Consider the following 57,671-nt stretch of genomic DNA (forward strand, 5'->3'; position numbering starts at 1 on the left):
ATAAAATTTCCAAAAACAGAATGCATATGCACTCGCGCCCATGCGTAAAAAATTTCAAAATAAGCCATACAGATTCCGATAAACGGAATAAGAAGCATAAATTCACGAACAACTGGGTTTTCTTTGGAAACAAAATCGGTTATATCGTCATAGAAGAAGATTCCGATAAGTCCTAACGGAATACACATTAAAATTGGAAACAGCGCTGTAAAGGACAGAAACTGCTCTCTTTCTTCCTCTGTTTTGTACTGCGAATAAAATTTTACGAGCGTATTTTGCATTCCAATCGCAAACAAAGGCATAATTACGTTTGCCGCAGAAGTAATGTAATTGGTTAATGCGTAATATGTTGCCCCAAGAAAAACGGGATAAAGATATAAGGTATTAATGGCTCCGATACCAAAACCAATGTATGTAATTATAGTGTTTTTAAAAGACTGATTTAAGACAATACCCATTTTTTGAGTTTAGATTGTATGTGATTTTTAAATGATTATCCTTTAATCAGCTGTGCTAATTGTTTGGTTAGATTTTTTCTTGAATATTGCTGTAAACCAATCCCATGCGACTGCAATTTCCCTTCCAAAAACTGATTAAAAAAGTCCAAAATTACACTTTTTAATTTCGCTTTTTCAGAATAATCAAAAAATACTCCAGTATTGGTCTGTGTAACGATATCGGCAAAGTCAGAACCCTGAGGTCCAATGGCAATTATTGGACGGTTTGAGACCATATATTCGAACAATTTTCCAGGAATAATACTTTTCGTATCTTCAGAATTAATCTCTATTAAAAGCAATACTTGAGATTTTCTTTGGTGCGCCACAGCTTCTTTATGAGAAACGTAACCGACTAAATTTAAATAATCATTTAATTGATGTTCTTGAATAGCATCAAGAACTTCTTGACTTACAGCTCCAATTAATTTTATTTCTAAATGGGTTTTAAATTCTGGAACTTCTTGCAGCAATTCAACCAAAACTTCCCACAAAAATGGCGGATTTCGATCAGACAAGAAAGAACCAATATGAGCTAAAGTAAATTTAGTATCTAAAGTCTGTTTTTCTACAGTTTCAACATCGTAACCGTTTGTAATTACCGTAATTGGTTTGTTGGTAATAGCCTCAAATTCAGATTTTGTGGTTTTGCTGGTCACAATGATTTCGTCTGCTGAATTAAGCACTTTATGCTCTAAATTTTTATGTTTTTTTTCAGCATAAGAAGATAAACGAAGTGCTTTATGATATCCGATCGTTGTCCAAGGATCGCGAAAATCGGCAAACCATTTTACTTTTAATTTCTGTTGTAATTCTAATCCGATTAAATGCAAACTGTGCGGCGGTCCAGAAGTTACAATTGTATCGATATTATTTTCTTGAATGTATTTTTCTAAATAAGAAACTGACGGTTTCACCCAAAATACACGCGCATCTGGAATAAAAAGATTTCCACGTACCCAAAGGAAGGTCTTATCCAAAAAGGTCTGCTTTTTCTTTTGCGGAAAAATTCCAGAACTGATTTTCTTGGTTTTATTTTTCGAAAAAACAGAAGCCAATTGATAAGGCTCCCAAATTTTATTCTTTAAAACAATTACTTTATCTGATATTTCACTTACCAAACCTTCATCAACAATTGGATAAGTTGGGTTTTCTGGAACATAAACTATGGGCTGAACATCAAATTCAGGAAGATATTTTACAAATTTCAACCAGCGTTGTACTCCTGGCCCTCCAGCTGGTGGAAAATAATAGGTAATTATTAAAAGTTTTTTTTGTTCCAAGGAAAATGAGATTAATATTTTTTAAAGCGGAAATTTAAAATATTGAAATTTTAGACTTCTTCTTTCTTATTAGAATTTTTACTTTCAAAATAAACTCCTCCAACCAAAAGCAACAGCATTCCAATTGAACTTATTAAAGTAATTGTCCCTCCAGTTTTAATAATCTGAGGTTCAAATTTAAATTCAATAGTGTGTTTTCCAGCAGGAACTTCCATTGCTCTTAAAACATAATCAACTGGGAAATGATCTGTTAGTTTGCCGTCAATATAAGCGTTCCAACCATTTTTATAATACATTTCAGAGAAAACAGCTAAACCATCTCCTTTATTTTCTGACTTGTATTTGATATAATTTGGCTTATATGTAACAACTTTAATGGTTCCTGTTGTATCAAAAGCTTTCTTCAATCTTGCATTTTGGAACTTGCTTTCATGTTCGTGAACATTAAAAACTGCTACTTTTTTAGTATCCAAAGTGTTCAAAGCTTTCATTACATCGTCTGGTTTGTTTACCAGTTTCACCGTTTCCACAAACCAAGCATTTCCGTTTGCATCTGGATTAACAGCAGGAATTTGGTTTCCGTCTTTATCCACTTGAATAACATACTTAACATTCAACATATTAAGCACTTCAAGATTATTTTTAGCAATTTGATAATCGTACAATTGTTGCATTCTTCTTGGTCTTACCGCACTGTATCCTCCAATTGTTTTATGGAAATAAGAAGATCTTCCTTGCAATTGTCCTTGAAGATCAAATACACGGTAAATCGAAGTATCTTTCAAAATCTGAACATCTGCTTGTGTCTCTTGGAAAGGAGCAGCAATCTGAACTGGGCTTACAAAATCTTTAGCAGAAACGTATTTTTTGTCCACAAAAAACAAATCAAAAATCATCACTAATCCAACTACCACTAAAGTAGTTGTCTGAGAAAATTTATTCTTTACAAACATCCACAGAACCACAAATGTCACGATAATTAAGAATCCAGATCTTAGTAAATCTGCATAATACATCGTCATTCTGTCTTCTTTTAAAGCATCAACGAAACCTGGACCGTAGCTTTCCAAATAAGCATTATCATTTATTCCTGTAAAATGGAAGAAACTTTTTGCTATCAATAAAATAACAAGCACGCCTAAACCAAAAACTCCTGTCTGCACTAATGCTTTCTGCTGTAATTTTGGCTCATCTTTAGCTTTAAAAAATGATTGTAATCCCATAACAGCTAAAACAGGGAAACATAATTCTAGAATAACCTGAATTGAAGATACAGCTCTAAATTTATCATAAAGCGGGACATATTCAATAAAAAAGTCTGTCAATAAAGAGAAGTTTTTTCCCCAAGAAAGCACTAAAGTGAAAAGTGCTCCAGCAAGAAAAACATATTTGATTTTTCTTTCGTCAATAAATAAAGCTAAAACTGCCAAAAAGAAAACCACAGCTCCAATATAAGCTGGTGCAGAAACTATTGGCTGATCTCCCCAATAAGTAGGCATTCCGGAAACAAAATCCTGAGCTTGAGAAGCAGGAACTCCCTGCTCAAGCATAAACGCGTACATACGGCTGTCTGTCCCTACATTTTCATGGCTTGAACCTCCAAAAATTCTAGGAGCAATTAAATTTAAACTCTCTGCAATACCATAACTATATTCTGTAATATAATCAGTAGTCATGGAGGCAGTAGTTTCATTTTTGGATCCGTCTGGATTAAAAGTCAACTCGCTTTTATCTCTAATACTGTATTTAGCATATTCGTTTGTTGCCATTAAATTACCTGCATTGGCACCCAAGGCAAAAATTCCCGCAACTAATAAAACGCCGCAAGAAATAAGAAGTCCTTTAAAATCTTTTTCTTTGATAAAATTATATGCATAATATCCCACCAAAATCAATAAGAAAATCAATAGATAGTAGGTCATTTGGAAGTGGTTGGCACTAATTTCTAATGCCACTGCAAACATAGTGAGCAGACCTCCCCAAATGTATTTCTTCTGAAAGACTAGTATAAATCCAGCAATTACCAATGGCATATAAGCAATAGCATGTGCTTTTGCATTATGACCAACTCCTAAAATGATGATCATATAAGTTGAAAAACCAAAGGCAATTGAACCGATAAAAGCTTTAAGGGGATCTGTTTTTAAAACCAACAATAAGCCATAAAAACCAAGAAAATATAAGAATAAGTAATCTGCAGGACGCGGTAGAAAACGCAATACGTCATCTACTTTACCAATAAAATCGTTCGGATAATTTGCTCCAAGCTGATAGGTTGGCATACCTCCAAAAGCAGAGTTTGTCCAATAAGGTTCAGCATTTTCAGCAGCTCTAAAATCATTTTGCTCTTTGGCCATTCCGGTGTATTGAGCAATATCAGACTGGAAAATCTGTTTTCCCTGAAGAACTGGATAAAAATAAATTAATGAAACAAAAATAAAGCCCAATATAACAAGGGCATGCGGATAGAACTTATTTACTATTTTCAATTTTGGCTGGTTTGGGTTAAAATGAATCCTAAATTTTCAGGACACAAATCTAATCTATTTCTTCGTAATCAACATACTCTCCCACCTTTTTGGTTTCACGCGGGTTTTTAGCATTAGCAGTATTAATAATTATTTCGTCTTTATTATTATTTGTGTTCTGCCAAGTGTTGCCTTGATTGTATTGTTGGTATTGCTGCTGTTGTCTTTGAAAATTTTCGCTAGCATTTTCTACTGCCTTTTTTACCAAGACTGGCAAAAAGATTCTAGCCAAAAATTTCATGATATAATAAAAGGCGATTAGCCCAATAATGAATCTTAAACCTGAAAATGATGCTTCTTGCATAACTCTATAATTTTTTTCCAAAATTAATAAATCCGTTGTTTAAAAATAAAATATGAATCTTAAATAAATAATAAAATATGTACATTTGAAATGCGTTATTATTTTTTAATCCAAAAAAAATTATATGTTCCAAATTAAAAACTTACTTGCCCCGGTACTTTTTTTTATTCCACAACTATTTTTTGCGCAATACACCGACGTTATTAATTCCAACCGCCCCGGAGAAACCATGTCAGCTTATGCTGTCGGAAAATCGGTTATTCAAGCCGAACTTGGAGTTTATGGCATTAAAGAAAAACACGATTTATTAGACTACGATGCCAGCGGTTTTGGCACAGATTTAACTATCCGATTTGGTGCTTTTCTAGAACAATTGGAATTTATTGCTGATCTTCAATATCAGACAGAAAATTTTGACACTCCGTACACTAGCTACAAAAAAAACAATTTTAGACAGACGGTTTTAGGAGCTAAATATCTTATTTACGATCCGTACAAAAATTACAAACGTGAAGTAAATATTTACAGTTATAAAGCCAATCGTAATTTTCAGTGGCGAGAGCTGATTCCTGCAGTTTCGGTTTTTGCTGGAGCCAATTTTGTTGGTGCCGATAATCCGTATTATTTTTCTCCAGATGGAGCCATTTCTCCTAAAGTTTCGATCATTACCCAAAACCTTCTTGGAGGCGGATCTTGGGTTTTTGTTACCAATATTATTGCAGATTATATCGGTACAGACTATCCAAGTTACGGATATGTATTAACTTTGACGCACGGATTTAATGACAAATGGTCTGGTTTTCTTGAAAATCAAGGATATAAAAGCGACTTTTACAGCGATTCAATTCTTCGTACAGGTGCCGCTTATCTCCTTTCTTCGAACTTACAGGTTGATGCTTCTATAAGCACTAACTTTAAGAATACGCCTTCTATTTTATACGGCGGAGTTGGAGTATCATGGCGTTACGATGGATGGTATAAAGAAAAACTGATAGAAGACAAAGCCGCTGCAAGAGCAAAAAAGAATCCAGACAATGAGAAACCTATAGATTATCAGGAAAGAGAAAGAAAACGTAAAGCGAAATACGAATAAAACATAAATAACCCAGATCCTTTTTAAGGACTCTCAATACCATCTAATGATTACAATTAAAGAAGCCAAAAGCAAGAAAGAATTAACCGAATACATCAAATTTCCTTTTTCATTGTATAAAGACAATCCGTATTGGGTGCCGCCTATTATTTCAGACGAATTGGAATCTTTTGACAAAACCAAAAATCCTGCATTCGATAATGCTGAAGCTTATTTTTATTTGGCTTACAAAGACAATAAAATTGTAGGACGTATTACTGCTATTATCAATTGGTCTGAAGTAAATAATCAGCACAAGAGGAAAGTTCGTTTTGGATGGTTTGATGTAATTGATGATATTGAAGTTACAAAAGCACTTCTAGAAAAAGTATATGAATTAGGAAGAAAACACAACTTAGAACATGCTGAAGGCCCGATGGGATTTTCAAATTTAGACAAAGTTGGACTTCTTACTGAAGGATATGATCAAATTGGAACCATGATAACATGGTACAATCATCCATACTATGTAACCCATTTGGAACAATTAGGCTTTCAGGTTGAAAAACAATATATTGAAAGTATATTCCCATTTTCAAATGTGAAACCAGAATTCTTTCAGAAAGCACAAGAACTAATCAAAAAACGTTACGGACTTAAAGCGCTTAATTTTACGAGAACCAAAGACATTATGCCTCATGTAGACAAAATGTTCGATTTGTTTAATGAAACTTATGCTAAACTAGCTTCATTCGTAGCAATTTCAGATGTACAGAAAGAGTATTTCAAAAAGAAATATATCAGTTTTATCAATCCAGAATACATTAAATTTGTGGTTGATAAAGATGATAATTTAGTTGCTTTTAGTATCGTAATGCCAAGCTTCGTTGAAGCTTTACAGAAAATAAAAGGTAAATTATTCCCTTTTGGTTTTCTGCAATTATTAAAAGCGAAAAAACATAGTAAAGATGTTGTTTTTTACCTCATCGGAGTTCATCCTGAATATCAAAATAAAGGTGTAACAGCTATCATTTTTGATGAATATTACAAAACGTTTTCCGCAAAAGGAATCCAAAATTGCATTAGAACTCCAGAATTATTAGAAAATAATGCCATTCATTTGCTTTGGAAAAATTTTGATCCAATTATTCACTGTCAGAGAAAAACGTATTTGAAGAATCTTTAATTTTCTTTTTGAGTCACAGCTACACAATAAAAAAATCCATTCGCCCCCAAACGAATGGATTTTTCACTTATAAAACACATCATTACTCTACTTTGCAATCTACTTTTATTAAAGTGTTTTGTGGATTAAATTTTAGTTTTTTTCTGTCTTTGAAAACAACTTTGTCATTAGCCTGTACTACATCTCCATATCCTTCAATTAAATTTCCATCCCTTTGAAGAAATACGACCTGTCTCATTGTAGAAGCGCCTTCAGACATAAATACATATTCAGCAATTAAAGTGTCGCCAACCATGTTTCCATTTATAATTCCGTCATTTTTATCTTTTCCAGAAATTTCATATTTCAATTTTCCGTTAACTTCTTGATGAGAATTAACATTAAAACTTAATTCAATTCTGCTATTATTTGCTGTTGACTCGTAACATTGATGCCCAGATGGTTCTACAATTTCAGCTTCTTTTGGCGGACTTGGTGTAATTTGAATCGGTTCTGTTGTCGTCGCTTCTTTTTTACAAGAAGTAAAAACTGCAAGCGCCATCATCGTAAGTGTTAGTACTTTTTTCATAATTTTTATTTTTATCTTGTGATTATGATACTAAAGTTACCTTAAATAAAAAAAATCCATTCGTATAACAAATGGATTTTTTTATATAATTTCCACTTAAGGAAATCTATTTTATACTGAATTTACGAAACGTCTACAGTTGTACGCTCTGCAATTTCTTTATAAGTTCCGTTAGTCAGTTTCTCACGGATCGCTTCGAAAGCAGTTAACGTTTCATTGATATCTTCTAATGTATGAGAAGCCGTTGGTATCATTCTCAATAGGATAATTCCTTTTGGAATAACTGGGTAAACTACGATAGAAAGGAAAATACCATAATTTTCTCTTAAATCGTTTACCATTACCATTGCCTCAGGAATACTTCCTTCTAAGTAAACTGGTGTAATACAAGTGTTTGTATCTCCAATATTAAATCCTTTTTCTTTAAGACCGTTTTGCAACGCGTTTACGTTTTCCCAAAGTTTGTCTTTAATTGCAGAAGATTTACGCAATAATTCTAAACGTTTCAAAGAACCAATTGTCTGAATCATTGGCAACGCTTTAGCAAACATTTGAGAACGTAAGTTGTATTTCAAATAATCGATAACCGTTTTGTCAGCTGCTACGAAAGCTCCGATATTAGCCATAGATTTTGCAAAAGTAGAGAAGTAAACATCAATCTGATCTTGCACTCCCTGCTCCTCACCTGCTCCAGCACCTGTTTTACCCAATGTACCGAAACCGTGAGCATCATCTACTAATAATCTGAAATTGTATTTTTTCTTTAATTCAGCTATTTCTTTTAATTTTCCTTGCTGTCCTCGCATTCCGAAAACACCTTCAGTAATAAATAAAATACCTCCGCCTGTTTCTTCTGCCATTTTAGTAGCACGCTGCAAGTTTTTCTCCATACTTTCCAAATCATTGTGTTTGTATGTGAAACGTTTACCCATGTGCAAACGAACACCATCAATGATACAAGCATGTGAATCTACGTCATAAACGATAATATCATTTTTAGTAACCAAAGCGTCAATGATAGAAACCATTCCTTGGTAACCAAAATTCAACAAATAAGCAGATTCCTTCATTACAAATTCTGCCAATTCATTTTCCAATTGTTCGTGGTACGTAGTGTGTCCAGACATCATGCGGGCTCCCATCGGATAAGCTGCACCAAACTGAATTGCTGCATCTGTATCTGCTTGACGAACTTCTGGATGATTAGCTAAACCTAAATAATCATTTAAACTCCAGTTTAAAATATTTTTTCCGTGAAATTGCATTCTAGGACCCAACTCTCCTTCTAACTTTGGGAAAACATAATAACCTTCTGCTTGAGAAGCCCATTTTCCTAAAGGTCCCTTATTGTCCTGAATTCTTTCGAATAAATCTTTTACCATAATATATGTAGTAATTTTTTTTACTTAATCAGCGAGCAAAAATAATCATTATTAATTTAAAATGAAGAACCTCAATTATTTTTATTCAAAAATATTATGCTTACATAAAACTATTAAGGATTTACGTAATAATGGCCTCAAAACTCTCCTAAACTCTGTAATGCTATAAAAACACGATTTTTATCATAATAAGTAAGTCTAGTTCTGGGGGGTTATTTTACTGGCATTCTTGAAGCGGAATTAATTATTGATGTCATTGACCTTTATTCTACTTCAACAAAGTCTTTTTCTAAAGTCACCGCTTTTGGAAATAAAATATTATTTTCCAAATGAATGTGTTTATGCAAATCTGCTTCAAACTCTTTCAGCATCGCAAAAGTCACTCTGTAAGTCGTGCAAGCATCTGCTGGCGGAGTGTAATTATTTGTCAATTCAGCAATTTCTCTAAAGCGCTCGCCTTCATTATCGTGTTCGTGCATCATCATTGCAATTGGATTCGAAACTGTTCCGAAAGAAGGCTGAGATAAAACCCCGTCAGATTCTTTGGTTTTCACCATTCTTTTTACAAATGGAAATAAAATTAATTCTTCTTTTTTCATGTGCTGAGATAATTCTCCTGCACAGCCAATAAATAATTCGTTTATTTTAAATAATTCCGGATGATTCTCGCCGTGAACTTTACATAATTTATCTAAAAAAGGAAGTAAAACGTTTGTCTTCTCTTCTACATAACGATGATGTGTTTTCTCAATAAAATCTGCCAATAAATCTAATGGCCACGAGTTAAAATCAATGCTTCCGCTATTTTCCGATTGCACAACTTGCAGCACATTTTGCAATAAATCATCGGCATTTATATTTTGTTTCTCACAAACTTCTGCTATTGTTCGATTTCCTTTGCAGCAAAAATCTATTCTATATTTTGAGAATACTGCAGCTGTTCTAAAATCCTCAGCTACAAACGATCCTACTGTTTTGTTTTTTAAATTTTCCATAATATTATTTTTTAATTCGTTCTGCTTATTTAATAAAAGACATTTTTATCCTTTATTAGTTTTAAAAAAAACTCCAAAGCTAGTTACAGCATTTGGAGCTTTAAATTATTTACTCAACAATTAATACGCCTTTCATCATAGCTACGTGCCCAGGGAAAGAACAAATAAATGGATATGATCCTTTTTTATCAATTGTAAACTCGATTGTATCTTCTTCTCCGCCACCAATTAATTTAGTGTGTGCAATGATTGAAGCTTTTTCAGATTCCGGAATATAATCAGTTGCTTTGGCATCATTCGCTTTTAAAGCAAAAGCAGCTTGGTCTGTTCCTTCTTGCAAAATCACTAAATTGTGTCCCATTGCTTCTTTCGGAATTTTACCAACGTGTTTCAAAGTCAATTTGATTGGTTTCCCTGCAACAGCTTTCAATTCGTTTGTATTAAACTGCATTTGGTCATTCCCTTCAATAACTAAAACATTTTCTTCTGCTGGAGCAACTGTCGGAGCTTGTTCACCTTCAGTAGAAACTTCAGTTGTTTCTGTCGACTCAGCTGGAGCTGTTTCTTTTTTTCCGCAAGAAGTAACCGCTAAAAATCCCATTAGGATTAATACTGAAATTTTGGTTTTCGTATTCATTTTTATGATAATTTATTAATGTTATTCGTTTATGTTTAATGTTTTCAAAAAGAAATCTCCCGATTTCACATCTGAAGCAAGCTGTTCTAAGGTTGTTTTAGTCAACATTTCTAAAAGCAAACCTCGTATTTTCTTGAATTCGTGATGAACTGGACAAGGATGTTCTTCTGAGCATTCTTTTAACCCTATTCCACAACCGCTATATATTTTATTTCCATCAATAGCGTCTACAATCTGAATTAATTTTACAGATTTTGATGCTTCTGGCGAAACTTCAAATCCGCCACCTACTCCTTTTGCTGAATGAATAATGCCATTTTTGGTCAAAATCTGCATAATTTTGGCTGTAAATGGTTCTGGCGAATCAATTTCTTTCGCAACATCTTTTATTCCAACTCTTATTCCTTTAGAAGATTTGGTTGCAATAAATATTGAAGCTCTTATTCCATATTCACACGCTTTTGAAAACATACATCCTTAATTAATTCTCAACAAAGATATACAGGTTTTATATAAAAGACAAATTTATCCTTAATTAATTGTAAAAGGGCAGAAAATTATTTATAATGAAACTAATTAGTACTAATAACAACACATATTCACCATTCAATTCTTATAAAAACCAATTTTAATTTTAACTTTGAGAGTATTAAAACTTAAATATTTCACAAATGCCTTTAAGCAATTCAAAAGATTTAAAACTGGCAGTTCTTATTGATGCAGACAATGTGCCTTATAGCAATGTAAAAGGTATGATGGAAGAAATTGCAAAACTAGGAACGCCAACCACGAAAAGGATTTATGCCGATTGGACCAAACCAAATGCGAATGGCTGGAAAGGCGTTTTATTGGAACATGCTATCACTCCTATTCAGCAATATAGCTATACAGTTGGGAAAAATTCGTCAGATTCTGCTTTGATTATTGACGCAATGGATTTGCTTTATTCTGGAAAATTAGATGGCTTTTGCATCGTTTCTAGCGACAGCGATTTTACACGACTTGCCGTAAGACTTCGTGAATCGGGCATGAAAGTAATTGGAATTGGAGAAAAGAAAACGCCAAATTCGTTTATTGTAGCCTGCGATCGTTTTATTTATATTGAAGTTTTGGACGGCGCAACTCAAAAGAAAAAACCAAAAGAGGTAGTCGCTGCAGATACTAAGAAAATCGTCGAAAAGCCTGCTGAAAAAGCGCTTCATAAAGTTGACAAACAAACAATCGAATTGATTGAATCTACGATTGAAGATATTGAAGACGATGATGGATGGGCATTCTTAGGAGATGTCGGCAATCTGATCGTAAAGAAAAAACCTGAATTTGATCCTCGTAATTATGGTTATTCTAAACTTACTCCTATGCTTAAATCGCTTACCGATATTTTGGAAATTGACGAAAGAGAGTCGGACAAAAAAGGAATCAAACACGTTTATGTCCGTTTAAGATTCAACTAATTATCGCATTTATTACCTATTAATTTTTTAAAAACATGAGAAAAAAATTCTTTATTTACGGATTCTTATTGTTTATAATTGTTGCCGCAATTTATTATTACACAGGACGAGGCTATTTACTCGTAATTATTCTTCCGATTTTGCTAATTGTGGGAATTTACAACGCATCTCAAGAAAAACATGCTATTTTAAGAAACTTTCCTGTCTTAGGCTATTTCAGGTACTTATTTGAAATGATTGCGCCTGAGATTCAGCAGTATTTTATTGAAAGATCTACTGATGGAAAGCCTTTTTCAAGAAATCAGCGCTCATTAGTGTATCAAAGAGCCAAAAATATTGACTCAAGTACTCCATTCGGTACACAACTAAACCTAAACACAGAAAATTACGAAGGAATAAAACACTCTATTTTTCCTGCGAAAGTAAACGAAGAACTGCCTCGCGTATTAGTCGGCGGAAAAGATTGCAAACAGCCTTATTCTGCTTCTTTGTTTAACGTCTCTGCAATGAGTTTTGGATCATTAAGCGAGCATGCCGTTCGCGCCATCAATATCGGAGCGAAAAAAGGGAATTTCTACCAAAATACCGGAGAAGGCGGTTTAACCGACTACCATTTGGAAGGTGGCGGTGATATTACTTGGCAAATTGGAACAGGATATTTTGGGTGCCGAGATGCAGAAGGAAATTTCAGTCCTGAAAATTTCTCAGCAAAAGCAAACCTGCCAAATGTAAAAATGATTGAAATTAAACTTTCTCAAGGAGCAAAACCAGGTCATGGAGGTGTTCTTCCTGCGAAAAAAAATACAGAGCAGATTGCTAAAATTAGAGGAGTTGTGCCACATACAATGATTCTTTCTCCTCCTGGACATCATGCTTTTTCTGATTCAAAAGGCTTAATACGATTCATTAAGCAATTACGTGATTTATCTAATGGAAAGCCTATCGGATTCAAATTATGTATTGGGAACACAGCTGAGTTCGAAGCTATCTGTCAAGAAATGATTAATGAAGATACTTACCCAGATTTCATTACCGTTGATGGAGCTGAAGGCGGAACGGGTGCTGCTCCGCTTGAATTTGCTGATGGTGTCGGAATGCCTTTTGAACCTGCCTTGATTTTCGTAAACAAAACTTTAGTGCGTTTAGGCATCCGCGATAAAATGCGTATTATTGGAAGCGGAAAAATCATTTCTGGATATTCTATTTTGCATGCCATTGCTCTTGGAGCAGATATGTGCAACAGCGCGAGAGGATTTATGTTTTCTCTTGGCTGCATTCAAGCATTACGCTGCCATAATAACGAATGTCCGACTGGGGTAGCAACACAAAACAAGATGCTTATGAAAGGTTTGGTTGTAACAGATAAATCTGAAAGAGTGTACCACTTTCATAAAAATACTTTGCATGCCGCTAATGAACTTTTGGCTGCCGCTGGAAAAACATCTTTTGCAGATGTAGATATCAATATTTTTATGCGCGGAGACGAGTTCACTAACTTATCAGAACTCTATTTCCCAGATAACTTGAAAAACGTTACTCAATTCTCATAAACAGAAAAGCCTCTTCAAAATTGAAGAGGCTTTTTCTTAAAATCTATTTTGATTACAATTTTGCTGTTTCTTTTGATTTTGCAGTTCCTTCTAAAACTGCCAATTCATCTTGATCTACTAATTCCTGTGCTAAAATAGCATTATTATAAGCCAAGAAGTATACATCGAACTTTACCCCTTCGGCAATCAAAGAAGGAGAAATTTGATCGTTTTTGATCATCTCTTTCAATAAATCTGGAAAAGATTCTTTGTAGGCTAGTTTATTGGCATCGTTTTCTTCTAAATTAGTTTCAATTCTGATTTCGATTTTATTGTCATCCAGAAAAGCTTTTGCTGTTGTACTAGTAATACCACTCCCTTTTATAGAAGATAAATTGTTATAATTGCTTACATGCTCCTGTATTTTCTGCTTTGTATTTTTACAGCTGACTAAAAATAATGCAAAAGCAAGCGCAAATGCGATTTGGGTAATTTTTTTCATAATTCTTTGGTTTAATAGTTATTTTTTAACTCAAACATAATTAATTCATAACATAAAAACAACATTCAATTACAAAAAAAGCACACACAAATATTTGAAAACAAACCAATTATATTCTTAAAAAAGGATTATTTGTAAGAATAAAAAAGTTTCATTTACAATTAATTTTTGGTCTTAAATACAAAAAAGTCTCTTTAAATAAATTTTAAAGAGACTTTTAATATGTAAGAATCAAAATGATCTGTTTTTTGCAAAAATGTGATTTCTTATTTCAAAAAATCTTTAAGAGATTCCCCTGTTAAGGTTTCTTTGTCTAAAACCGTATTATCGTCTGCTAGAAAATAAACGTCAAACTGTACTCCTTCCTCAATCAATTGTCTCGGAATTTCGTCTTTATCGATCATTACTTTTATCAATTTTGGAAAAGAAATAACAGATGCCGATTTATTCGCTTCATTTTGCTCTAAATCAGTTTCAAATCGCAATTCAATCTTATTATCATTAATATAACCTCTTGCTGTGGTAAGTGTAACATTATCAGCTCTAAAACTTGGAGCAATCGTTTTGTTGTACATAACAACATACTCTTGAAGTTTCTGTTTGGTGTTTTTACAGCTTAAAAGCGTCAACACCATCATTATTGCAAAGGCAATCTGGCTTATTTTCTTTAGCATAATCTTTTATTTTAATTTTTGAAGTCTTAATAACGCCTCAAGATAGTAATAATCTGCGTAATTTATAGAACAATCTATCTCGCTTCCCGCAGGTTTATGACCCGTTGAATGCAATAAAAATGCTGAATTTACATCATGGCTTTGATAATTATTAGAAAGCGAAACAATCATCTTTTTAGCTTTTGTTAAGTATTCCGCTTTCAAACTCTTGTCTTTTGTGTACGAACTTAATTCTAAAAGTGCAGATGAAACAATGGCTGCAGCCGAAGCATCTCTTGGTTCATTAGGAATATTTGGCGCATTAAAATCCCAATAAGGCACTAAATCTTCTGTAGTTAATTTATCCAAATAAACTCGTGCTAATTTATGGGCAAAATCTAAAAACTTAGCATCTTTTGTTTCTCTGTACGTCATTGTAAAACCGTAAATCGCCCATGCCTGACCGCGAGCCCACATACTGTCGTCACTGTAACCTTGAGCGGTTCTTCCTTTTATCTTTTTTCCTGTTTCGTAATCGTAAATAATAACGTGATACGAAGTATTATCTGGTCTAAAATGATTTGCCATTGTGGTTTCGGCATGTTTTACAGCAATATCATAAAGTTTCTTGCTTCCACCATTTTTAGAAGCCCAAAACAAAAGCTCCAAATTCATCATATTATCAATAATAGTATTATGTCCTCCCATTTTATTGTGAGGCCAAGATTGGATTGTTCCCACTTTCGGATTAAAAAGCGTCGCCAATGTATCTGCAGTTCTTAAAATAATCTGTTTGTACTCTGGATTTTTAGTCAATCTGTATCCGTTTCCAAAACTATTAAAAATCTGAAATCCTAAATCATGATCACCTGCTTTGCTGGTAGAAAGTGGCGTTAAAAAGCGACTGAATTTATCAGCTTCTTTTTCCCATTTTTTGTCTTTGGTTGCTTCGTACAAAAACCACAGTTCTCCAGGCCAGAAACCGCTCGTCCAATCTTTATAGCCAACAAATTTCCATTCATTGCTTCCATTAGGAACTGTTCTAGGGGAAGTTCCGTCATTTGGAATCACTTTTAAAGTTTTAGAAGCTTGTTCTGCGCAATAATCCAATTGCTTTTTAATATTAAATGAATTGTTTTTTTGAGAATAGCCTTGATTTCCTAATAGAAATAAAGCTGCAATCAGGGTAAAAAATTTTGCCTTCATGTGGTTATTTTGATAGATAATTAATTAACTGATAAATGTATAAAATAAAGTGACGCTATTCAGGTTTTGTATTTTTTGTTACCTAAAAATGGATTATTGATACACTATTTTAAGACATAAGATTTAGTTTGTCATTCCGAGTAACGAGGAATCACACGAGAAATTCCGCAAAGTAATTCGCCAATCTTTGTCGATCTGCGAGTGCGATTCCTCGTTCCTCGGAATGACAAACGAGGCTTAATTTCTTTTAAAAATTTATCCTAAATTTGCTTTAACCAAAACCTAATCTCAACTTGAACAAAACCAGAATCACCTATTTTGTAGTTTTCCTAAGCATCATTTTCCTCGGAATACTGTCAAGAAAAATTCCTTTTATCCCTTTATGGATCGGCGATTTTTTTTATGCTGTAATGATTTACTTTTTAGTTAGAATTTTCTTTCCATCAAAAAAGTTTTGGTTGGTAATACTACTTTCCCTTTTTATTTGTTATGGAATTGAGTTTTTACAACTTTATCAAGGCAATTGGATTGTTAAACTTAGAAAAACACTTTTTGGGAGATATGTTTTAGGTCAAGGATTTTTATGGTCAGATATTTTGGCCTATACATTCGGAATTTCACTTACCTTTATTATTGAAAAATCATTTTTAAAATACTACCACAATGAATCTCGTTTTCGCATCAAACAACAAAAATAAAATCGCAGAAATTCAAAGCATGCTTCCTGAAAGCATTAAAATATTAAGCTTAGAAGATATTAATTGTTTAGAAGATATTCCAGAAACAGCAGACACCATAGAAGGAAATGCAATTTTAAAAGCTGATTATGTAACTCAAAAATATGGTTACGATTGTTTTGCAGATGATACAGGTCTAGAAGTAGATGCTTTAAATGGCGAACCTGGAGTTTATTCTGCGCGTTATGCGGGCGAGCAAAAAAATGCAGATGATAACATGAACAAGCTTTTGGAGGCTTTAAAAAATAAGGAAAATCGCAGCGCCCAGTTCAAGACCGTTATTACTTTAAACTTAAAAGGAAAACAATATTTGTTTACCGGAATTGCAAAAGGAGAAATTACATTCACAAAAACAGGAACAAATGGATTTGGTTACGATCCTATTTTTAAGCCTGAAAATTTCAATGAAACCTTTGCCGAATTGCCTTTAGCTACCAAAAACACTATAGGTCACCGCGGAAAAGCTGTTAAGCAACTCATTGATTTTCTGAACACCACAAAATAATTGTTTAAAATACAACATTTTAGAGGCTAAATTTTACATTTCGCGACGTATTTTTTGGCTTGTTTCCGCATTTCTTGCAAAAATTTATTTTAATAAAACTGTAACTTTTTGATAATCAATTATTAATAAATACATAATTATTAAAAACGCATTAGTATATCTGAATAATTAACAGTAATTTTGCACCCTATTTTAAAACACATATGAATAAATTTGAACAATTAGGATTGAATGAATCGTTACTGAAGGCGATTTTAGATCTAGGATTTGAAAATCCGTCAGAGGTACAGGAAAAGGCGATTCCCCTATTATTGGAAAAAGACACGGATATGGTTGCGTTGGCTCAAACAGGGACAGGGAAAACGGCAGCTTTCGGTTTTCCGCTAATTCAAAAAATTGATGCCGACAACAGAAATACACAAGCATTAGTTTTATCGCCAACACGCGAGTTATGTTTACAGATTACTAACGAACTTAAAAACTACTCAAAATACGAAAAAGGTATTAATGTGGTAGCAGTTTACGGAGGAGCTAGTATAACAGAACAAGCAAGAGAAATAAAGAGAGGTGCACAAATCATTGTGGCAACTCCAGGAAGAATGCAAGACATGATTAACAGAGGTCTAGTAAATATTAAAAACATAGATTACTGTGTTTTGGATGAGGCTGACGAAATGTTAAACATGGGATTCTATGATGATATCGTATCTATTTTATCAGATACTCCAGACGAAAAAAGCACATGGTTGTTCTCTGCAACTATGCCTCAAGAGGTGGCTAGAATTGCAAAACAATTCATGAGTGATCCATTAGAAATTACTGTAGGTACAAAAAACTCAGGTTCATCTACAGTTTCTCACGAATTTTATTTAGTAAATGCTCGTGACCGATATGAAGCTTTAAAACGTTTAGCTGATGCTAATCCAGACATTTTCTCTGTAGTTTTCTGTCGTACAAAGAGAGACACTCAAGCTATCGCAGAGAAGTTAATTGAAGATGGTTATAGCGCTGCTGCGTTACACGGAGATTTATCTCAAGCGCAACGTGATGGTGTAATGAAATCGTTCCGTGGAAGACAAATTCAGATGCTTGTTGCTACTGACGTTGCTGCACGTGGTATTGACGTTGATAACGTAACTCACGTTGTTAACTACCAATTGCCTGACGAGATTGAAACTTACAACCACCGTTCTGGACGTACGGGTAGAGCTGGAAAATTAGGTACTTCTATTGTAATTGTTACAAAAAGCGAGTTACGTAAAATTTCAACTATTGAGAGAATCATTAAACAAAAGTTTGTTGAAAAAACTATTCCATCTGGAATTGAAATCTGTGAAATTCAGTTATTGCACTTAGCTAACAAAATTAAAGATACTGAGGTTGATCACGAAATTGACAACTATTTACCAGCAATCAACAACGTTCTTGAAGATTTATCTAAAGAAGAGCTGATTAAGAAAATGGTTTCAGTAGAATTTAACCGTTTCATCACTTACTACAAAAAGAATAGAGATATTTCTGTTCAATCTTCTGGTGAGAGACGTGAAAGAGGTGATTCTGAACCAAGAGAATTCAGCAATAATGGAGCAGTTCGTTATTTTGTAAACATTGGTTCTAGAGACAACTTCGACTGGATGTCATTAAAAGATTACTTGAAAGAAACGTTAGACTTAGGTCGTGATGATATCTTTAAAGTAGATGTAAAAGAAGGATTCTCTTTCTTTAACACAGATCCACAGCATACAGACAAAGTAATGGACGTTTTAAACAACGTTCAATTAGAAGGTCGTCGTATCAATGTTGAGATTTCTAAAAATGATGGTGGCGGAAGACGTGATCACAACAACCGTGGCGGAAGACGTGATTCTGGAAGAAGAGAAGGAAACTTCGCTCCAAGACGTGAAGGCGGTTTTAGAAGTGACAGAAGTTCTTCTAGAGATGGAGGTTCACGTGATGGAGGTTTCAGAAGCGACAGAAACTCATCTTCAAGAAGAGAAGGCGGTTTTAGAAGCTCTGCTCCAAGAAGTGAGGGTGGTTCAGATAGAGCTCCAAGACGTTCTGAAAACTTTGGAGATAGTTCAAGACCAAGAAGATCAAGAAGAGATTAATATTTCAATTTCTTTAAATACAAAATCCCAAATTCCATATTACTTGGAATTTGGGATTTTTTTTATGTCAAAAAATTTTATTTTTCGTAAATCGCTTCTGTAATCTAAACATAACCTTCACTACTCATTTTTATTTAACCTAAAAAAGCAACACTACTGCCTTTGTTAATTTTCTTATAATTAAATTCCAAGACTGCGAGATATTTAATCCCTATTTACTACTTTTAGAGCTTTAAATCAGGATATGAAATATTTCGCAATTTTCTTTTTTACACTTTTCGCTAGCATTGGTTTTGCGCAAGATACACAGCAACAGCCGACAGTTCCTCAAAGAGTTTCAGGTTATGTTATTAATGATGATAGCAAACAGCCTCTTGCCGGCGTAAACATCATTAACACCAACAAAGTACGTGGTGCAAAATCTGACGAAAAAGGGTATTTTGAAATTGACGTGCAAGTCAATGATACACTACATTTTTCTATTCTGGGATTTCAATCATTAAGAATTAGAGTCACAAATGACTGGATAAAAAATAAAGTAACGAGAATTCAGCTTACCGAAAAAGCAATTGCTTTGGAAGAAGTTGTCATTGCTCCTTTCTCTCTAACAGGATATCTTGAAATTGATTCTAAATTAATTCCAACAAAAGAAAACTATCGTTACAGCATTTCTGGACTTACGCAAGGTTACGAAGCTGGTGAATATGCTCCAAATGCTTTTGGGAAAGTCCTCGGTTCGATTTTTAACCCCGCCGATATGCTCTACAATTTCTTTGGAAAAAATGGTAAAGAACTCAAGAAACTTAAAGAGATGAAAAAGGACGATACCGTACGAACACTCTTGGAGTCCAAATATGACCGCGAAACAGTTGCTGTACTATTAGGAGTAAGCAAGGATGAAATCCCCGAAATTATGCACCGCTGCAACTATTCTGATTCTTTCATCCAGACAGCAAACGACCTTCAGATTATGGATGCGATAAGCGCTTGTTACGAACAGTATAAAGTCTTAAAAAGAAATTAATAATATTTTATCATAAAAAAATCCTCAATTTAAGATTGAGGATTTTTTTTAGTCGCAGTTGACAGTCTCAGTTTAACAGTTCTGCGAACTGAATACTGAGACTGCGACTGAAAACTATTTAACTGGTATATTCTCAAGAATTTCTAATACAAATTTCCAATATTTTTGTGCCGATGAAATACTTGCTCTTTCATCTGGAGAGTGCGCTCCGTGAATTGTCGGTCCAAAAGAAATCATATCCATATCAGGATAATTTGTTCCTAAAATTCCGCATTCTAAACCTGCGTGACAAGCTACAACTTTTGGCAGCTGGCCATTTTGTTTTTCGTAAATGCCTTTTAAAACTTCTAATATCTCAGAATTCACATTTGGAGTCCAACCTGGATACGAACCTGAAAGTTCTACTTCGCATCCCACCAATTCGAACGCAGAACGTAACGAATTAGCCAAATCAAATTTAGAAGATTCAACAGAAGAACGCGTCAGACATCCTACCAAGATTTCTCCATCTTTAATAACAACACGAGCAATATTATTTGAAGTTTCAACCAAATCAGCCATATCAGCACTCATTTTATACACTCCATTTTGAGCTGCATAAATCGCTCTGATAATCCCTTCTTGAACTCCTAAATCCATTACTTTTTCAGGCAATTCACTTTTTACGATTTCAATAGTCAAGTTAGGCTCCGTTGTTTTGTATTCGGCTTTGATATCAGAAATGATTTCCTGCATATCATACACATAAGCCTCATCAAACATCTGAGAAATGATAACCTTTGCAAAACTTTCTCTTGGAATTGCATTTCTCAAACTTCCTCCATTGATTTCAGCAATCTGCAACCCGAAATTTTCAAAACCATCAAACAACAAACGGTTCATGATTTTATTGGCATTTCCTAAACCTTTATGAATGTCCATTCCTGAATGTCCTCCGTTTAGACCTTTTACTGTAAGAGTATATCCAACAGAACCTTCTGGAACTTCTTCTTCATGATAAGTTCTTGTTGCCGTTACATCAATTCCGCCAGCACAGCCAATATCAATTTCATCGTCTTCTTCAGTATCCAGATTTAATAAAATCTGACCTTGCAGAATTCCTCCTTTTAAGTTTAAAGCTCCTGTCATTCCAGTTTCTTCGTCAACAGTAAACAATGCTTCTATTGCTGGGTGTGGAATATCTTTGCTTTCCAGAATAGCCATAATAGTCGCCACTCCTAACCCATTATCAGCTCCAAGTGTTGTGCCACGAGCGCGAACCCAGTCACCATCAACATACATGTCGATTCCTTGTGTATCAAAATCAAAAACTGTATCTGCATTTTTTTGGTGCACCATATCTAAATGCCCCTGCATTACGATTGGTTTACGATTTTCCATCCCTGGAGTTGCCGGTTTTCTGATGATTACGTTCCTGATTTCATCTTCGAAAGTTTCTAAACCTAAGCTGTTTCCAAAGTTTTTCATAAACTCAATGACACGCTCTTCTTTCTTGGATGGACGAGGAACTTCGTTTAAATCTGCGAATTTGTTCCAAAGTTCTTTTGGTTCCAGATTTCTTACTTCTTGACTCATTATATTTTGTTTGAATTATTTCGGATATTTTGAAGGATTTAATGACGTATTAAAAACAGATAGAATATAAATAGTTTTTAAATCTTCGTCAATAAAATAAAAAATTATAAAAGGAAATGTTTTAATAGGCAAACCGTGATAATCTTTATACCTAATTTGAAAGAAAGGATTTTTAGTTAGCCTTTCAATATTTTCATCAACTGTCTGATAAAAATATTCACCTAATCCAACTTGCTTAGATTCATAATAATCAATAGCATCTTGGATGTCCAGAATTGCTCTTGGCTCAATTACAACCTCAAAAATCATTTATCAGATTTAAAAACAAATTGTTTCTTTGCTTCATTCCAAGGAACAAAATTCTCTGCTTTTGATGTTGCTCTTCTTTGATCTAACAAATCTCTAATTTCTTTAGACACAGAAAAATCATCAATTACAGTTTCATAATTGAATTTTTCAATCAACTTCATAAAAAAAGCTAATTCTTCATCTGGAATATTTAAGGTTATCTGTGTCATTTTTTCCTTATTATTGAGTAACAAATTTACAAAAAATAACACAAAATAGTATTTAATTATTATTTTTATAAAAACGCAAATTGTGAAATCAAAATATACACTTCCCATATTTCTTATAATCCAAATCGCCTTTTATAAAATTCTTGTTTACTTTCCAGATTTTGTGGAGGGCTTCTACAGCAAAAATTTATATATCAGGATTTCACATTTTTTAAGAATACTTTTAGGCAAAATTCCATTTTCTGTTGGCGACTTTTTTTATGGCCTCTTAATCATTTCTATGATCAGCTGGTTTTGGAGAATCAGAAAGACATGGAAAACAGACTGGAAAGATCATCTTTTAAAAATAGTAGGCAAAATTTCTATTTATTACTTTTTGTTCCATCTACTTTGGGCTTTCAATTATTATCGTGAGCCCCTTTCTCAAAAAATGAATATTAAAAGAGAATATAGCGATGCAGATTTATTGGCCTTTACCAAAAAACTAATTATAAAAACCAATGAAATTCAATTTAAAATCACAAAAGATAAAAACGAAAAAATTCAGCTTCCTTATTCCCAAGAAGAAGTTTTTAAAATGAATATAAACGGATATGATAATCTTGCTCGAGAACATTCGTATTTTAAGTACGAGACTTTAAGCGTTAAAAAATCATTATTCAGCCTTCCCTTAACTTATATGGGATTTGGAGGTTATCTTAATCCGTTTACAAACGAGGCACAAGTAAACAATTTACTTCCAATGTATTCTTTCCCTCTTACCTCTTCTCACGAAATGGCACATCAGATAGGTTTTGCGAGCGAAAACGAATGTAATTTTATTGGCGTTTTGGCATCTGTGAAAAACAATAATCTGTATTTTCAATATTCAGGATACAGTTTTGCTTTGCGTTATTGCCTTGGAATCTGGAAATTTAAAAACGAGAAAATTTTTGAAATATTAAAGAAGCAAGTAAATACTGGAATTTTAAAAAACTATCAGGAAAGTCAAGATTTCTGGAAAAAATACGACACTTTTATAGACAAAGGTTTTCATTTTTTATACGATAATTTCCTGAAATCAAATAACCAGAAAGATGGCATGGAAAGCTACAGCAGGTTTATTGACCTCATGATTAATTATTACAAAACAAGAGAACTATAAAGTTTGCCACGAATTACACCAATTAGCACAAATTTTAAAAAACTCAACTTTAATCTATTCTGTTTGAGAAGTAATTCGGGAAATTTGTGAAATTCGTGGCAAAAAGTAAATCATCAACTGTAACAAAAATGATTTCATAACTACTAATACATTATGAGCGAAAATCTAGAACAGTCATTTGTTGCGCAGCTGCAGGCAAATCAGAATATAATCCACAAGATTTGTAGATTATATACTGCTGGAGAAGATGCTCATAAAGACCTGTTTCAAGAGATTACCATTCAGCTTTGGAAAGCTTATCCAAAATTTAGAGGCGACAGTAAATTTTCGACTTGGACATATCGTGTTGCCTTAAACACAGCAATTACCTTATACCGCAAAACCAAAAGAACTATTTCGACCGTAGATTATGAAAACCATCAGCATTTTGTAAAAGATGTTGACTACAATTATGAGGAAGAGGAACAGATTAAACTGATGTACAAAGCAGTTTATCAATTGAATGACATTGAAAAGGCATTAGTTTTTATGTATTTAGAAGACAAAGATTATCAAGAAATAGCTGAAACCTTAGGAATCAGCGAAGTGAATGCGCGCGTGAAAATGAACAGAATTAAGGGGAAACTTAAAAAAATACTAAATCCTTAAAAATTATTATGAAAGAACTGGATTTATTAAAAAAAGATTGGCAAAAGAACTCTGATTCTTTTCAACAAATTTCTGAAAACGAAATCTATAAGATGATTCACAGAAAGTCATCTTCCATTGTAAAATGGATTTTGATTATCAGTATTTTGGAAATTTCGTTTTGGACATTTTCAAATTTATTCATTAATACAGACGACGTATTGCATAAAATGAATCACCCTGAAATTGTAACCGCTTTAGAGTTTCTAACGTACTTTAATTATGTTGTCGTACTGATTTTTGTTTACATTTTCTATAAAAATTACAAAACAATTTCGACCACCATAGCCACAAAATCATTAATGAGTGCTATTTTAAGAACCCGCAAAACGGTTCAATATTATGTTTGGTATAATCTAGGAATGATTGTTATAACAGCTATTTTAAGCTTCTTTATTGCATTTGTTTACAATCCAGACATGGAATTTCTAAGAGAAAAATTAGCCATGAACGGAAAAGCCATGTTTGTTACAATCGGGATATTATTCCTGGTGATATTAGGCTTCTTCGGATTGTTCTGGTGTTTCTACAGAATTATTTACGGAACGCTTTTAAGACGATTGTACGCAAATTATAAGGAGTTGAAGAAGATTGACTTTTAAAGTTGCTAAGGTTCTGAGACGCTATGCCGATAGCTATCGGGTCTAAGCTTTTTTTCTGAAATTCCAAAGATGAAATTCCAAATTCCAACTGATAAAACTTGAAAACTTGATACAAAATCGATTTGTCACCCTTAGCGAAGTCGAAGGGCACAAAGTTTTAGGTAAGTTTCGACTTCGCTCAGCCTGACAAAACAAACTTGAAACCTGAAACTTTAAACAAAAAAAAGGCAAAAAGTTAGGCTTCAACTTCGCTCAACCAGACAAACTTTAAACTTTAAACTTTAAACCTGAAACAAAACTCTAGTAATCCCATTGTCTCATTTTATTCAGTTCTTCTTGTGCTTTAATTTCTTCAGCTGGAATAACTTTTAAAAATGATGGATGCTGTTCGATGGCGTATTCTACTTTTTCTACGATTTGTTCGATGGTATCGTTTTCATAATCAATATCAAGAGGTTCTTTGATGATGAAAGATTGCAGAATTCCTTTTTTCTTCATTCGAAGTCCTTTTTTGTCGAATGATCTACGGAAACCATCAATTACAATAGGAATAACGATTGGTTTGTGTTGTTTAATGATATGAGCGGTTCCTTTACGAACTGGTTTAAATGATTTTGTCGTTCCTTGCGGGAAAGTAATAACCCAACCATCTTCAAGCGCAATTCTGATGTTTTCAGTATCATTCGGATTCACTTCTCTTTTTTCGGTCACATCAACACCTTTTGATCGCCAAGTTCTCTCAACTGTAATGGCGCCTACATAAGCCAAAATTCTTGGCAGTAAACCAGCCTGCATCGTTTCTTTTGCAGCCACATAATAAATATTCATTTTGGGCTGCCACAAATAACCAATATTCTTAATCGTGTCTTGACGTCCTGATAAACTGGCATTAAAGACATGAAACATCGCTACAACGTCTGCAAAATAAGTTTGGTGGTTGGAAATAAACAAAACATTAGTATCTGGAAGTGTCTTAATAATTTCAGATCCTTCAATCTGTAATTCATTAAAACCTCTATATCTCTTATGAGTCATGGCACCTAGAACTCGGATCAACCATTTCTTGATGAATAATATATGCCCAAAAGGATTTCGTTTAAACAATCCCATAACTAATTTATCTTATTTTTTTGTTAGGTCGCAAACATACAAAAATTATTCTTTTAGCAACACTTTAAAACATTTTCTCGAATTAAGCGATATTCAAATGAATATCAAATCGTTAAATAAACTTTATCAAATTTATTTTGCCATGGCTTCTTTTAAAACATCTCGCAATTCACTCAAAATCATTGCCGTGGCTCCCCAAACAACATGATTCTGAATATTAAAGGCAGGAACTAAAATATTGGCTCCATAAGAAGTTGATAATCTGGCTTCGATAATAATATCATCATTTAAAAAAACAGATAAAGGCAGTTCGATAATTCCGGCAACTTCTCTTATATCAGGATAAAAAGAAAGCTCTTCTTTGGCAATTCCTAAAAACGGATGCACCAAAAAGTTGCTTGGCGGAATATACATCGGTGAAAAATGTTTAACAATGTCTATTTTATCTCTCGTAATTCCAACCTCTTCATGGGTTTCTCTAAGCGCTGTAGTTTCAAAATTTAAATCTTCTTTCTCGTATTTCCCGCCTGGAAATGCAATCTGAGCCGAATGAACTCCATCATAAGCATTTCTAACAATCAAAACCAGATGCGTTTTTCCCTGTTTGGGATAAAACAGCATCATTACTCCCGCCATTCTGGCGTTTAATGCTTCAATATCAAGATTTTTTAATCCCTCTATACGCTCTTTTGGAGCCATTTTTAAATGTGAAGTTACTGCTGGCAGCTCTACTGGAATTATATTGGGAACATATTTCAAAAAGTCTTGAAAATTCATAATCAAAGCTTATTTTTGTATTTTCAAATAAAACATAAATATACTCCAGAAAACGCAGTACCACAAGTTTTCTGTTATTAAAGCCTAAAAAATGTACAGCAAAGAAGAATCGCAAAGAATAAAAAGAGAATTTTGGGTAGCATTTGCCGAGAAATATCCTCGCAAATGGGTGCTTTATGATACGAAGATTAAAGACTTTTCTTTTAAGTTCTATGTTGACAATAAAAAGGCTCAGGTTTTAATTGATATTGAACACCGAAGCGATGAAAAACGTATCGCTTATTTTGAAAAACTTGAAGCTTTAAAAAATATTCTCGAAGAAGAATTCATCAAAGATTTGGTTTTCGAAAAAAATTATACTCTTGAAAACGGCAAAACCATCAGCAGAATCTGGGTTGAAAAAACTGGCGTTGGTTTCAGCAATAAATATACTTGGGATGCAATTTTTGATTTCTTCAACGAAAACATGCACGCTCTAGAAATGTTCTATTTAGAATATGATGAGTTTATTAAGGATGTGGAGAATTGAGGTTCTAAGATGCTAACTTTATAAGATTCTGAGACACTAATATTATATAGCAAACCCGACAGGTTTTTAAATCTGTCGGGTTTATTATTTTGTTAAATCTAAAAAACTTAGAGCTTAATATCTTAGTATCTCAGAAACTTTTACACCGTAATAATATTATAAACAATAATATGATCGTCGTAATTGATGTAAAGCTGTTTTCTATAATCTTGCTTTTTTCGGGTTATAATAGATAATTTACATTCTTTTCCGTCGTTGTCTTTACATATAAAAGAATATACAATATCGGTATCGTTTTCTTCTCTTTCGATATAATCTAAAATATTGTATAATTGAATTTCTTGCGAATAGACTACAATTCTATGTTTATTAGTGTCTAAAACCACCGAGAGATTTACCAAATCGAGATTAGACCATTCTCCCCATTTTCCTCTTTCATTTTTTTCTAAAACACTAAAACCTGACGTTTTAAAATGATAAGACTGACTTTGAATCTGTTGCAATCCAAAAGTCAAAAACAATAACAATATGTAGGGGCGTATGGAATTCATAAAATATTTCTTGCAGTCAATTAAAACTCAAATGTAGTCTTTTCTTTGGATGCGGTTTCAAATTCGGCTATCATTTGTTGAATAATTTCTTCAACGGGTAAAATTTCATGAATCAGACCTGCTACTTGCCCAATTTCTAATTCTCCCTCTTCCAAATCTCCTTCAAACATTCCTTTTTTGGCTCTTGCTCTTCCTAAAAGCTGAACTAATTCTTCTTTAGATGGGCATTTTTGGTACAAATCCTGAACGTCCTGATAAAATTTATTCTTTATCAATCGAACAGGCGCTAATTCTTTCAGAGTCAATTGAGTGCCCCCTTCCAAAGTATTAACTATTGTTTCCTTGAAATTATTGTGCGAAGACGATTCTATAGATGCTGCAAAACGGCTTCCGACCTGAACACCATCTGCTCCCAAAATTATGGCAGCAAGCATTCCTCTTCCTGTTGCAATTCCTCCAGCAGCAATCAGCGGAATCTTGATTTTTTCTTTTACCATCGGAATCAAAGTGAAAGTAGTGGTTTCTTCGCGTCCGTTGTGTCCACCTGCCTCGAAACCTTCAGCTACTACTGCATCTACGCCAGCATCTTGGGCTTTCAAAGCAAAAACACTGCTGCTAACCACGTGAACAACGGTAACACCTCTTTCTTTCAAAAAAGAAGTCCACGTTTTCGGATTTCCAGCAGAGGTGAAGACAATTTTTACGCCTTCTTCTACCACAATATTCATAATTTCTTCAATATTTGGATATAACATCGGAATATTGACCCCAAAAGGCTTATCGGTCGCTTTTTTACATTTCTGAATGTGTTCTCTCAAAACTTCTGGATACATAGAACCTGCACCAATAAGTCCTAAACCTCCTGCGTTGCTTACAGCAGAAGCCAATTTGTAACCGCTGTTCCAGATCATTCCGCCTTGAATGATTGGGTATTTTATATTGAAAAGCTGAGTGATTTTATTCATTAAAATTATTGCTTGATTATCTTTCCTGTTTTATGCAGCTTATCGGCATCAAAACTATAGATATACAATCCGCTTTGAAGCGATTGCAAGGAAAGAACTGGATTTGAATTATTGATTTTTTCTTCTATTAATTTTTGCCCCAATATCGAATAAATGGTTACTGATGCAGTATTATTTTCATTTAGAAAAGAAAACGAAACTTCATTTTTAGCGGGATTTGGATATACCGCAAACGAAGCTTCCGCTACAAAATCATCAACACTTAATGCTGCTCCAAAATTTGGAATTCCATATCCGTAATTATTATCTGGATTAGCATATCGATCAGCAGATTGGATAATCATTTGTCTGATTTCTTTATTGGTTTTGTTTGGAAATGCCTGCCATAAAGAAGCTGCAATTCCCGCCATAATTGGGCAAGAAAATGACGTTCCGTTTGCCGTAACGATATTTCCATTTGAATCAGAAACTACCGCTGCTGCTCCTTGCGCCATAACATCAGGTTTTATTCTGCCATCATAACTTGGTCCGATTGAACTTGAACTAGCTTTTACCTTAGAAGCATTAACTGAACCTATTGCCAATACTGAAACCGCATCGGCAGGAGCGCCAACATGTTTTTCTACTTGATTCCCTTCATTTCCAGCAGAAGCCAAAACCAATATTCCTTTACTAAAAGCAATTTCGGCACCACGAGAAATAAAAGTCGTAATTCCGTTCATATCGCTATAGGTATGGTTGTAATTTGGATTATCACGATCACCAAAATACCCCAATGAAGTTGTAATTATATCAACTCCCAAAGCATCTGCTTTCTCTGCAGCCTCAACCCAAAGCGATTCTTCTAGTGGAATCTCCTGGGCATCAATCTCTGTGATAAAAAGATAATACGATGCATTTGGTGCTGTTCCAACCAATGAATTTACCTTATAACCGCCCATTGTAGACAATACTAAAGTACCATGATCATCTCCTGCGTAAAAATTGGCATTTCTTGTAGTATAATCGTAACCGCCTAAAATTTTATTATTATTTCTGAGATTTTCAAAAGGCTGAGCCGTGTTTACACCGGGAAATCCTGCATCCAAAACTGCTATAATTTTTCCTTCTCCTGTATAATTCTGCTTATGCAAAACTTGTCCGTTCAGCATTTGAATTTGATTAGCAGAATTTCCGTAAGAATAGTCAATTTCCGTTTTTAACTTATCATGAGACTGATTAATAGAAGTTTCCGAAACTCTTTTTCCTGTCGTATTTAAAGTTTTATTGGCAAACTCAATTCTAGAAACAAAAGCTAAGGCTTTTAAAGCATTAATGTTAGCCTGAGTTCCTTGAACATGAAGTGCATTCAGCCATTTTGACTGTGCTTTTACGGTAATTCCTGTACTTGAAGTAATTTGATTTACATAAGAAATTTCCAGAGGAGCATCTGTAATAGCCAAAGCAATGTTTTGGCTCGTTCTTCGATCCAAAGCTCTTTGAGAAAGTTCGGTTAGCGGATTGTCATAAAAGGCTTGTGCATTAGGCTTACCATTAAAATAAACCCACGCATCTTCTTGTGAAAATACTGTAAACGAAAGAAGTAATAAAAGAAAAGTAAAGTTATATCTCATCAATTCATACCTTTAAGGGATTTGCTCCCAAATAAAGTATAAAGCTAAGAAATTACTCCCGAACCAACTAATTCATTTTCTAAATACCAAGCAACAAATTGTCCTTCTGTAATAGCAGACTGCGGCTCTTCAAACTCCACATACATTCCGTCTTCAAATTGGTACAAAACCGCTTTTTGCAAAGGCTGACGGTAACGGATTCTTGCCATCACTTCCATTTTTTCTCCTGCTTTTAGCGTCATATCTTCTCTAATCCAATGCACTTCAGATTTTCCAACAAAAAGTGCTTTTTTGAATAAACCTGGATGCTCGCTAGACATCCCTGTATAAATGGTGTTGGTTTCTACATCTGTTGCAATTACAAATAAAGGCTCTGTTGTTCCTCCTACATTTAGACCTTTTCTTTGTCCAACTGTAAAGTAATGAGCTCCTTGGTGTTTTCCAACCACTTTTCCCATTGTTGGAACATAGTCTAGCTTTTGAGATTCTAACTTTAATCTTTCCTCCAAAGAAAGGTCAGCTGATTTCTCAATATTGTAAATCGGATCATTTTTATCAACCTGAACAATTTTACCTTCTTTAGGTTGTAGTTTTTGCTGTAAAAATTCTGGAAGACGAACTTTTCCAATAAAGCATAAACCTTGAGAATCTTTCTTTTCTGCAGTAACCAATTCCATTTCAGCCGCAATTTCTCGCACTTCTGGTTTTGTTAAAGCTCCAATAGGAAATAAAGCTTTTGATAATTGCTCTTGCGACAACTGACATAAGAAATACGATTGATCTTTGTTTACATCATTTCCGGCAATTAATTGAAACACCGTTTTTCCGTCCACTTCGATTTCAGTTTTTTGGCAATAATGTCCCGTAGCCACATAATCTGCACCAAGACTTAGAGCAATTTTCATAAACACATCAAATTTTATTTCGCGGTTACAAAGAACATCAGGATTTGGAGTTCTTCCTTTTTCGTATTCGTTGAACATGTAGTCAACAATTTTCTCTTTGTATTCTTCGCTCAAATCAACTGTTTGAAACGGAATTCCAAGCTTTTCAGCAACAAGCAAAGCATCGTTACTGTCTTCCAGCCAAGGACATTCGTTAGAAATAGTAACCGAATCATCGTGCCAGTTCTTCATAAAAAGGCCTATAACTTCGTATCCCTGCTGTTGCAATAAATACGCTGCAACACTAGAATCTACTCCCCCTGAAAGTCCTACAACTACTCGTTTCATTTTGAATGTTTAATTTTTTAAGGTTGCAAAGGTACGCCAAATAATAGAAAATTTCACAAAGGTTTGCATTAGTTTAAGCAATCCCGCAGTAGATAAAACTTATCACTTTTTTAAGTACATTTAATCATTCATTTTTTATCTATGAAAAAATACATTTACAGTTTGTTTTTCCTTTTCGTCTTAACCGCCTTAAGTGCGCAGCGATTTAGCGCGTCTTTGCCAAATTACGAAGCCTACAAGGCGTTTAGAGGAAAACCTTTATCTGATAAATTTTCGAATATCGAATCTGTAAAAGTAATTTATGATCTTCGAAAACAGAAAATGTATTATTTCAACAGCAGTGTTATTTTGCTCCACTATGATTTCGTTGTCAATTATTTGGGCTACAGTCAAGATCTTGAAGTTTTTAATAATGAAAATTATAGCAATACGGATAAAAATAGAGACTTTCTTCTCGGAAATTTAAATCATATTAAAGGAACTGACAAGTGGATTTTTGAACTCGCCGCGTCCGATCATATGCCTTTACCATTGATTGAACGTTTTTTCAATATGGTTAAAACTTCTACTTTTATAAGAGAAAAGCTGAAATTCTATTTGAACAATCCAGAAATGATGGAATGGTTTCAACAGCAAAAATTCAAAATTCCGTGCGTGAAATCAGATTATATTTTTGGAGAAATTAAATATCAAGAAGTTGTTCGAGGGACAAATGTTGGCATTCTAAAAAAATATAAAATAAAAGAACTAGAAACCACAAAACCCAATTCTGATGAAATCATTATTTTGGATGGAACGCCAGATATTCTGCCAAACGTTCGAGGCATTATTGTAAACGAACTGCAAACTCCATTAAGCCATTTGGTTCTTTTAGGAAAAAACAGAAAGATTCCAATTATGGCTTATACTGATATTGAAAAAGATAACAATATCAAAAAGCTGCTTTCTAAAAAAGTAGAACTAAAAATAGAAGTAGATACTTTTTTCATAAAAGAAACCACTAAAAAAATTCCAGTGAAATCTGCTGGAAAAAAGAAAAAACTAACAATTGACAATTCTGTAACTGATTTGGTCAACTTATCAGAAATTCCAAAAAAGGGAGTGAACTATATCGGTTCGAAAGCTCAAAACATGGCGTATTTAATTGCCATTTCAAAAGAAATTCCGTTTAAGGTTCCAGAAAATGCACATGCAATTCCGTTTTATTTTTATACGAAACATATTCAGAAATCTTCTATTTCTCCATTAATTGCAGAACTTTTGGCTTATCCGCAAAAAGACTCAACTATTTGGATTAATAAACAGCTTAAGAAAATTAGAGATGCCATCAAAAAAGAACCTATTGATCCTGAATTAATTTCAAAATTGAATATTGCTTTTAAAGATGCCAAATTCAAAAATTTCAGATTTCGTTCCTCTACAAATGCAGAAGATTTGGATGATTTCAATGGCGCCGGATTATATGATTCTAAGACAGGAATCGTAGGCGATTCAGTAAAAACTTTTGAAAAGGCCATAAAACAAGTTTGGGCAAGTGTTTGGAACGAAGCTTCGTATAACGAAAGAGAGCTTTTTGGAATTGATCAGCAAAATATTGCGATGGGCGTTTTGGTGCATCGTTCGTTTCCTGACGAATTAGCAAATGGTGTCATTATTACTAAAAATATATTTAGAGAAAACTTTCCAGGAATTACGGTTAATGTTCAAAAAGGAGAAAACTCTGTTGTAAAACCTGAAAAAGGAGAAATCTGCGAGCAATTTGTTGCCTATCATTTTAATGACGGAAAAGACGAAACCGATTTTGATATCGATTATACTTCCAATTCAAATTTAAACAATAACGAGCCTTTGTTGACCAGAAAAGAAATGAGCAATCTGTATGATGTAAGCAAAAAAATTGAAAGCAAAATGTATAGATATTGGCGTAAAAACTTGTTTCATCCTGTAGACATCGAATTTAAAATTGTGGGCGAAAAAAGAGATTTGTATATCAAACAAGTTCGTCCTTTTAATGATTAATAGAAAACCAATACATCTATTTCGTTGGCCGCAGTGTTTATTAAGACAATTCTAAAATCAAAATCTTCAATCTTAATTTTTTCTTGAATTGATTTTCTAATTATTTCTGGTTTTAAGGAAAAGTTTTCGTCAAGCGGAATTTTTACATCTACAGAATTGAAATATTTTGAAGCTTGTTTATTAACGATGATTGAGGCAATAACATAAAATCCAATTATAATGATTTGAAAGAACAGCAGTAATTCAATCTTTTCAAACGGATACATAATATCCAAAATGGACAGTGTAATGGTTGCAAAAAGAAAAATGATCGCATTTACTGTAAAAGACTGTGTCCTAAATCGGAGTATCGAAAAAATGGCGAAAAGACCAAAGCCTATTCCGACTCCAATTTCAATTTCAGTAAAAAGATAACATAGCGAAAAAGTACAAAGTCCGACAATAACCATCAAAGGATTTATGGTTGCATTATCTTTTCTATTAGAGAAAAAATACAAAACCAAAATCGAAAAAAACAACAGTAAAAATCGTCCTAAAAGCTCTTTTAAGTCCATCGGTTAAAATATATTGGTTAATCAAATGTAAACATTTTACAATTAACCTTTTATTATTTTAACCGATGAATTCCGAGATTTCAAATTCTTATTTTTTTGGCGTTCCTCCTTTTTCAGAAGCTTTATTCGTGTTTTTAGGATCACTCATATTTACTTCTTTCACTAATTTTCCTTTTTGATAAAACTGCCAAATTCCTGCTTTTTTACCATTTACGAATTTCCCTTTAGAAGCAATAGATTTGTCTGAATCATAGAAAACAGTTTCTCCGTTGTATTCGTTATTTTTAAAGTACGATTCTTCTAAAAGCGTTCCGTCCTGGCCTATTTTTTTATAAGGACCTTCTTTTAAACCATTTTTATACGTCATCTCTTCTGCAATTTGTGCATTTGGATAATAAATAGTTCTTGGACCGTCTAGTTTTCCGTTTTTATAATTTTCAACCGTCATTAACACTTTAGAAGCTTTATGGTAATATTTCCACTCGCCTTCACGCGCTTTTCCTATCTCTTTTCCTTCACTTACTTTATTTTTATTCTGATCATAAAAAATAGTATATGAACTTCCATCATTGGCGCTGAAATCTCTCGTAGCTATAACGTCTCCTTTTTTTGTATCATCAAAAAATTTAAAAATTCCAGTTTCTTTTCCGTGATCAAAAGTGCCTTCGTAACGAGGGCGTTTAGATTCGGCATAAGTTCCTTTCCAAAGGCCGTCTTTTTTCCCAGCTGCATCGACTTTATTAATATCAGTCTGGGCATTTGAAACTAATGCTGTTAGGAATAATAATCCAAGTATGATTTTTTTTGAGATCATAATAAATTCTATTTTTTAAGCTTAACGAAAATCTTAATTATAAAGTATAATGGTATAAAAAAATCCCGATAAATCGAGATTTTTTTATTGAGAATTATTTCTTCTTTTTGTTTGCTTGAGCTGCTTTTGCCGCTTCTTGCTGTTCCATTACTTCTTGAAGACGCTGTTGGAACTTGCTTGGTTTCTTAGGCTCTCTTTGTTTGTTTTCTTGAATCTGAGCGTGAATTTTATCACTGTCTACTATGTAATTCTTGATCACAAACATAATTCCGATTGTAATTAAATTCGAAATGAAGTTGTATAAAGATAATCCAGAACCGTAGTTGTTGAAGAAAATTAACATCATTAATGGCGAAACATAAATCATGATTTTCATCATTTTTGCCATATCTGGCATACCTTCTTGCTGAGGAGCAGCCATTTGCTGATCTCCCGAAGTCATTTTCATGTAGAAGAAAATCGCAATTGCTGCCAAGATTGGGAACAAACTGATGTGATCTCCGTACATCGGAATATTGAAAGGCAATTTTACAATCGAGTCAAAAGATGATAAATCATCTGCCCAAAGGAAACTTTTTTGTCTTAATTCAAATGCTGCAGGGAAAAATTGGAAAGATGCATACATAAAAGGCAACTGAATCAATGCTGGAATACATCCTGCCATTGGGTTTACACCTGCTTTGTTGTACAGTTTCATTGTTTCCTGTTGTTTCTTCATTGGGTCTTTTTTGAATTTCTCTCCCAACTCTGCAATATCAGGTCTTAAAACTTTCATTTTAGCCTGAGACAAGAATGACTTATAGGTAATTGGCGACATAGCCAATTTGATGATAATTGTAAAGATAATAATCGCGATACCTAATGATAAACCGATTGTTGAACTTAAGAATCCGAATAATGGAATGAAAATCCATTTGTTGATCCATCCGAAGATTCCCCATCCTAATGGAATGATCTTTTCGAAGTTTTTATCGTAAGCTTTTAATGTTTTGTAATCTGCAGGACCCATATACAAATTCATTTTGTAATCGATCTCTCCATTTGTAAACGCTAAAGGCAAATTAGCTCTAAACTGTTTTGTAAAAACTGTATCAATTTTATCATCCTTAACTAAATCATCAGATTGTAGTTTTGAAGTTTCAAAAGGTTTATCTGTAGATAAAATAGTTGTAAAGAAATGCTGTTTAAACGCAACATAACTAACTTTAGTAGGAGTTTCTTCTTTTCCTTGTCCGTGTGAACTTACGTTATTGTATTTTGATTCTTCGTATTTATAATCAATTTGCGCATAACGATTTTCATAAGCAACGCTTTTTTCGTTTCTGTATGTTTTTAAATCCCATTGCAAATCAACTGGTTTAGCAGAATTTAAAACTCTATTTAAGCCTTGAGAACGAATATCAAAACCAACTAAGTAATCGTTTGGCTTTAAAATGTATTTATATTCCAAAAATTCATTAGCTCCAGCTTTCAAACGCATAGAAAGAACTTGGTCTGCACCAATTTTCTCTAATGTTGGCTCAAAATATAAATCTTTAGAATTTAATGTTCTATTGTCTGTAGTAAGAAGCTGTAAATTTAAGTTTGAGTTATTGTTTTTGATTAACTCAACTAATTGACCTGAACCTTTTTTTAATCTTTCGAATTCCTTTAAAGTAGCTTCAACAATGTATCCACCTTTATTAGCAATCTTTAATCTTAATTTTTCGTTTTCGATTGTAGTAAAAGCTTCTTTTGCAGAAGGAAGTGTTGCAGAATAAGCAAATCCTCCTAAAGTTTTTTGCAATTGAGCCAATTGAACTGTATCTCCAGGAGTTACAGCTGCAGCTGGTAATGACGCAGTTTTAGCTTTATCTGCTTTTGCTTGTGCTTCTTGTTTAGCAACTAATTCTTTCTTGGCTTTTTCAGCAGCAATTTCTTTTTCAGAAGGCTGATTTTGGTACATAATCCAAATCAAAATTCCAAAGATCAATACAAAACCAATGATCGAATTGAGGTCTAATTTTTTTTCTTCCATTATTAATTTAAAAAAGTTATTCGTTGAAGGTTATTAGTAATGAGTTTCACTCAAAAGTTACATCTTCACAGAATATAATTATTATTTTTTATGTGCATTTACAGCAGCTGCCACAAAGTTCACAAAAATAGGGTGCGGATTTGCAACTGTACTCTTGTATTCTGGGTGGTATTGTACACCAATGAAAAATGGGTGATTTTCAAGCTCCACAATTTCTACTAATCCAGTATCAGGATTAACTCCAGAAGCTTTTAAACCAGCTTTTTGCAATTCATCAGCATATTTATTATTGTACTCATAACGGTGACGGTGACGCTCCGAAATAGTTTTTTGTCCGTAAATTTTGTACGCCAAAGTGTCTGGTTTAATATCACATTTCCAAGCACCTAAACGCATTGTCCCTCCTTTGTCGGTTACATTTTTTTGTTCTTCCATTAAACTCACAACTGGATGAGGCGTTTTATCGTTCATCTCTGTTGAATTTGCTTCAGCATAACCTAAAATATTTCTAGAATATTCGATAACAGACATTTGCATTCCTAAACAAATTCCGAAGAAAGGAATGTTGTTTTCACGCACAAAACGAACTGCTTCGATTTTTCCTTCAATACCTCTTTCTCCAAAACCTGGAGCAACTAAAACTCCGTCTAAAGAACCTAATTTTTCTTCAACATTATCAGCATTGATATGCTCTGAGTGAATTGAAATTACGTTTACTTTTGTTTCGTTTGCAGCTCCTGCATGAATGAACGCTTCTAAAATAGATTTGTAGCAATCCTGCATTTCTACATATTTACCCACCAAACCAATGTTTACTGTCTGCTTCGGACTTTTTAATCTTTTTAAGAAAGTATTCCAGTTTTTAAGGTCTGGAGATGCTTTTTTAGGCAAATCCAATTTCTTTAAAGCCACAACATCTAATCCTTCTTCAAGCATTAAATTCGGAACTTCATATATTGTAGAAGCATCAATTGACTGAATAACTGCTTCTTTCTTCACATTACAGAATAAAGCTAATTTCTGGCGCAGTTCCTGAGACAATTCGTGCTCTGTTCTACAAACCAAAATATCGGCTTTAATACCGCTTTCCATTAAAGTTTTAACAGAGTGCTGAGTTGGTTTTGTTTTCAACTCACCAGCTGCAGCCAAATAAGGAACTAAAGTCAAGTGAATCACGATTCCGTTATTTTCACCTAATTCCCAAACTAGTTGACGAACAGATTCTATATAAGGTAGAGATTCGATATCACCAACTGTACCACCAATTTCAGTAATTACAATATCATAATCGCCAGATTTACCTAGCAATTGCATTCTGTCTTTGATTTCGTTTGTGATATGAGGAACAACTTGAACCGTTTTTCCTAAAAATTCTCCTCTTCTTTCTTTTTCAATAACCGAAAGATAAACTCTTCCTGTAGTAACGTTATTAGCCTGAGAAGTAGGAACGTTTAAGAAACGCTCGTAGTGTCCTAAGTCTAAGTCAGTTTCAGCTCCATCATCTGTCACATAACATTCTCCATGCTCATATGGGTTTAGTGTCCCCGGGTCAACGTTAATGTATGGATCAAATTTCTGAATAGTTGTGCGGTATCCTCTTCCTTGTAACAATTTTGCCAAAGATGCCGCGATAATCCCTTTTCCTAATGAAGAGGTCACACCTCCTGTAACAAAAATATATTTTGTTTGATTCATTCTGTTGTTGTTTGTAAGTAGTTGTGTAAAAAACTTGGCAAAAGTACAAATTTAATTAGACAATTTATCAATTCCAGAATGAGATAATTTTTAAATTTTTAAGCACATTTTATTTTATGTACTTCCCTATCCATTATCTTATCAATATGAATGCTTTTTTATCATTATTAGCTAAAAATTCATAACTAAAACTCAAAAATACAATCTAATTAATTTCTAATAAGGCAGTACTAAATTATAAAAGCTGAAGAGGAAAGAAATTACACTTAAGGAGACATCAAAAATTAATATCTTTCTAAATAAGGAAAAAGAAATGATCATATTAATCAAAAATCTAGCAATAAGCTGAAGGAAAAAGAAACAAAAAATTTTTATAGAAAATGGATTGTAAGCGATTGCTTCCTGAAAATGAAATCGAAGGATTTGAGAAAAAGCTCTCGTAAGTCCGCGACTTTTACAGTATGCCAATGGCAAACCCTCACAAGATGAACGCAAGCCAAAATTTAAATACGGGAGAAAAAAGCAATAAAAAAAGATAAACATAATGATGAAAATCAAAATTACATTTATCTTTTTATAAGAATCAATTTCTTGATAAACAGACATTTTATTCAAGAAGTTATTTTACAGTAGTTTCAATTGTAGTCGAATCTACTTGTACTTTCACATTTAAAGAATCATCTGTTTGTATTTTCTCTATTTTGACAGAATCTAAAGCTCTCTCAATCTCATCTTTATGCTCTAAAGCCATAGAGCCAACTGAGCCCACAAAAATTGCAACCCAAATAATAACGAAAATTGTTGCCGCAATTCCTAAATAAAGACCTGCTTTTGGTAAAGAAGTCGATGCGTTTTCTTTTTTTGCCTGATTTAAAGCAATTGCTCCGAATACTATTGCAAGAATTCCGAATAAAACTGCAATAAAACCAAAGCAAGGGATAAATGCTGCTAATACACCGATAATACCAAAAATTAAAGCGATAATACCTAGCGACTGGCCAGCATTTGAAGAAGGTAAATTGTTTTCCATAAAAAATTGTTTTGTTAGTTCAGACAAAAATAGAAAACGACTAACACAAACTAGTGCGATCCAATCTAAGTTATCAACAATTAAATTAACCTTCTTTTTCTGAATTAAGGTTTTGGGTATTGTTTTTTGATGTTTCGAATCAATTCTTCCAATCCGTTCAATTTCAACTCATAAATTAATTGTAATTGCTGTCCAAGTTCTCCTTTTGGAAAACCTTTATTATGATACCAAACCACATAGTATTCAGGCAAATCTATTAGATATTTTCCCTCGTATTTTCCGAAAGGCATTTTGGTGTGGGCTAATTTTATGAGCTGTTTTTTGTCTTGATCCATTTTTTTTAGAGAGGAAAGAGAATAGAAGAAAGGAAATAGATTTCTCCCCTCCTGCTTTTATTTCGTACAAAGCTATTGCTATTTTTTTTCTTTTGCCACAGATTAAAAAATAGTTTTCAGTCTCAGTCACAGTTTACAGTTTTAAAACAAGGACTAGTGTAAAGACTGGAAAAACTTAGCATCTCAAAACCTCAGCTCCTTATAACCTTAGACAAAAAAAAGAAGCAAGAAAAAAGAACATATTTTCATCCCCTCTTCCTGCTTCAAAAATATTATTTATTACCAATTTCCAAAGACCAAGAAAACTTAGAATCTTAGCACCTCAGAACCTTAGCTACTTAGTAATGCCATCTCACGAAAGCTTCCATTGCAGCATAAGTCGCCAAACCTAATTGATGGTACAACTCAGCTGTTTCGCGGTTTCTATCTTCCGCTCTTTGCCAGAACTCTCTTGCGTCTGTTCCTTGGAAAACAACTCCATCTTTTTGAGACTGGTGTTTGAAGATTCCGTGACGTTTTGCTAAAACCTGATCTGGACTCATTGGAACTGCCATTTCAACTTCGTCAATTCCCCATTCTTGCCAAGCTCCACGGTATAACCATAACCAGCAGTCGTTCATGAATTCTTTTGGTTTTAAAACTTTTACTGCTTCAAAAATAGCATCCAAACAAACTTTGTGCGTTCCGTGCGGATCCGCTAAATCTCCAGCTGCATAAATTTGGTGCGGTTTAATTTTTTCAATTAAATCAACTGTCAACTGAATATCTTCTGGTCCGATTGGTTTTTTCTCGATTGTTCCTGTTTCATAGAAAGGCAATTCCATGAAGTGAATTTGAGAATCTGGAAGACCCACAAAATAACTTGTAGCTCTCGCCTCTCCTTTTCTGATCAAACCTTTAATGTAACGAACTTCTGGAATATCAATTTCGCTGTTCTTTTTGTTCTGTAAAAACGCTTCTGCTTTTTTGTAGATGTTATCTGCTTCTTCGCTTTTGATTCCGAATTTCTCATTGTAATCAATTACGAATCTTGCAAAACGTAATGCCTCATCATCAGCAACCGCAATGTTTCCAGATGTTTGGTACGCTACGTGCACTTCATGTCCTTGCTCTTGCAAACGCATGAAAGTTCCTCCCATACTAATAATGTCATCATCAGGGTGCGGGCTGAAAATCAATACACGTTTTTTAGCAGGTTCTGCTCTTTCAGGACGATTGGTATCATCTGAATTTGGTTTTCCACCTGGCCAACCTGTAATTGTATTTTGTAATTTATTAAATATCTTAATGTTAGTATCGTAAGCTGGACCTGAATCTGCCAATAAATCGCTCATACCGTTTTCGATATAATCAGCATCAGTAAGCATTAAAATTGGTTTTTTAAGATCTAATGCTAATCCTAAAACAGCTTTACGAGTCAATTTATCTGTCCAAACGATTTTCTCAACTAACCAAGGCTTGTTAATTCTCGTAAGTTTTGAAGAAGCTTCTTTATCTAAAACAAAAACCGCATTGTTGTGCTCTTGCAAGAAAGATGCAGGAACTCGGTTTGTAACTTCATCTTCAACAGATTTTTTTACAATACTTGCTTTTCCTTCACCCCAAGCCAATAAGATTACTCGTTTTGCTTCCATGATTTTTTTAACTCCAAGTGTAATTGCTGTTCTTGGCGTATTATTTAAACCAAAGAAATCTTTACTTGCCGCAACTCTTGTAATGTGATCCAAAGCCACTAAACGCGTTTTAGAGTTCTGAAGCGAACCAGACTCGTTAAATCCGATGTGTCCGTTTCCTCCAATTCCAAGAATCTGAAGATCTATTCCGCCTAAAGCTTCAATTTTTGCCTCATATTCGTGGCAGTAATCTGCAATTTGCTCTTTTGTTAAAAGTCCGTCTGGAACGTGAGCGTTTTCAGGTAAAATATCGACATGATCAAACAAAAGTTCCTTCATGAAACGAACATAACTATTGATTGAATTTGGTTCCATTGGATAATATTCATCCAAGTTAAAACTGATTACGTTTTTAAAACTCAATCCTTCTTCTTTATGCAGACGCACTAATTCAGCATACAAACCTTTTGGAGAAGAACCAGTTGCCAAACCAAGAATACATGGTTTTCCTTCCTTTTGTTTTTCTCTGATTAAAGCTGCAATTTCCTGCGCTACTTCTTTTGAAGCATCAGTTGAGTTTTCAAAAACAACTGTATTAATGTTTTCGAATCGTTTTTCGAAACCTGTTGCTTTGTCGATTTTACTTTTTAACATGATATATTAATTTTTATTTTTTGTTCAACTATTCCATTTCCTGTATTTATGCCCTTTTACAGCATAAAACAAAATCATCGCATACGAAGGCAGGAGCATTAAATAAGCCAATTGATTTCCGCTTTTTGAAACATTTTGCATATTTTTTGCAAGATTTGCAGAATTGATGCTTTCAGTGATCATTCCATAGAATAATGGAAAAACCGCTCCACCAATAATTCCCATAATCAAAATAGCGCTTCCTATTTTTGTATAACCCCCTAAATCCTGCAAAGCCATTGGCCATATCGCTGGCCAGCATAATGCATTTGCCAATCCTAAAAGTGCTACTAAAAATATTACCACAGGTATATTTGGAGTTCCTGGCAATGCAATCATTATTTTTGGCGAAATCAAAACAATCGCTAAAACGAGCACTAAACCTAGCATTCCAGACACTTTCAACGCTGTGACTTGAGAAACATATTTAGGAATCAATACTATTCCAAGAACGTAACCAATTACCATTGCCGACATGGTAAATGATGTTAATTTTAGATAGAAATTTCCTTCTGCACCATAAACACCCAATTGTTTTCCGAAAGCTCCAATAGAATCTCCCGCCAAAACTTCGGCAGATAAATACAGCATTAAAGTAATTACGCCTAAAACCAGTTGAGGATGCTGAAAGGCATTTTTAATCTGTTTGAAAACACTTAAATTCGAAACATTTCCTTCTTCATCTAAATCAATTTCTGGAAGAGGAGAAAATTTCACCATAAGAGCTAAAACAGTAATAATCAACCCCATATAAAGATACGGTGTTTGCAATTGTAATGCAAGAGAATTTAATGCGCTCGTTTTTGCAGCTTCATCCATCAAGGCAATTTTGTCTGCGGTAAAGTCCTGCATATTAGACAAAACCAAAACTGTAAGCACAATTGGCGCAACAAATCCTGCCAATTTATTTGCAATTCCTAAAACACTGATTCTTGCTGCGGCACTTTCTCTCGGCCCAATCACCACTACATAAGGATTTGAAGCCGTCTGCAGAACTGCCAAACCGGTTCCCATTACAAATAATGCTAATAAAAAGAAGAGAAATGTACGACTGGAAGCCGCTGGATAAAACATAAAAGCTCCCGCGGCAATAATCAATAATCCTAAGGAAATTCCGTTTTTATATCCCACTTTTTCAATGATATACGAAGAAGGAACTGCCATTACAAAATAGGCAATATAAAATGCGAAAGTCACAAAATACGCTTGTGAAGAAGTTAATTCGCAAGCTAATTCAAAAAACGGAATTAATGGTCCGTTAAGCCAAGTTACGAATCCTAAAATAAAAAACAACAAGGTTAAAATCACCATCGGAACAATGGTACTTTTTTTCTCTACTTGTAATGTACTGTGAATGTTTGTCATAATTTTTGGTTGATTAGTTTATAGATTTATTTAATTCAAAATCTAAATTAGAATCAACTCTCACATTATTGATTGCGTAATTTATGCAAATATCTGCATTTTTTTTGCAAAACAAAAGTAGTACTTAAAATTTCCTTATTCTCTAATTTAGATATGAAAGTTTTGTTAATTTTTATTATTCCAATTTAAATCAGGATAATATTTTGCCAAATATGTTTTTACTTCGGCAATATCTTCTTTAGCAGTTAGGTCTGGAACATGCTCAGAAAACGGAATTCCGACCGTAGTTTGCGGATTTTCCTTAACAGAGTTTAAAAGCACCGTCGGAAGCTCCTTTTCATCACGCTCTGGATGAACAGGACAATTTTTAAGATGTATATATAAGGTATTGCCATTAAACTTAAAAGCATTCATACTGACACGTATTTTACCTTCTGAATCTTTATATTGTTCTAAGTCTTCTTCAGTAGGTTTTTCTAAAATATCCAACAGCTGATTGTTTTGATCTAATTTGGCAATCGCAAAACGCGAAATACGCTCTAATGGAAAATCCATTGCGTCACGATCATAACTGATAAAAGCATTCGGACTTTCGGTTTCCCTCAACGCACGTAAAGCTTCTGCAGAATACAGATTATCACTATTACAAACCGAATAAAACTGCGAATTTAGTTCTGGATATTGCTCTACAGCTTGAAACAGAGCATCTGCAGTTCCAAAAGGCTTTACTCTTCCTTCTGGAATATATTGAACTGCAAACGAAATATTGAGTCCGTGAAAATCATTATCTTTCATTTTACTGCCGTAAAACTCCTTGAATAGTTCTCCTTGTTCTCCTATAATAATATAGATGTTTTTATAGTCTGCTTTTTTAGCATTCCATAAAAGGTAATCCAAAAGAGGTCTTCCGCTTGCGCCAACACCTATAAGACCTTTGCTTCTCTCGTTAGCCTGTGCAATTTCTTCTGGAGATAAATTATTTGTAACCGCTTCTTTTTTCATACGAGAAGAAGCCCCGCCGGCTAAAATCACTAAACTGTCGTGCATTTTATTTTAATTTTCAATATTACTCAATAATTCGTACTCCGGGATCAACGTTTACCGCATAAGCTTCCTGTGCTCCTGCGCCTAAAATCGCTTCTATAACCGCATTCTCATTCTTAGGATCAGCAATTACCACAATGCTTCCGCCACCTCCAGAACCCACGATTTTTGCTCCGTACGCTCCAGCCTTCAACGCTGCGTTAATCATAGCATCAATTCTTGGAACAGTTATTTTCAGTAAATTGCGTAAAACTTCATGATGACCATTCATTAAGGATCCAATTTTTTTAAGATCTAAGATTGGCTTTTCAAATTCTTTTAAAGCCTCTTTAGTATAATGGTAATTCTTGATGGCTGCTTCAAAAAATGGAATCAGACGATCTGGAAGACAATTTCTATATTTATCGACATCTTCAATTTCCGAAGCATTTAAATCAAACTGCGGATAATTTTGCTTTACAAGATCAATTGCCATCAAAGCATTTCCTTTTAATTCGCCAAGCAATCCAATTGTTTCCTTTGGAACGCCCGAAACACCTGTAATCAATCCTTTTAATTCTGTCCCTATAACATCAAAAGAAAAAGGCTTTTTAGTATTGATGTAAACGATATTTCCAACTCCAATACTAAAATGATCCATCATTCCGCCAGGTTCTCCGTGTTCCAAAACTTCAGATTCGTAGCCCAATTTCGAGAGAAATTCAGGTGTAACTTCATGATCTATTCCAAAAGCTTCTATCAGGAAACGAATCCAAGCCATCAACAAGGCGGAAGAGCTAGAAGTTCCAGAATTAATTGGAATATCTCCAGTAATTGTAATCGTATAACCAGAGGTTGGTTTACAGCCATATCTGCGCAAGACGCGCAATGAGGAAGCAAAATAATCTCTGGATTCTAATTTTTCGAAAGCCTCATGTATATCGATAATCCGAATTTCATTAATATCAATCATATTCAGAACAAATGTTTCGGTCTGATTTTGTTTTGCAATTAATTTAATATTTCGATCTATCGCACAGGCTATAACAGGCAATCCTAAGTAGTCTTGATGATCTCCAAAAAGACAGGTTCGGCCGGGAGCTAATGACGTGATTTTTTTCACTTAAACACTTTGTATTAAAACGCTTCAATTCAATAAATTACAGCGTAAATTAGTTATAAATTTATTTTCGGTTTTCGGTTTTGATTTCACGAAACTAGAGATTATATTTTTATAAAACAAGAAAAAACATAAAAATGTGCTCGAACACACATTTTTTGTGTTCTCGAGCACATTTATTAATTCTTACAGAAAAATTACGTTTATTAAATCAAAGTTTTTATATTTGCTCATATGGATAAAAAGTACACAATTAAGGATATAGCACAAATGGCTGGAGTTTCTAAAGGAACTGTAGACCGTGTGCTACACAACAGAGGAAAAGTCTCTCCTGCTGCACTCGAAAAAATCAATGAAGTTCTGAATGTTATTGATTACGAACCCAACTTAATTGCTCGAAATTTAAAAAGCACTAAAGTATATCGCATTTGTGTCTTGCTTCCAGATCCTGTATTTGACCCTTATTGGCTTCCGTGCGTTAATGGAATCCAAGATGCCATTAAAGAATTCAAAGCTTATAATGTCAATATAGAAATTCATTACTTTAATCCAGAAAGCACCAAATCGTTTCTAAAAACAAACGAAGCCATTGTAGCACAATCGCCAGATGCTGTTTTACTAACTCCTCTTTTCCATAAAGAAACCATAGAAATCATAAAACAATATGACGAATTAGGAATTATGGTAAATACTTTTAATAACCAGGTTGAATCTTCTTCCATAAAAAGTTTTGTTGGACAAGATTTATACAAAAGCGGACGTGTTGCCGCAAGTTTAATGAATTTGATTCTGCCTAAAGGACAGATTGCCATTATCCACATTGACGAAAGCTTAAAAAACGCCGTCCACATGCAGGAAAAAGAACGAGGCTTTAGAAGCTATTTTGACGAAAAAAATCTTTCTGATTTCTCTTTAACCACATTAAAACTGAAATATTCCAACATAGAAACTAAGCTGCCAGCGTTTATAAATGAAAACCCAGGCCTAAGCGGCATTTTCATTACCACCTCAAAGGCTTATCAAATTGCTTCTACTCTATCTAATATAACAGACGAAAAAATTGTTTTGATTGGCTATGACTTAATCGATAAAAATGTCAGCTTTTTAAATCAAGGATTGATTCATTTTTTAATACATCAAAACCAAAAGAGACAGGCGTATTTAGGAGTCAGCACTTTAGTAGAACACTTTTTATTCAGAAAAGATATCCCAGAAACCATTTTGCTCCCAATTGACATAATAAATGTCGAAAATGCTTCTTTTTATATTAGCTAAAGTTTTTTGCCGCTAAGACACGAAGTTTTTTTTTAATCTCCAGCTAAAGCTGGAGACAATTCAGATTTCTTCCCTTAAAAAAAACTTTGCAACTCGGCGCCTTTGTGTCAAATCACCTCACTAAAACAAACTTTCCAAAAGAAGATGCTATGTGAAAATTCGGTTCGGGAGTATTTGGATTTACCCACGTAATCCAAGTTGGTTCGTAGTTACCATTTTTGTCTTTGGAGAATTTTGCTCTATAAACCCCTGTTTCGATAACATTATCATGTATTAAATCTAATTTTTCTAAAGAAGCGATACTAATTACCCCTGCAACCGTAAAAGAAACTTCATCTGCAGAAGATTCCAATTTAATTTGATTTTCAGGCCATTTCCATTCGTAATCAAAGATTTTATTTGGCAGGGCATGGAAATCCAGCAATCTTGTCGAAGGATCAATTTCAAGACAGTAATACGGATTAAGCTCATCACTACTTCTAAAAAAAAGCTCCACGCGATCAGAATTACAAATACTGTCTACACTATTATCTTTTTGATCGATATAAACATCCGTATCAAAAACCCTAAAATTAAAATAGAAGTTTTCTTGATCCCATAACGCGCGAAATTCAATTTTTAAAACCGATTCATTATTCCACGGAGAACCAAAATCAGTTAAACAATCTGCTTTTTCCCAAAAAAAAGGATCTAAAATCTGAGTTTCGTTCTTTTGATTATTATCTATTATTTGTACATGGTATTCTTTCAAAATTCTTCTTCTTAAAATCTGTTAATTTTTCATTTTCAAAAAGGTCAAAATGACCATTAAATCATCTTTCCATTTTTCCTTTTTTCTTCATGACCAATATACTTCAAAAATTGAATTGAAAAACAAATCAAATTCATAATTAAATCTAAAATTTCACTCTTTTTCAACATAAGAAAAGACTGCTTAATTTTTACGTATTTACATTAGTCATTGCGAAATTCATAAGTTTTTACAAAAAGAACATTTATTATTCAAAAAAAAGTCAGTTCTAAGAGCTTCAGCATTTCTAAAACATTTTAAAGATATCTCATCTTTTTAAGTCTAAAAAAACGTTTCGTACAATTTTATGTGCTCGAGAACATAAATTTTGTGTGTTCGAGCACATTTTTTGTGTTTTTTCTTGTTTTATAAAAATATAATCTCTAGTTTCGTCAGAGATTAATCTTAAAACTAAGTTAATTATGCAAAATTTCAGGTGATTTTTAAGCTCAAAAAAAGAAGAAAAACAAACTAAACAAGCCGTGTTTAGGAGTAAAAAAAGAAGTCTCTGGTTTGCACAAAAATAATTCAATCGAAAACACAACTAAAAAGACAAAATGAATTTCCAGATCAAAAAAGAAATCTAAAACCTACAAACAAAGAAAAAACAATTAAACATTAACCAAAACCAATTCAAAGTATGAAATTATTAATCCAAAAAAAGCCAAGAGATTTTCGGCTTAACAATTTATCCCGCAAAGAAATCGGAATAACAGTTCTCTCGTTATTAGTTTTTACATTTCAGGCTTCTGCAGCTTCTTCTATAAATATTTCAGACAAAACCAATACGGCATTGTTTTTTGAAAAAACTGTAAAAGGAAAAGTAACAGACGAAAAAGGTTTGCCACTTCCAGGTGCCAATGTTGTGGTTAAAGGTACTACTAAGGGAGTTCAGACTGATGTAGACGGAAGCTTTGTTATTACAGTTCCTGATAATGCCACAAAATTGATAATTACTTACATTGGTATGGAAGATCAGGAAGTTACTATCGGAAGTGCGCCTCTAAAAATTGTCATGAAAGAAGCAGGACAAAAACTAGACGAGGTGGTAATTGGATACGGAAAATCTAAGAAAAAAGACCTTACAGGTTCTGTGAGTTCTCTTAGCAAAGACAATTTAAACTTAGGCGGAACGGTTGCAAACGTTGGACAGGCGCTTCAAGGACGAGCTTCTGGAGTGCAAGTGCAACAAAATAGCTATGCGCCGGGAACAAATCCGTCAGTAATAATTAGAGGAGGAAACTCTATTAATACTTCTAATGCTCCTTTGTATGTTGTTGACGGATTCATTACCAGTACTGGAGCTTCTATAAGCCCGAACGACATTGAAAACATTCAAATTCTTAAAGATGCTGCTTCTACAGCTATTTATGGTGCCCGTGGAGGAAATGGGGTAATTTTGATTACCACTAAAAAAGGAAAATCAGGAAAAATGAATGTTGAGGCTGAGATTTCTGATGGTTTTCAAAACATCATAAAAGAGCCTTCTTTAATGACTGGACAGCAATATGCCGATTATCAGAATGCTCTTAATGCTGAAAACGGAAGACCTCCACTTTTCCCTTCCAGCTTTCCTGTTGCCAATACTAACTGGTTTGATGCTGCAACTCGTCCTGGTGAAGTGCTTAATAGAACGCTTACTTTTAGCGGAAGTGATCAAAGTTCTAAATTCTTTCTTTCTGGAAATTATTTAAAACAAACTGGAGCTATCGTAAACACTGATTTTGAAAGATATAGTGTGAGAATGGGCGGTGAAAAAAGATTCAACGAAAGACTAAATATGGGCACAAATGTATATGGTGCTGTTGCCGAAGGAAATAATAGCGATTTTGGCGATAATATTTTATCTCCAATGTTCTCTATCCAGACTGCCCCTCCAACTATTCCAATTTATAATGCAGACGGTTCGTATTATAAATTCCAAGGGAAAGACAATGCGTTAGCACTTTTACTTGAACCTACAGATCACACGATCAATAGATTGGTAAACGGAAACATGTTTTTAGATTATCAGATCATTAAAGGTTTAACATACCATTTTGGTGCCGGTGCAGAATGGCAAGAAAATATTCAAGGAAAATATACTCCAAGTACTTTAGTAGCGGGAGCTGCGTTAAAGGGTTCTGGTTCTGAAGAAAATAAAACCTATTTCAGATGGAGTACAGAACAATATTTGACGTATAAATTTGATATCAAAGAAGTACATGCAATTACTGCCATGATTGGTACTTCAAATCAAAAAGATACTTATGAAAGAGTAAGAGCAGCCGGTACAGGTTTCTCTAATGACTTATTGACCTATTACAATCTGCAAGGAGCTTCAGTGTATTTAAAACCTGAAACAGAAAAAACAGAAACAAAATTGACTTCTTATTTTGGAAGGTTAAATTATGCTTTCAACGATAAGTACTTAGCAACTTTTACAATTAGAAAAGATGGCTCTTCTCGTTTTGGACCAAATAACCGATTTGGTATCTTCCCTTCTGGAGCTGTTGCATGGAAAATATCTAACGAATCTTTTATGCAAAACGTAAAAGCAATTTCTGAACTTAAATTGAGAGCAAGTTATGGTATTACAGGTAGTGACGGTATTGGAGATTACTCGTACATGAGCCGTCTGTCTTCTTGGGGGGTTACTATTGCGCCAGATGAATTTGTTGCAGGAACAGAACCAGCTAACTTAGCGAACCCAAATCTGAAATGGGAAGAAACAGCTCAAACTGATATCGGTTTAGATTTAGGCTTATTTAATGATAAACTTTCAATTACATTCGATTATTACAAAAAAAGAACTACAGATGCTCTTTTAAATGTTCCTGTTGGAGGATGGTGGGGATTTGGTACTCAAAGAGTTAACGCAGGGGTTATTGACAACCAAGGTATTGAGTTAGGAATAAGCACTACAAACTTCAGAACTGATACTTTTTCTTGGACTACTTCATTAAATGTAGCGTACAATAAACAAGAAGTAGTATCTCTAGCTGATAACGTTAAAATCATTAGCACAAACACTTCTAACCCAAGTGGAGTAGTTTCTGGTCAGGAATTTACCAGATTGGAACCTGGAAAAGAAATGGGAGTTTTATTTGGCTATAAATATGCTGGAGTTATCAAAACTGGAGAAACTTATGCGCCTCAGCCATTATCTGCTCCTGGAGATCCCAAATATGTAGACATTGATGGCGATGGTACTATTACAGCAAAAGACAGAACTTATTTAGGAAATACTATTCCTCATTACGTTGCAGGTTTCAATAACGATTTTAAGTATAGAAATTTTGATATGAATATCTTTTTCCAAGGCGCTTTTGATTATTCAGTTTACAATATGACTAAAATGGTTGGCGAGTCTTCTACAAGTACAGATGCGCTAAACCGATGGGTTGCTGGTAAAAACGAAAACACTGATATTCCTAGAGATGGTTATTACAAAAGCACTTACGGAAGTTATGTGAATTCTAAATTTGTTGAAGAAGCTTCGTACTTACGTCTAAAAAATGTTTCTATCGGATATACGATTCCAGAAAGTGCATTAAAAACGGTGAAATTTATTGATAGCATCAGATTATATGCAATCGGACAAAATTTATTGACGATTACCAACTATTCTGGAAATGACCCTGAGGTGAACGGGCATTCTAATAACAATTTAGGTGGAGGAATCGACTTTAACTCTTTCCCAGCCTCAAGAACTTTTATACTTGGAATTAAAGTGGCAATTCACTAGTCTAAAATGCTTTACAGTAACATTAAATTGATTAAAATGAAAAAATATACAATCTTATTACTTTTACTTGCCGCTGGAACACAAGTTTCTTGCAATCAAGATCTTGATCCCACGGTATATAGCAGCTTGACTAATACTAATGGGTATCAGACAAAATCAGATGCTATTGCGGCTATCAATTCCATTTATGGAAGACTAAAAGGACCATCTGTGGGCGATAATTATTCATATTGGGCTACAAGACACTTTGCTTTGACTGATATTGCTACAGATTTAGGACACTGCCAATTTGGAGGAGATCCAGGGCAATTATCTTTAGGAACTTGGAATTCTGCAAATGGACTTTTAAGAGAAGACTGGAACGCCATGTATAAATTGATTGCCAATGCAAACAATGCTATTTTCAACATTATACCAATGAGTGGTATTACAGCTGCTGAAAAAGCACAATTTATTGCAGAAGCGAAATTCTTAAGATGTTCCGCTTACATGGATTTGACCGATTCTTGGGGACCAGTAATTCTAATTACCGAAGCCAATTTAGGAAACCCTGGATATTTGGATCAGACTCCTCCTTCATCTGTTGAAGAAATCGACGCTTTCATGATTAAAGAATTGACGGAAGCTGCTGATGTTCTTCCAGTTAATTATAAAAACAATGAAATTTACGGTACAAATGATGTAGGACGTGCTACAAAAGGTGCTGCACTAACACTATTGGCAAAATTATACTTAAGAAGCCACGATTGGCAAAAAGTAATTACCTATACACAAAAAGTAATGGATTTGCACGAATACAGCCTATATCCTTCTTACTTAGGTCTGTTTAAAGAAAGTAACAAATGGTGCAGTGAAAACATCTTCTCTTCTTTAAGTGATGCCAACACAAATGGAACTGAATTATTAAACCACTTTGGTCCTGTTGATCACCCTGTGGTTCAAAACAGATGGCAATATTATACTGTAAACTGGGATTTCTACAACACTTTTGGCGATGAAGATGAGAGAAAACAATGCTTTTTTCCAGAGTATATGGGGACAGACGGTCTATTACATAAACAAGCTCCATACTTAGGAGCTCAACCTCCAGCTGGAGAATTCTACATGCAAGACGTTTCTACAAAAAAATATGCTGATGATGAAACGACCACTTATTATGATGGACATAGTGTTAATATCCTTCGTTATGCTGATGTTTTGTTAAGCAGAGCCGAAGCCTTAAACGAAATCAGTGGACCAACTCAAGAGGCTATTGATCTTATCAACCAAGTAAAAGGAAGATCTCATGCAAAACTTTTGGTTTTATCAGAACATACTCAAGCTAGTTTAAGAGATGCTATTTTACAAGAAAGAGGATGGGAACTTTTCTACGAAGGAAAACGTCGTGCAGATTTGATCAGAATGAACAAATATGATGTTTTAGTAAATGCATACCACCTTAGAGTTGGAGAAGCAGCTTTAATCAAAATGCCACAAAACAAATATTATACGTATCCACAGAGTCAGGTTGACCTTAATCCAAATTTAAGCAACGCCGACAGACAATAAGAATATCCAATCAAGAATAGACAGTTAAATGTCTGTCTATTCTTGATTATTTATAGCGATAAAAGTACTTTTCTGTTTCACAAAAGAAGCTTTTCAGATGATCAAAAAATTAATATTAAAAGGAAGTTTTATTTTAGTGCTGCTTACTTTGGCAAGTTGTTCTAAAAACCAAATTATCTCCAATATCAATATTGGCACTCATGGCAACAACGAATTGAAAATTCAGATCGATGTTACTACGAATGACCAAGCTCAGGTATATGCAGAATATTGGTCAGACAAAGAAGGAAATCAAAATAAAATGACCTCTCCTATTTCAAATTCTGGTTTAAAACATTCGCTGGTGCTTTGCAATATAATTCCAGAAACCGGCTATAGTTTCCAATTAGTTACAGTTCAAGGTGGTAATAAACAAACCAGCAAAGTTTATAATTTTAAATCTAGAAAACTTCCAGAATGGCTACAGAAACAATTCAAAGCCAATTGTCCGAAACCAGAATTATTGCCTGAAAATTTCAAAAAAGGATTTTTGCTTTTAGCGAAAAGAGAAACTCCTGGAACTGCTTATATTGTTGATTACAAAGGAAATTTAAGATGGTACCATACGCTTGAAGGAACTGGTTTTAAAGTCGTTCATTTTACAAAAGACCAAACAATTCTTTCGATTTTGGGAACCAATGATGAGCCAACAAGCTATGGAAGCGAAATTCTTGAAATCAATCTGCAAGGCGATACTTTAACCCATATTAAAAAAGGTGAAGGCGATTTAAAGCAAGTTCTTCACCATGAAATTATAAAAAAATCGGCTAACGAAATTGTCGCTTTAACTGTCGAACAAAAAATAATCAATTTAACTTCTATTGGAGGAAAAAAACAAGACACCATCAACGGAGACGGAATCCTAATTTTAGACAAAAAAGGCAAGCAGCTTTGGAAATGGAGTGTTTTTGATGATTTAGATCCATTTAAAGACAAAAATTTATTAAAAACCAAAAAGGACTGGACACATGCCAATAGTTTAAGCTACGATGCAGATGGAAATTTTTTAATCTCATTTTATAATAACGGCCAGATTTGGAAAATCAATTCGAAAACTGGAAAAGTAATCTGGAAATTAGGAAAAGGCGGAACAATGAAAATGGCTTCAGACACTAATTTCTCTCAGGCACACGCCGCACATATCGATCAAGAAGGAAGTTTATTGTTTTTTGACAATGGCGTAGATATCAAACAATCTTCTGTTTTTGCCTTAAAAGTAGACGAAAAAAGCAATTCGGTAAAACTGGATTTTCATATAAAATTGCCAAAAGATATTTACAACGATAGAATGGGAAGCGCTTATATGATTAATAAAGATCTCTTTTTGGTTTGTTGTTCAAAAAGACATATTACGGTTTTAACCAATAAAAAAGGAATTTTGCTATGGGCTTTAGAATCTGAAATTCCGCCATATAGAACCATCTTTATTCCTAAAGAAAAACTCAAACCTTTTCTTTTGAATTAAAAAGAGATTTTCCTGTAAGGTTTTCAAAACCTTGTAGGTATAAGTAAATTAGAATAAATACCTAACAGGTTTTAAAAACCTGTTAGGATAAAAATAATAGACATGAAAAAATTAATTCTTATTGCACTTTTTTCAGCATTGCCAATGCTTGTTTTCAATTCCTGCACCAAATCAAATTCTCAAACTTTGGCTTCAAAAACAACCGAAGAAGGAGAAGAAGACGAAGGTTACATCACAATTGATACTTCTCAAATTCCAGACGATCAATTTGGAGAATCGGTTCGTTACGGAAGAGAATTAATGATGAAAACGGCTTATTACATTGGTCCAAACGGAAAAAATGGACAATATTTGGGCAATAAAATGAACTGCACCAACTGTCATCAAGATGCAGGAACAAAGCCTCATGCGTTCAATTTGATGTCTTCACACGATAATTATCCACAATATCGCGGGCGCGAAAACAAAGTTCTTACATTGGCAGAAAGAGTTAATAACTGCATTATGCGCCCGCATTCTGGAAAACCGCTTCCGCTGGATAGTAAAGAAATGGTGGCCTTTTTATCGTATTTCAAATGGATTAGCAAATTTGTTCCAAAAGATGGTAATTTTAAAGGAGCAAAAAATTTAGAAATCGAATTTCCAGATGTTGCTGCAAGTCCAGAAAGAGGGAAAGTTTTATTTGCCGAAAACTGCGCAAGATGCCACGGAAATAATGGTGAAGGAGTTTATAATGCAGACAAATCGGGTTACACCTATCCTCCACTTTGGGGCGAGTATGGATATCAGCCAGGTTCAAGCATGCACCGCGTCATTAAACAGGCGCAATGGCTAAAAAGCAATATGCCTTACGATAAAGTACTGCTTGGAAAACCATATCTTACAGACAAACAAGCGCTTGACATTGCAGCTTATGTAAATGACGATTCACAGCATAAAAGACCAAACCCAAAAACGTTTGATTATCCAAATAAAATGGGCAAACCTATTGATTATGCACACAGTCCATTTCAAGATAATTTTTCGGAAGAGCAGCACAAATACGGACCTTACAAACCGATTATTGCTTACTGGAAAAAACAAGGATGGAAAGCCGTTTACTAAACTCAAAATATACTATTTAACTGATTTATACAATACAATGAAACTAAACCTAAACAACACAACGCTTTTAAACAGAATACTGATAATGTGTTTGATCACAATCAGCATTCCTCTAACTGCACAAATAAAATATTCAGACGGAAACGACAGCTGGAATCCGAATCAATTAGGAAATCACCGTGCTGTAATTGCCTTTTCTGGGTCTGGAAATGTTGCTAAAACGACAATCGAATGGCGAAGAAGAGACACCAATCCAGAACTTAAAAAAATTATCGTTCAGGATGCGTCTGGAAAAGAAATTCAGAACATCAAAACCGAAAATATCAATAGAGAAAACGGTACTATTTTCTTTGAACCTATTTCAGGCAAAGGAACTTATTACGTTTATTATATGCCTTATGTTGATGAAGGAACTGCAAATTATCCAAAAGGAATTTATCAAAAACCTGAAGATAAAGCTAATACTGAATGGGTTTCTAAAATCAAAAGCAATTTTAAAGAAAATGCTGCTGTAACAGAAATCCAAAGTGTAAATGCTTTCAATAGTTTTTATCCGATGGAAGTGATTGCTACAGCGTCTGAAACTTCAGCTCTTGTGGCAAAAAACAGCGGAAACTCTTTCTTGGTTTTCCCAGAAGACAGAGAACATTCTATCAAATTAAAATCTGATATACCGCAAAGATGGATTCAGAAAGGCGTTCAAAACAGTTTTGCTGATACGGCAATGAAAGGTGAATATTTAGCTTTTCAATTAGGTGTTTACGCGCTTGAAGATTTAAAAAATGTAAAAGTATCTTTCACCAATTTAGTAAGCACAACTGGAGCTACAATAGAAGCGAAAGACATCAGCTGTATCAACACTGATGGAACTCGATATGACGGCACTCCTTTTACAAATACGGTTTCAGTTTCAAAAGGAAAAATTCAGGCTATGTGGTGCGGTATCGATGTTCCACAAACTGCTGCTGCTGGAACATACAACGGAAAAGCAACCGTAACGGCTGACGGAAAATCAAAAGAAATCAATCTTCAAATTACGGTTTCAAACGAAGTAACAAAAAACGGAGGAATTGACAGTCCTGAGAAAATGACGCGTTTAAAATGGTTAAATTCGACATTAGCTCAGGAAAATACAGTTATTGCTCCTTATACTCCATTAACAGTAAATAACTCTGAAATTGCTTTATTAGGAAGAAAACTAATCTTGTCGCCAAACGGATTTCCTGCGCAAATTCAGACTTTCTTTACGCCAGAAATGACTTCTGTTACAACAAAAGCAAATGACATTTTAAGCGCTCCAATCGATTTTCATTTTGTTGACGCTTCTGGAAAAGAAGTGCAATGGAAAAATAGCGGTGTAAAATTCACTAAAAAAGAAGCTGGAATAGTGTCTTGGGAAAATACTGCGACTTCAAAATCGGTTCAAATGGATGTAAATGCTTCTGTAGAGTTTGACGGTTTTGTACATTATACGGTAAAAGTTACAGCCCTCGAAGACGTCGCTTTTAATGACATTAATTTCCAAATGCCAATGCAGCCAACTTCTGCAAAATACATGATGGGATTAGGTCAAAAAGGTGGAGATCGCCCTGCAACTTTCGACTGGAAATGGGATGTTGCCCATAAAAATCAAGACGGTGCTTGGATTGGTGCTGTAAATTCTGGATTGCAGTTTTCTTTAAGAGACGAAAAATATAGCCGCCCTTTAAATACTAATTTCTATTTACAAAAACCTTTATTGCTGCCTACTTCATGGGGTAACGAAAATAAGGGCGGCATTACCATTACGCCAAATCCAAAATCGGTTGTAGTAAATGCGTACAGCGGTGCTAGAACGATGAAAAAAGGCGATGTTTTATACTACAATTTCAACTTATTGATTACGCCTTTCCATACCATAAATACCGATTTTCAATGGGATACAAAGTTTTACCATAAATACAGTCCGATCGATTCTATCGCTAAAACTGGC

General features: G+C 34.0%; 52 protein-coding genes (2 of these 52 cut by a window edge). 19 read left to right on the forward strand and 33 right to left on the reverse strand.

Translation table 11 applies throughout. The features are described from left to right. The 4 genes in view from BLP44_RS05985 to BLP44_RS06000 are tightly spaced (at most 50 nt apart) and all read right to left on the reverse strand, a layout consistent with a single transcriptional unit that may run on beyond the window. Positions 1-458 carry the 5' portion of an oligosaccharide flippase family protein gene (locus tag BLP44_RS05985; protein WP_066032268.1) on the reverse strand. It extends 1,012 nt beyond the left edge of the window, so the window shows 458 of its 1,470 coding nt (coding positions 1-458); its start codon is at positions 456-458; its stop codon lies off the left edge, out of view. A 35-nt stretch (positions 459-493) separates the two neighbouring features. Further along, positions 494-1,780: a glycosyltransferase family 4 protein gene (locus BLP44_RS05990; protein ID WP_091130554.1), complete on the reverse strand. Its 1,287-nt coding sequence runs from the start codon at positions 1,778-1,780 to the stop codon at positions 494-496. 50 nt (positions 1,781-1,830) lie between these two features. Beyond that, entirely contained in the window at positions 1,831-4,269 is a 2,439-nt protein-coding gene (locus BLP44_RS05995) for a YfhO family protein (RefSeq protein ID WP_091130556.1), read from the reverse strand. Between the two features lie 49 nt (positions 4,270-4,318). Then, complete coding sequence (locus tag BLP44_RS06000) at positions 4,319-4,612, reverse strand: DUF4834 family protein (protein WP_008462524.1); 294 nt, start codon at positions 4,610-4,612, stop codon at positions 4,319-4,321. A gap of 124 nt (positions 4,613-4,736) precedes the next feature. Between BLP44_RS06000 and BLP44_RS06005 the strand changes: the two genes are divergently transcribed. After that, positions 4,737-5,705 carry a transporter gene (locus tag BLP44_RS06005; RefSeq protein WP_091130559.1) on the forward strand — a complete coding sequence of 323 codons (969 nt, stop codon included), beginning with the start codon at positions 4,737-4,739 and terminating at the stop codon, positions 5,703-5,705. A gap of 46 nt (positions 5,706-5,751) precedes the next feature. After that, a complete protein-coding gene (locus BLP44_RS06010) occupies positions 5,752-6,870 on the forward strand; it encodes a GTP cyclohydrolase (RefSeq protein WP_091130568.1) in 1,119 nt (372 codons plus the stop codon). Positions 6,871-6,952: 82 nt separating this feature from the next. Here the strand turns inward: BLP44_RS06010 and BLP44_RS06015 are convergent, their stop codons facing one another. From BLP44_RS06015 to BLP44_RS06035, 5 genes are all read right to left on the reverse strand, one after another. Continuing rightward, entirely contained in the window at positions 6,953-7,438 is a 486-nt protein-coding gene (locus BLP44_RS06015; protein ID WP_091130570.1) for a hypothetical protein, read from the reverse strand. A 122-nt stretch (positions 7,439-7,560) separates the two neighbouring features. Then, a complete protein-coding gene (locus tag BLP44_RS06020; RefSeq protein WP_008462520.1) occupies positions 7,561-8,820 on the reverse strand; it encodes a cysteate-C-fatty acyltransferase in 1,260 nt (419 codons plus the stop codon). Positions 8,821-9,083: 263 nt separating this feature from the next. Next, positions 9,084-9,815: an iron-sulfur cluster repair di-iron protein gene (gene ric / locus BLP44_RS06025; RefSeq protein WP_091130574.1), complete on the reverse strand. Its 732-nt coding sequence runs from the start codon at positions 9,813-9,815 to the stop codon at positions 9,084-9,086. Positions 9,816-9,924: 109 nt separating this feature from the next. Beyond that, entirely contained in the window at positions 9,925-10,452 is a 528-nt protein-coding gene (gene azu, locus BLP44_RS06030; RefSeq protein WP_091130576.1) for an azurin, read from the reverse strand. A gap of 21 nt (positions 10,453-10,473) precedes the next feature. Beyond that, on the reverse strand, positions 10,474-10,923 hold the full coding sequence (locus tag BLP44_RS06035; protein ID WP_066032278.1) for an RrF2 family transcriptional regulator: 450 nt from the start codon (positions 10,921-10,923) through the stop codon (positions 10,474-10,476). 200 nt (positions 10,924-11,123) lie between these two features. Between BLP44_RS06035 and BLP44_RS06040 the strand changes: the two genes are divergently transcribed. Beyond that, positions 11,124-11,906, forward strand: a complete 783-nt coding sequence (locus tag BLP44_RS06040) for an NYN domain-containing protein (RefSeq protein ID WP_008462511.1) — start codon at positions 11,124-11,126, stop codon at positions 11,904-11,906. Between the two features lie 35 nt (positions 11,907-11,941). Further along, positions 11,942-13,456 carry an FMN-binding glutamate synthase family protein gene (locus BLP44_RS06045; RefSeq protein WP_008462510.1) on the forward strand — a complete coding sequence of 505 codons (1,515 nt, stop codon included), beginning with the start codon at positions 11,942-11,944 and terminating at the stop codon, positions 13,454-13,456. Positions 13,457-13,508: 52 nt separating this feature from the next. Here the strand turns inward: BLP44_RS06045 and BLP44_RS06050 are convergent, their stop codons facing one another. The 3 genes from BLP44_RS06050 to BLP44_RS06060 all read right to left on the reverse strand — a co-directional run bounded on the left by BLP44_RS06050 (position 13,509) and on the right by BLP44_RS06060 (position 15,796). Then, entirely contained in the window at positions 13,509-13,937 is a 429-nt protein-coding gene (locus BLP44_RS06050) for a hypothetical protein (RefSeq protein ID WP_066032280.1), read from the reverse strand. A gap of 266 nt (positions 13,938-14,203) precedes the next feature. After that, complete coding sequence (locus tag BLP44_RS06055; protein WP_091130578.1) at positions 14,204-14,611, reverse strand: hypothetical protein; 408 nt, start codon at positions 14,609-14,611, stop codon at positions 14,204-14,206. Between the two features lie 6 nt (positions 14,612-14,617). Next, the gene (locus tag BLP44_RS06060; protein ID WP_091130580.1) at positions 14,618-15,796 is read right to left on the reverse strand and encodes a glycoside hydrolase family 88 protein; all 1,179 of its coding nucleotides are present in this window, start codon (positions 15,794-15,796) and stop codon (positions 14,618-14,620) included. Positions 15,797-16,089: 293 nt separating this feature from the next. On the opposite strand from BLP44_RS06060, the gene BLP44_RS06065 reads away from it, so the two are divergent. The 4 genes from BLP44_RS06065 to BLP44_RS06080 all read left to right on the forward strand — a co-directional run bounded on the left by BLP44_RS06065 (position 16,090) and on the right by BLP44_RS06080 (position 20,170). Further along, a complete protein-coding gene (locus BLP44_RS06065; protein WP_091130581.1) occupies positions 16,090-16,494 on the forward strand; it encodes a ribosomal maturation YjgA family protein in 405 nt (134 codons plus the stop codon). Next, positions 16,460-17,038 (forward strand): non-canonical purine NTP diphosphatase, encoded by a 579-nt coding sequence (locus BLP44_RS06070; RefSeq protein ID WP_091130584.1) that lies wholly within the window; start codon positions 16,460-16,462, stop codon positions 17,036-17,038. The genes BLP44_RS06065 and BLP44_RS06070 overlap by 35 nt, the downstream gene beginning before the upstream one ends. Positions 17,039-17,241: 203 nt before the next feature. Then, on the forward strand, positions 17,242-19,146 hold the full coding sequence (locus BLP44_RS06075) for a DEAD/DEAH box helicase (protein WP_091130588.1): 1,905 nt from the start codon (positions 17,242-17,244) through the stop codon (positions 19,144-19,146). A gap of 244 nt (positions 19,147-19,390) precedes the next feature. Then, entirely contained in the window at positions 19,391-20,170 is a 780-nt protein-coding gene (locus tag BLP44_RS06080; protein WP_008462503.1) for a carboxypeptidase-like regulatory domain-containing protein, read from the forward strand. A gap of 114 nt (positions 20,171-20,284) precedes the next feature. Here the strand turns inward: BLP44_RS06080 and BLP44_RS06085 are convergent, their stop codons facing one another. Genes BLP44_RS06085 through BLP44_RS06095 form a run of 3 tightly spaced genes read right to left on the reverse strand, consistent with a single transcriptional unit; the run spans position 20,285 to position 22,263 of the window. Further along, entirely contained in the window at positions 20,285-21,745 is a 1,461-nt protein-coding gene (locus BLP44_RS06085; protein ID WP_091130589.1) for an aminoacyl-histidine dipeptidase, read from the reverse strand. Between the two features lie 15 nt (positions 21,746-21,760). After that, positions 21,761-22,054, reverse strand: coding sequence for a type II toxin-antitoxin system RelE/ParE family toxin (locus BLP44_RS06090; RefSeq protein WP_091130593.1), 294 nt, complete (start codon positions 22,052-22,054; stop codon positions 21,761-21,763). After that, positions 22,051-22,263 (reverse strand): hypothetical protein, encoded by a 213-nt coding sequence (locus tag BLP44_RS06095; protein WP_091130595.1) that lies wholly within the window; start codon positions 22,261-22,263, stop codon positions 22,051-22,053. Before BLP44_RS06095 ends, BLP44_RS06090 begins: the two co-directional genes overlap by 4 nt. An 82-nt stretch (positions 22,264-22,345) precedes the next feature. Between BLP44_RS06095 and BLP44_RS06100 the strand changes: the two genes are divergently transcribed. From BLP44_RS06100 to BLP44_RS06110, 3 genes are all read left to right on the forward strand, one after another. Then, a complete protein-coding gene (locus BLP44_RS06100) occupies positions 22,346-23,407 on the forward strand; it encodes a DUF3810 domain-containing protein (RefSeq protein WP_091130596.1) in 1,062 nt (353 codons plus the stop codon). Positions 23,408-23,560: 153 nt separating this feature from the next. After that, entirely contained in the window at positions 23,561-24,055 is a 495-nt protein-coding gene (locus BLP44_RS06105) for an RNA polymerase sigma factor (RefSeq protein WP_008462500.1), read from the forward strand. Positions 24,056-24,063: 8 nt separating this feature from the next. Beyond that, on the forward strand, positions 24,064-24,696 hold the full coding sequence (locus BLP44_RS06110) for a hypothetical protein (protein ID WP_008462499.1): 633 nt from the start codon (positions 24,064-24,066) through the stop codon (positions 24,694-24,696). A gap of 300 nt (positions 24,697-24,996) precedes the next feature. Here BLP44_RS06110 and BLP44_RS06115 read toward each other — a convergent pair whose 3' ends face one another. Next, positions 24,997-25,806, reverse strand: a complete 810-nt coding sequence (locus BLP44_RS06115; RefSeq protein WP_008462498.1) for a lysophospholipid acyltransferase family protein — start codon at positions 25,804-25,806, stop codon at positions 24,997-24,999. 132 nt (positions 25,807-25,938) lie between these two features. Next, positions 25,939-26,583 (reverse strand): NUDIX hydrolase, encoded by a 645-nt coding sequence (locus tag BLP44_RS06120; RefSeq protein ID WP_091130598.1) that lies wholly within the window; start codon positions 26,581-26,583, stop codon positions 25,939-25,941. 91 nt (positions 26,584-26,674) lie between these two features. Here BLP44_RS06120 and BLP44_RS06125 point away from each other — a divergent pair, with 91 nt between their 5' ends. Next, on the forward strand, positions 26,675-27,112 hold the full coding sequence (locus tag BLP44_RS06125; protein WP_091130603.1) for a DUF4268 domain-containing protein: 438 nt from the start codon (positions 26,675-26,677) through the stop codon (positions 27,110-27,112). A 140-nt stretch (positions 27,113-27,252) separates the two neighbouring features. On the opposite strand, the gene BLP44_RS06130 is transcribed toward BLP44_RS06125, so the two are convergent. The 4 genes from BLP44_RS06130 to mnmA are packed head-to-tail and all read right to left on the reverse strand — an operon-like array spanning position 27,253 to position 31,473. Then, positions 27,253-27,663 (reverse strand): hypothetical protein, encoded by a 411-nt coding sequence (locus BLP44_RS06130; protein ID WP_008462495.1) that lies wholly within the window; start codon positions 27,661-27,663, stop codon positions 27,253-27,255. Between the two features lie 20 nt (positions 27,664-27,683). Further along, positions 27,684-28,628: an NAD(P)H-dependent flavin oxidoreductase gene (locus BLP44_RS06135; protein WP_091130613.1), complete on the reverse strand. Its 945-nt coding sequence runs from the start codon at positions 28,626-28,628 to the stop codon at positions 27,684-27,686. A gap of 5 nt (positions 28,629-28,633) precedes the next feature. After that, on the reverse strand, positions 28,634-30,241 hold the full coding sequence (locus BLP44_RS06140) for a S8 family serine peptidase (RefSeq protein WP_091130614.1): 1,608 nt from the start codon (positions 30,239-30,241) through the stop codon (positions 28,634-28,636). 44 nt (positions 30,242-30,285) lie between these two features. Continuing rightward, the gene (mnmA, locus tag BLP44_RS06145) at positions 30,286-31,473 is read right to left on the reverse strand and encodes a tRNA 2-thiouridine(34) synthase MnmA (RefSeq protein ID WP_091130615.1); all 1,188 of its coding nucleotides are present in this window, start codon (positions 31,471-31,473) and stop codon (positions 30,286-30,288) included. Positions 31,474-31,614: 141 nt separating this feature from the next. Here mnmA and BLP44_RS06150 point away from each other — a divergent pair, with 141 nt between their 5' ends. Further along, entirely contained in the window at positions 31,615-33,492 is a 1,878-nt protein-coding gene (locus BLP44_RS06150; protein ID WP_091130616.1) for a PEP/pyruvate-binding domain-containing protein, read from the forward strand. Here the strand turns inward: BLP44_RS06150 and BLP44_RS06155 are convergent. The 11 genes from BLP44_RS06155 to BLP44_RS06205 form a co-directional block, all read right to left on the reverse strand. Beyond that, positions 33,489-34,046: a DUF4956 domain-containing protein gene (locus BLP44_RS06155; RefSeq protein ID WP_091130631.1), complete on the reverse strand. Its 558-nt coding sequence runs from the start codon at positions 34,044-34,046 to the stop codon at positions 33,489-33,491. The genes BLP44_RS06150 and BLP44_RS06155 overlap by 4 nt on opposite strands. Before the next feature lie 88 nt (positions 34,047-34,134). Continuing rightward, positions 34,135-34,860 carry a toxin-antitoxin system YwqK family antitoxin gene (locus BLP44_RS06160; RefSeq protein ID WP_091130635.1) on the reverse strand — a complete coding sequence of 242 codons (726 nt, stop codon included), beginning with the start codon at positions 34,858-34,860 and terminating at the stop codon, positions 34,135-34,137. A gap of 94 nt (positions 34,861-34,954) precedes the next feature. Further along, positions 34,955-36,877, reverse strand: a complete 1,923-nt coding sequence (gene yidC, locus BLP44_RS06165) for a membrane protein insertase YidC (protein ID WP_091130637.1) — start codon at positions 36,875-36,877, stop codon at positions 34,955-34,957. Positions 36,878-36,958: 81 nt separating this feature from the next. Then, positions 36,959-38,572, reverse strand: coding sequence for a CTP synthase (locus BLP44_RS06170; RefSeq protein ID WP_091130639.1), 1,614 nt, complete (start codon positions 38,570-38,572; stop codon positions 36,959-36,961). 216 nt (positions 38,573-38,788) lie between these two features. Next, the gene (locus BLP44_RS23260; protein WP_091130641.1) at positions 38,789-39,178 is read right to left on the reverse strand and encodes a DUF2752 domain-containing protein; all 390 of its coding nucleotides are present in this window, start codon (positions 39,176-39,178) and stop codon (positions 38,789-38,791) included. 13 nt (positions 39,179-39,191) lie between these two features. Further along, positions 39,192-39,602 carry a DUF4190 domain-containing protein gene (locus BLP44_RS06180; RefSeq protein WP_066032296.1) on the reverse strand — a complete coding sequence of 137 codons (411 nt, stop codon included), beginning with the start codon at positions 39,600-39,602 and terminating at the stop codon, positions 39,192-39,194. A 104-nt stretch (positions 39,603-39,706) separates the two neighbouring features. Then, positions 39,707-39,937, reverse strand: a complete 231-nt coding sequence (locus BLP44_RS06185; RefSeq protein WP_008462478.1) for a DUF3820 family protein — start codon at positions 39,935-39,937, stop codon at positions 39,707-39,709. A gap of 338 nt (positions 39,938-40,275) precedes the next feature. Next, the gene (gene nagB / locus BLP44_RS06190; protein WP_091130642.1) at positions 40,276-42,204 is read right to left on the reverse strand and encodes a glucosamine-6-phosphate deaminase; all 1,929 of its coding nucleotides are present in this window, start codon (positions 42,202-42,204) and stop codon (positions 40,276-40,278) included. 24 nt (positions 42,205-42,228) lie between these two features. Then, entirely contained in the window at positions 42,229-43,608 is a 1,380-nt protein-coding gene (locus BLP44_RS06195; RefSeq protein ID WP_091130645.1) for a sugar MFS transporter, read from the reverse strand. A 165-nt stretch (positions 43,609-43,773) separates the two neighbouring features. Further along, positions 43,774-44,655 carry a sugar phosphate nucleotidyltransferase gene (locus BLP44_RS06200; protein ID WP_091130648.1) on the reverse strand — a complete coding sequence of 294 codons (882 nt, stop codon included), beginning with the start codon at positions 44,653-44,655 and terminating at the stop codon, positions 43,774-43,776. A gap of 19 nt (positions 44,656-44,674) precedes the next feature. Then, positions 44,675-45,754 (reverse strand): mevalonate kinase family protein, encoded by a 1,080-nt coding sequence (locus BLP44_RS06205; RefSeq protein WP_091130649.1) that lies wholly within the window; start codon positions 45,752-45,754, stop codon positions 44,675-44,677. Positions 45,755-45,985: 231 nt separating this feature from the next. On the opposite strand from BLP44_RS06205, the gene BLP44_RS06210 reads away from it, so the two are divergent. Continuing rightward, a complete protein-coding gene (locus BLP44_RS06210; protein ID WP_091130650.1) occupies positions 45,986-47,026 on the forward strand; it encodes a LacI family DNA-binding transcriptional regulator in 1,041 nt (346 codons plus the stop codon). A 112-nt stretch (positions 47,027-47,138) separates the two neighbouring features. On the opposite strand, the gene BLP44_RS06215 is transcribed toward BLP44_RS06210, so the two are convergent. Then, positions 47,139-47,777 carry a carbohydrate-binding family 9-like protein gene (locus tag BLP44_RS06215; protein WP_091130655.1) on the reverse strand — a complete coding sequence of 213 codons (639 nt, stop codon included), beginning with the start codon at positions 47,775-47,777 and terminating at the stop codon, positions 47,139-47,141. 679 nt (positions 47,778-48,456) lie between these two features. Between BLP44_RS06215 and BLP44_RS06220 the strand changes: the two genes are divergently transcribed. The 5 genes from BLP44_RS06220 to BLP44_RS06240 form a co-directional block, all read left to right on the forward strand. Further along, positions 48,457-51,543 (forward strand): SusC/RagA family TonB-linked outer membrane protein, encoded by a 3,087-nt coding sequence (locus BLP44_RS06220; RefSeq protein ID WP_091130658.1) that lies wholly within the window; start codon positions 48,457-48,459, stop codon positions 51,541-51,543. A gap of 36 nt (positions 51,544-51,579) precedes the next feature. Continuing rightward, entirely contained in the window at positions 51,580-53,091 is a 1,512-nt protein-coding gene (locus BLP44_RS06225; RefSeq protein ID WP_091130659.1) for a RagB/SusD family nutrient uptake outer membrane protein, read from the forward strand. 97 nt (positions 53,092-53,188) lie between these two features. After that, the gene (locus tag BLP44_RS06230) at positions 53,189-54,595 is read left to right on the forward strand and encodes an aryl-sulfate sulfotransferase (RefSeq protein WP_091130660.1); all 1,407 of its coding nucleotides are present in this window, start codon (positions 53,189-53,191) and stop codon (positions 54,593-54,595) included. A gap of 102 nt (positions 54,596-54,697) precedes the next feature. After that, a complete protein-coding gene (locus BLP44_RS06235) occupies positions 54,698-55,699 on the forward strand; it encodes a c-type cytochrome (protein ID WP_091130661.1) in 1,002 nt (333 codons plus the stop codon). 85 nt (positions 55,700-55,784) lie between these two features. Further along, positions 55,785-57,671: the 5' portion of a glycoside hydrolase domain-containing protein gene (locus BLP44_RS06240; protein ID WP_091130662.1), read on the forward strand. It continues 1,068 nt past the right edge of the window; only the first 1,887 of its 2,955 coding nucleotides appear in the window; the start codon lies at positions 55,785-55,787; the stop codon falls past the right edge of the window.

The sequence above is a fragment of the Flavobacterium anhuiense genome (genome assembly GCF_900101855.1).
Classification (GTDB): Bacteria; Bacteroidota; Bacteroidia; order Flavobacteriales; family Flavobacteriaceae; genus Flavobacterium; species Flavobacterium anhuiense.

Bases quoted from the DNA above. Each gene is read 5' to 3' on its own strand.
- BLP44_RS06000 (WP_008462524.1), bottom strand. From the start codon at position 4,612: ATGCAAGAAGCATCATTTTCAGGTTTAAGATTCATTATTGGGCTAATC.
- BLP44_RS06005 (WP_091130559.1), top strand. From the start codon at position 4,737: ATGTTCCAAATTAAAAACTTACTTGCCCCGGTACTTTTTTTTATTCCA.
- BLP44_RS06010 (WP_091130568.1), top strand. From the start codon at position 5,752: ATGATTACAATTAAAGAAGCCAAAAGCAAGAAAGAATTAACCGAATAC.
- BLP44_RS06015 (WP_091130570.1), bottom strand. From the start codon at position 7,438: ATGAAAAAAGTACTAACACTTACGATGATGGCGCTTGCAGTTTTTACT.
- BLP44_RS06020 (WP_008462520.1), bottom strand. From the start codon at position 8,820: ATGGTAAAAGATTTATTCGAAAGAATTCAGGACAATAAGGGACCTTTA.
- ric (WP_091130574.1), bottom strand. From the start codon at position 9,815: ATGGAAAATTTAAAAAACAAAACAGTAGGATCGTTTGTAGCTGAGGAT.
- azu (WP_091130576.1), bottom strand. From the start codon at position 10,452: ATGAATACGAAAACCAAAATTTCAGTATTAATCCTAATGGGATTTTTA.
- BLP44_RS06035 (WP_066032278.1), bottom strand. From the start codon at position 10,923: ATGTTTTCAAAAGCGTGTGAATATGGAATAAGAGCTTCAATATTTATT.
- BLP44_RS06040 (WP_008462511.1), top strand. From the start codon at position 11,124: ATGCCTTTAAGCAATTCAAAAGATTTAAAACTGGCAGTTCTTATTGAT.
- BLP44_RS06045 (WP_008462510.1), top strand. From the start codon at position 11,942: ATGAGAAAAAAATTCTTTATTTACGGATTCTTATTGTTTATAATTGTT.
- BLP44_RS06050 (WP_066032280.1), bottom strand. From the start codon at position 13,937: ATGAAAAAAATTACCCAAATCGCATTTGCGCTTGCTTTTGCATTATTT.
- BLP44_RS06055 (WP_091130578.1), bottom strand. From the start codon at position 14,611: ATGCTAAAGAAAATAAGCCAGATTGCCTTTGCAATAATGATGGTGTTG.
- BLP44_RS06060 (WP_091130580.1), bottom strand. From the start codon at position 15,796: ATGAAGGCAAAATTTTTTACCCTGATTGCAGCTTTATTTCTATTAGGA.
- BLP44_RS06070 (WP_091130584.1), top strand. From the start codon at position 16,460: ATGAATCTCGTTTTCGCATCAAACAACAAAAATAAAATCGCAGAAATT.
- BLP44_RS06075 (WP_091130588.1), top strand. From the start codon at position 17,242: ATGAATAAATTTGAACAATTAGGATTGAATGAATCGTTACTGAAGGCG.
- BLP44_RS06080 (WP_008462503.1), top strand. From the start codon at position 19,391: ATGAAATATTTCGCAATTTTCTTTTTTACACTTTTCGCTAGCATTGGT.
- BLP44_RS06085 (WP_091130589.1), bottom strand. From the start codon at position 21,745: ATGAGTCAAGAAGTAAGAAATCTGGAACCAAAAGAACTTTGGAACAAA.
- BLP44_RS06090 (WP_091130593.1), bottom strand. From the start codon at position 22,054: ATGATTTTTGAGGTTGTAATTGAGCCAAGAGCAATTCTGGACATCCAA.
- BLP44_RS06095 (WP_091130595.1), bottom strand. From the start codon at position 22,263: ATGACACAGATAACCTTAAATATTCCAGATGAAGAATTAGCTTTTTTT.
- BLP44_RS06105 (WP_008462500.1), top strand. From the start codon at position 23,561: ATGAGCGAAAATCTAGAACAGTCATTTGTTGCGCAGCTGCAGGCAAAT.
- BLP44_RS06110 (WP_008462499.1), top strand. From the start codon at position 24,064: ATGAAAGAACTGGATTTATTAAAAAAAGATTGGCAAAAGAACTCTGAT.
- BLP44_RS06115 (WP_008462498.1), bottom strand. From the start codon at position 25,806: ATGGGATTGTTTAAACGAAATCCTTTTGGGCATATATTATTCATCAAG.
- BLP44_RS06120 (WP_091130598.1), bottom strand. From the start codon at position 26,583: ATGAATTTTCAAGACTTTTTGAAATATGTTCCCAATATAATTCCAGTA.
- BLP44_RS06125 (WP_091130603.1), top strand. From the start codon at position 26,675: ATGTACAGCAAAGAAGAATCGCAAAGAATAAAAAGAGAATTTTGGGTA.
- BLP44_RS06130 (WP_008462495.1), bottom strand. From the start codon at position 27,663: ATGAATTCCATACGCCCCTACATATTGTTATTGTTTTTGACTTTTGGA.
- BLP44_RS06135 (WP_091130613.1), bottom strand. From the start codon at position 28,628: ATGAATAAAATCACTCAGCTTTTCAATATAAAATACCCAATCATTCAA.
- BLP44_RS06140 (WP_091130614.1), bottom strand. From the start codon at position 30,241: ATGAGATATAACTTTACTTTTCTTTTATTACTTCTTTCGTTTACAGTA.
- mnmA (WP_091130615.1), bottom strand. From the start codon at position 31,473: ATGAAACGAGTAGTTGTAGGACTTTCAGGGGGAGTAGATTCTAGTGTT.
- BLP44_RS06150 (WP_091130616.1), top strand. From the start codon at position 31,615: ATGAAAAAATACATTTACAGTTTGTTTTTCCTTTTCGTCTTAACCGCC.
- BLP44_RS06155 (WP_091130631.1), bottom strand. From the start codon at position 34,046: ATGGACTTAAAAGAGCTTTTAGGACGATTTTTACTGTTGTTTTTTTCG.
- BLP44_RS06160 (WP_091130635.1), bottom strand. From the start codon at position 34,860: ATGATCTCAAAAAAAATCATACTTGGATTATTATTCCTAACAGCATTA.
- yidC (WP_091130637.1), bottom strand. From the start codon at position 36,877: ATGGAAGAAAAAAAATTAGACCTCAATTCGATCATTGGTTTTGTATTG.
- BLP44_RS06170 (WP_091130639.1), bottom strand. From the start codon at position 38,572: ATGAATCAAACAAAATATATTTTTGTTACAGGAGGTGTGACCTCTTCA.
- BLP44_RS23260 (WP_091130641.1), bottom strand. From the start codon at position 39,178: ATGTCTGTTTATCAAGAAATTGATTCTTATAAAAAGATAAATGTAATT.
- BLP44_RS06180 (WP_066032296.1), bottom strand. From the start codon at position 39,602: ATGGAAAACAATTTACCTTCTTCAAATGCTGGCCAGTCGCTAGGTATT.
- BLP44_RS06185 (WP_008462478.1), bottom strand. From the start codon at position 39,937: ATGGATCAAGACAAAAAACAGCTCATAAAATTAGCCCACACCAAAATG.
- nagB (WP_091130642.1), bottom strand. From the start codon at position 42,204: ATGTTAAAAAGTAAAATCGACAAAGCAACAGGTTTCGAAAAACGATTC.
- BLP44_RS06195 (WP_091130645.1), bottom strand. From the start codon at position 43,608: ATGACAAACATTCACAGTACATTACAAGTAGAGAAAAAAAGTACCATT.
- BLP44_RS06200 (WP_091130648.1), bottom strand. From the start codon at position 44,655: ATGCACGACAGTTTAGTGATTTTAGCCGGCGGGGCTTCTTCTCGTATG.
- BLP44_RS06210 (WP_091130650.1), top strand. From the start codon at position 45,986: ATGGATAAAAAGTACACAATTAAGGATATAGCACAAATGGCTGGAGTT.
- BLP44_RS06220 (WP_091130658.1), top strand. From the start codon at position 48,457: ATGAAATTATTAATCCAAAAAAAGCCAAGAGATTTTCGGCTTAACAAT.
- BLP44_RS06225 (WP_091130659.1), top strand. From the start codon at position 51,580: ATGAAAAAATATACAATCTTATTACTTTTACTTGCCGCTGGAACACAA.
- BLP44_RS06230 (WP_091130660.1), top strand. From the start codon at position 53,189: ATGATCAAAAAATTAATATTAAAAGGAAGTTTTATTTTAGTGCTGCTT.
- BLP44_RS06235 (WP_091130661.1), top strand. From the start codon at position 54,698: ATGAAAAAATTAATTCTTATTGCACTTTTTTCAGCATTGCCAATGCTT.